Source organism: Pseudomonas brassicacearum (assembly GCF_003732265.1).
Lineage (GTDB): Bacteria > Pseudomonadota > Gammaproteobacteria > Pseudomonadales > Pseudomonadaceae > Aquipseudomonas > Aquipseudomonas brassicacearum_D.
The window spans coordinates 57,672-115,342 of record NZ_MOBK01000017.1 but is presented as its reverse complement, the minus strand read 5'-3'; the positions used below and the strand labels follow the sequence as shown (position 1 = coordinate 115,342).

42 protein-coding genes are annotated in these 57,671 nt (G+C 59.9%); 32 read left to right on the top strand and 10 right to left on the bottom strand.

Annotated features, from left to right (window positions below; all coding sequences use genetic code 11):
- Positions 1–71: 71 nt before the first annotated feature.
- Positions 72–389, top strand: a complete 318-nt coding sequence (locus tag BK660_RS29075) for an ElaB/YgaM/YqjD family protein (RefSeq protein WP_123436268.1) — start codon at positions 72–74, stop codon at positions 387–389.
- A gap of 72 nt (positions 390–461) precedes the next feature.
- Here BK660_RS29075 and BK660_RS29070 read toward each other — a convergent pair whose 3' ends face one another.
- Complete coding sequence (locus tag BK660_RS29070; RefSeq protein ID WP_123436267.1) at positions 462–1,499, bottom strand: Ldh family oxidoreductase; 1,038 nt, start codon at positions 1,497–1,499, stop codon at positions 462–464.
- A gap of 204 nt (positions 1,500–1,703) precedes the next feature.
- Here BK660_RS29070 and BK660_RS29065 point away from each other — a divergent pair, with 204 nt between their 5' ends.
- Both BK660_RS29065 and BK660_RS29060 read left to right on the top strand, forming a co-directional pair.
- Entirely contained in the window at positions 1,704–6,557 is a 4,854-nt protein-coding gene (locus BK660_RS29065) for a dermonecrotic toxin domain-containing protein (RefSeq protein WP_123436266.1), read from the top strand.
- 95 nt (positions 6,558–6,652) lie between these two features.
- Positions 6,653–7,654, top strand: a complete 1,002-nt coding sequence (locus BK660_RS29060; protein ID WP_123436265.1) for a FecR family protein — start codon at positions 6,653–6,655, stop codon at positions 7,652–7,654.
- Positions 7,655–7,710: 56 nt separating this feature from the next.
- Here BK660_RS29060 and pvdQ read toward each other — a convergent pair whose 3' ends face one another.
- A complete protein-coding gene (gene pvdQ / locus BK660_RS29055) occupies positions 7,711–10,056 on the bottom strand; it encodes a bifunctional acylase PvdQ (protein WP_123436264.1) in 2,346 nt (781 codons plus the stop codon).
- Positions 10,057–10,282: 226 nt separating this feature from the next.
- Between pvdQ and BK660_RS29050 the strand changes: the two genes are divergently transcribed.
- A complete protein-coding gene (locus tag BK660_RS29050) occupies positions 10,283–10,684 on the top strand; it encodes a fe2+ zn2+ uptake regulation protein (protein ID WP_123436263.1) in 402 nt (133 codons plus the stop codon).
- Here the strand turns inward: BK660_RS29050 and BK660_RS29045 are convergent.
- Positions 10,674–10,862 carry a hypothetical protein gene (locus BK660_RS29045; protein WP_123436262.1) on the bottom strand — a complete coding sequence of 63 codons (189 nt, stop codon included), beginning with the start codon at positions 10,860–10,862 and terminating at the stop codon, positions 10,674–10,676. The genes BK660_RS29050 and BK660_RS29045 overlap by 11 nt on opposite strands.
- A 557-nt stretch (positions 10,863–11,419) precedes the next feature.
- On the opposite strand from BK660_RS29045, the gene BK660_RS29040 reads away from it, so the two are divergent.
- The 5 genes from BK660_RS29040 to BK660_RS29020 are packed head-to-tail and all read left to right on the top strand — an operon-like array spanning position 11,420 to position 18,508.
- Complete coding sequence (locus BK660_RS29040; RefSeq protein ID WP_123436261.1) at positions 11,420–12,661, top strand: MFS transporter; 1,242 nt, start codon at positions 11,420–11,422, stop codon at positions 12,659–12,661.
- Positions 12,662–12,682: 21 nt separating this feature from the next.
- Positions 12,683–13,813, top strand: a complete 1,131-nt coding sequence (locus BK660_RS29035) for a LuxE/PaaK family acyltransferase (protein ID WP_123436260.1) — start codon at positions 12,683–12,685, stop codon at positions 13,811–13,813.
- 1 nt (position 13,814) lies between these two features.
- A complete protein-coding gene (locus tag BK660_RS29030; RefSeq protein ID WP_123436259.1) occupies positions 13,815–16,229 on the top strand; it encodes an aldehyde dehydrogenase family protein in 2,415 nt (804 codons plus the stop codon).
- Between the two features lie 54 nt (positions 16,230–16,283).
- Positions 16,284–17,573, top strand: a complete 1,290-nt coding sequence (locus tag BK660_RS29025; RefSeq protein WP_123436258.1) for a phenylacetate--CoA ligase family protein — start codon at positions 16,284–16,286, stop codon at positions 17,571–17,573.
- Positions 17,573–18,508, top strand: coding sequence for a GNAT family N-acetyltransferase (locus tag BK660_RS29020; protein ID WP_123436257.1), 936 nt, complete (start codon positions 17,573–17,575; stop codon positions 18,506–18,508). The genes BK660_RS29025 and BK660_RS29020 overlap by 1 nt, the downstream gene beginning before the upstream one ends.
- On the opposite strand, the gene BK660_RS29015 is transcribed toward BK660_RS29020, so the two are convergent.
- Positions 18,497–19,423: a LysR family transcriptional regulator gene (locus BK660_RS29015; RefSeq protein WP_123436256.1), complete on the bottom strand. Its 927-nt coding sequence runs from the start codon at positions 19,421–19,423 to the stop codon at positions 18,497–18,499. The genes BK660_RS29020 and BK660_RS29015 overlap by 12 nt on opposite strands.
- A 118-nt stretch (positions 19,424–19,541) precedes the next feature.
- On the opposite strand from BK660_RS29015, the gene BK660_RS29010 reads away from it, so the two are divergent.
- The gene (locus BK660_RS29010) at positions 19,542–20,537 is read left to right on the top strand and encodes an aldo/keto reductase (RefSeq protein WP_123436255.1); all 996 of its coding nucleotides are present in this window, start codon (positions 19,542–19,544) and stop codon (positions 20,535–20,537) included.
- A 44-nt stretch (positions 20,538–20,581) separates the two neighbouring features.
- Here the strand turns inward: BK660_RS29010 and BK660_RS29005 are convergent, their stop codons facing one another.
- Positions 20,582–21,112 carry a hypothetical protein gene (locus BK660_RS29005; RefSeq protein WP_123436254.1) on the bottom strand — a complete coding sequence of 177 codons (531 nt, stop codon included), beginning with the start codon at positions 21,110–21,112 and terminating at the stop codon, positions 20,582–20,584.
- A 386-nt stretch (positions 21,113–21,498) separates the two neighbouring features.
- Between BK660_RS29005 and BK660_RS29000 the strand changes: the two genes are divergently transcribed.
- The 18 genes from BK660_RS29000 (at position 21,499) to BK660_RS28910 (ending at position 44,415) form a co-directional block, all read left to right on the top strand.
- On the top strand, positions 21,499–23,490 hold the full coding sequence (locus tag BK660_RS29000; RefSeq protein WP_123436253.1) for a methyl-accepting chemotaxis protein: 1,992 nt from the start codon (positions 21,499–21,501) through the stop codon (positions 23,488–23,490).
- Positions 23,491–23,700: 210 nt separating this feature from the next.
- The gene (locus BK660_RS28995) at positions 23,701–24,147 is read left to right on the top strand and encodes a DUF411 domain-containing protein (protein WP_123436252.1); all 447 of its coding nucleotides are present in this window, start codon (positions 23,701–23,703) and stop codon (positions 24,145–24,147) included.
- Positions 24,147–24,581, top strand: a complete 435-nt coding sequence (locus BK660_RS28990; RefSeq protein WP_123436251.1) for a YqaA family protein — start codon at positions 24,147–24,149, stop codon at positions 24,579–24,581. Before BK660_RS28995 ends, BK660_RS28990 begins: the two co-directional genes overlap by 1 nt.
- A gap of 85 nt (positions 24,582–24,666) precedes the next feature.
- Positions 24,667–25,692 carry an alpha/beta fold hydrolase gene (locus tag BK660_RS28985; protein ID WP_123436250.1) on the top strand — a complete coding sequence of 342 codons (1,026 nt, stop codon included), beginning with the start codon at positions 24,667–24,669 and terminating at the stop codon, positions 25,690–25,692.
- Between the two features lie 13 nt (positions 25,693–25,705).
- Positions 25,706–26,659 (top strand): D-2-hydroxyacid dehydrogenase family protein, encoded by a 954-nt coding sequence (locus tag BK660_RS28980; protein WP_123436249.1) that lies wholly within the window; start codon positions 25,706–25,708, stop codon positions 26,657–26,659.
- Positions 26,660–27,236: 577 nt separating this feature from the next.
- Entirely contained in the window at positions 27,237–28,823 is a 1,587-nt protein-coding gene (gene glgA, locus BK660_RS28975; protein WP_123436248.1) for a glycogen synthase GlgA, read from the top strand.
- A 13-nt stretch (positions 28,824–28,836) separates the two neighbouring features.
- Positions 28,837–30,633 carry a malto-oligosyltrehalose trehalohydrolase gene (gene treZ / locus BK660_RS28970; RefSeq protein ID WP_123436247.1) on the top strand — a complete coding sequence of 599 codons (1,797 nt, stop codon included), beginning with the start codon at positions 28,837–28,839 and terminating at the stop codon, positions 30,631–30,633.
- Positions 30,630–32,708, top strand: coding sequence for a 4-alpha-glucanotransferase (gene malQ, locus BK660_RS28965; protein ID WP_123436246.1), 2,079 nt, complete (start codon positions 30,630–30,632; stop codon positions 32,706–32,708). The genes treZ and malQ overlap by 4 nt, the downstream gene beginning before the upstream one ends.
- On the top strand, positions 32,705–35,482 hold the full coding sequence (locus BK660_RS28960; protein ID WP_123436245.1) for a malto-oligosyltrehalose synthase: 2,778 nt from the start codon (positions 32,705–32,707) through the stop codon (positions 35,480–35,482). Before malQ ends, BK660_RS28960 begins: the two co-directional genes overlap by 4 nt.
- A 26-nt stretch (positions 35,483–35,508) precedes the next feature.
- Positions 35,509–35,841 (top strand): DUF2934 domain-containing protein, encoded by a 333-nt coding sequence (locus BK660_RS28955; RefSeq protein ID WP_123436244.1) that lies wholly within the window; start codon positions 35,509–35,511, stop codon positions 35,839–35,841.
- Positions 35,842–35,944: 103 nt separating this feature from the next.
- Positions 35,945–38,104 carry a glycogen debranching protein GlgX gene (gene glgX, locus BK660_RS28950; protein WP_123436243.1) on the top strand — a complete coding sequence of 720 codons (2,160 nt, stop codon included), beginning with the start codon at positions 35,945–35,947 and terminating at the stop codon, positions 38,102–38,104.
- 1 nt (position 38,105) lies between these two features.
- Complete coding sequence (locus BK660_RS28945) at positions 38,106–39,095, top strand: acyl-CoA dehydrogenase family protein (RefSeq protein WP_123436242.1); 990 nt, start codon at positions 38,106–38,108, stop codon at positions 39,093–39,095.
- A complete protein-coding gene (locus BK660_RS28940) occupies positions 39,092–39,850 on the top strand; it encodes a PIG-L deacetylase family protein (RefSeq protein WP_123436241.1) in 759 nt (252 codons plus the stop codon). Before BK660_RS28945 ends, BK660_RS28940 begins: the two co-directional genes overlap by 4 nt.
- Positions 39,847–40,446 (top strand): SAM-dependent methyltransferase, encoded by a 600-nt coding sequence (locus BK660_RS28935; protein WP_123436240.1) that lies wholly within the window; start codon positions 39,847–39,849, stop codon positions 40,444–40,446. The genes BK660_RS28940 and BK660_RS28935 overlap by 4 nt, the downstream gene beginning before the upstream one ends.
- Complete coding sequence (locus BK660_RS28930; protein ID WP_123436239.1) at positions 40,443–41,102, top strand: glycosyltransferase family 2 protein; 660 nt, start codon at positions 40,443–40,445, stop codon at positions 41,100–41,102. Before BK660_RS28935 ends, BK660_RS28930 begins: the two co-directional genes overlap by 4 nt.
- Positions 41,103–41,229: 127 nt before the next feature.
- The gene (locus BK660_RS28925) at positions 41,230–41,988 is read left to right on the top strand and encodes a PIG-L deacetylase family protein (protein WP_123436238.1); all 759 of its coding nucleotides are present in this window, start codon (positions 41,230–41,232) and stop codon (positions 41,986–41,988) included.
- 248 nt (positions 41,989–42,236) lie between these two features.
- Positions 42,237–43,025, top strand: coding sequence for an endonuclease/exonuclease/phosphatase family protein (locus tag BK660_RS28915; protein WP_123436237.1), 789 nt, complete (start codon positions 42,237–42,239; stop codon positions 43,023–43,025).
- 316 nt (positions 43,026–43,341) lie between these two features.
- Positions 43,342–44,415 (top strand): autotransporter domain-containing protein, encoded by a 1,074-nt coding sequence (locus BK660_RS28910; RefSeq protein WP_123436236.1) that lies wholly within the window; start codon positions 43,342–43,344, stop codon positions 44,413–44,415.
- Between the two features lie 139 nt (positions 44,416–44,554).
- On the opposite strand, the gene glgB is transcribed toward BK660_RS28910, so the two are convergent.
- The 3 genes from glgB to BK660_RS28895 all read right to left on the bottom strand — a co-directional run bounded on the left by glgB (position 44,555) and on the right by BK660_RS28895 (position 52,275).
- Complete coding sequence (glgB, locus tag BK660_RS28905; RefSeq protein ID WP_123436235.1) at positions 44,555–46,786, bottom strand: 1,4-alpha-glucan branching protein GlgB; 2,232 nt, start codon at positions 46,784–46,786, stop codon at positions 44,555–44,557.
- Between the two features lie 2 nt (positions 46,787–46,788).
- Positions 46,789–50,130, bottom strand: coding sequence for a maltose alpha-D-glucosyltransferase (gene treS / locus BK660_RS28900; RefSeq protein ID WP_123436234.1), 3,342 nt, complete (start codon positions 50,128–50,130; stop codon positions 46,789–46,791).
- Between the two features lie 150 nt (positions 50,131–50,280).
- Positions 50,281–52,275, bottom strand: coding sequence for an alpha-1,4-glucan--maltose-1-phosphate maltosyltransferase (locus BK660_RS28895; RefSeq protein ID WP_123436233.1), 1,995 nt, complete (start codon positions 52,273–52,275; stop codon positions 50,281–50,283).
- 198 nt (positions 52,276–52,473) lie between these two features.
- Between BK660_RS28895 and BK660_RS32700 the strand changes: the two genes are divergently transcribed.
- Complete coding sequence (locus tag BK660_RS32700) at positions 52,474–52,638, top strand: hypothetical protein (protein WP_170219186.1); 165 nt, start codon at positions 52,474–52,476, stop codon at positions 52,636–52,638.
- A gap of 10 nt (positions 52,639–52,648) precedes the next feature.
- On the opposite strand, the gene BK660_RS28890 is transcribed toward BK660_RS32700, so the two are convergent.
- Positions 52,649–53,149, bottom strand: coding sequence for an MgtC/SapB family protein (locus BK660_RS28890; protein ID WP_123436232.1), 501 nt, complete (start codon positions 53,147–53,149; stop codon positions 52,649–52,651).
- 121 nt (positions 53,150–53,270) lie between these two features.
- Here BK660_RS28890 and BK660_RS28885 point away from each other — a divergent pair, with 121 nt between their 5' ends.
- The 3 genes from BK660_RS28885 (at position 53,271) to mapR (ending at position 56,706) form a co-directional block, all read left to right on the top strand.
- The gene (locus BK660_RS28885) at positions 53,271–53,504 is read left to right on the top strand and encodes a DUF3203 family protein (RefSeq protein ID WP_123436231.1); all 234 of its coding nucleotides are present in this window, start codon (positions 53,271–53,273) and stop codon (positions 53,502–53,504) included.
- A gap of 195 nt (positions 53,505–53,699) precedes the next feature.
- Positions 53,700–55,130 carry a cytochrome c oxidase accessory protein CcoG gene (ccoG, locus tag BK660_RS28880; protein WP_123436230.1) on the top strand — a complete coding sequence of 477 codons (1,431 nt, stop codon included), beginning with the start codon at positions 53,700–53,702 and terminating at the stop codon, positions 55,128–55,130.
- Between the two features lie 166 nt (positions 55,131–55,296).
- Positions 55,297–56,706 (top strand): GntR family transcriptional regulator MpaR, encoded by a 1,410-nt coding sequence (gene mapR / locus BK660_RS28875; RefSeq protein ID WP_123436271.1) that lies wholly within the window; start codon positions 55,297–55,299, stop codon positions 56,704–56,706.
- A 134-nt stretch (positions 56,707–56,840) separates the two neighbouring features.
- Here mapR and BK660_RS28870 read toward each other — a convergent pair whose 3' ends face one another.
- Positions 56,841–57,587, bottom strand: a complete 747-nt coding sequence (locus tag BK660_RS28870) for an SDR family oxidoreductase (RefSeq protein ID WP_123436229.1) — start codon at positions 57,585–57,587, stop codon at positions 56,841–56,843.
- Positions 57,588–57,671 lie beyond the last annotated feature (84 nt).

The window sequence follows — 57,671 nt, the reverse complement described above, 5'->3', positions numbered from 1 at the left end:
ATCCACTGCAACTTTTTCACCCGCGCCAGACTCCATTGTTCACTGCCTACTTACCTGCAAGGAGTACCTCAATGGCTCGGAAAACCGCTGCACAAGTCGCCGAAGACCAAATCAAGGATCTGGCATTCAGCGAACTGACCACGCTGATCGAAGAATCGGAAAAACTGCTGAACAGCAGCGCCGCGCTGGTCGGCGAGGAAGCAGAAACCCTGCGTGAGCAAATCGCCCTGAAACTCCAGCAGGCACGGGACTCGGTCAGCAGTGTGCGTGACCGGACAAAACCCGCCGTCGAAGCCACCGAAACCTACATCGGCGGTCATCCATGGCAAACCGTGGCCATCTCTGCCGGATTCGGGCTGGTGGTCGGGTTGTTGCTGGGTCGGCGTTAAGCCTCCCCGCTTCGCACAGCAAAAAGGCGAGCCATTGGCTCGCCTTTTTCATGCCTGCTACAGGTTGGCTGATTACTGCGCGAGTGCCCGCAGATTCGCCAAGGTCTCGATGTCGAGCGTTATGCCTTGAGCAGCGGACTTGGCCCGTTGCGAATGGCGCCGATCACCCGGCAGGCGCTTGAGCCCCACGCTGTGCATTTGCCGCACCAGTTCCTGACTGCGCTCGGCAAAGTTTTGCCCGGCGGCCTTGCTCGGGTCGATGACGATCAACAGTTGACCGGTCCATGGGGTTTTCGCCCCCGGATGGTTCGACCAATCGAACTCAAAGGAAAAATTGCCGCCGGTCAGCGCAGCCGCCAACAATTCCACCATCATCGACAGGGCAGACCCCTTGTGCCCGCCAAACGGCAGCAGTGCGCCGCCTTCGAGAATTGCTTTCGGGTCCTGCGTCGGCTGGCCGAGGCTGTCCACGCCCATGCCTGCCGGCAAGCGCTCGCCCTTGCGCGCCGCGATCTGCACATCGCCATGGGCAATGGCGCTGGTGGCCAGGTCAAAGACAATCGGCTCGCCATCCGCGCGCGGGGCGGCGAACGCGATCGGGTTGGTGCCGAATAACGGACGATCGGCGCCGTGCGGCACCACGCAGGTCATGCTGTTGACCACGCTCAGCGCCACCAGCCCTTCATAGGCAAAGGGCTCGACGTCCGGCCACAACGCGGCGAAATGGTGCGAGTTGCGAATCGCCAGCACCGCAATGCCGGCGCTGCGCGCCTTTTCCACCAACAAGGCGCGTGCCGCCGCCAGGGCCGGTTGGGCGAAACCATTGCCAGCGTCGACCCGGACGAATCCTGAGGCCACGTCTTCGACCACCGGCACGGCCTGGGCATCGACCCAGCCGCTGTTCAGCGTCGAGACATAACCGGGGATACGGAACACGCCGTGGCTGTGAGCCCCGTCGCGCTCGGCGCCGGCACAATTAAGGGCCAGGGTTTTGGCGACGTCGGCAGAGGTGCCATGACGCAGAAAAATCTGTTCGAGCAATTGAACGAGCGCGTCGAAATCGAGCGTTTGGGTGTTCGAACTGACGGCCATTTCGGGCGATGCGGTCATCTGAAGCTCCAGTTTTATTATTGAGTACGGGCAACAGGGTGAAACAAGGTTGCAAGGCAACCCAAAAGAGTCGCCGATTAAGCGCTGCTCTACCGGCGTCCTGTCAAGCCTGAGTCACCCGATCGGCTCAAGCAATATGTACCGCACGCCCCCATTCCAATGACCGTACCGTTTTTCCTCCACCCAATACATCGAGGAAAAACCATGACTGATCCCTCAGCCCCCTATTTTTTCGACGAGGCCGATCGCGCCTCCACTGCGCGGCAGCCCGGTGATCGCGAAAAAACCCTGAACTTCTCCCTTGCCGACCTGAAATGGTTGAAGAACGTGTATTTGGCGACCGAAGTCGCCCGCACCACGCAAAAAGAACCCATGTACGTTTACCTGCTGTCACTGAACACGCCGGGCAAACCGGATATTCCATTGGCCGGCGCTTTTGCCATGGGCCGGCCGGAGGATGGCGAGGTCACGCTTTACACGCCGTGGAAAGGCTTGATCAAGTTTGCGGACATGGACGATCTCAAAAGCAAGCTCAAGGAGTGGCTGGCGTCGGACGCTGACAAACAGGAGCTGTTGCGCTTTCTCTCGATCGAACAACGCAACACGCTAGCCGCCACCGCGACACCTGACTTTTCTACAACAGAAATCGCCGGCGCAGTGTTCCAGGATCAGCAGACCCGGCTTGAACACAATCAGGCACTGAACATCAGCACGATGATGGGCGAACTGCTCAAGATGCCGACGTTGCAATCAATGCTGGATGACACGCTGAAAAACGCCTTGCACAAGCCGTTTCCAGGTTTGGACCAGCGTCAGACTCGACTGAAGAGTTTTGTCAGGACGGCGTCCCCCTTCAGCGAAGGCGAATTCCATCACACGATTGCCGAGCGCCCACTCAGTGATGCCCTCCTCCACTTCTACCTGACCAACCAGTGGCCCGCGGGCGACTCCAGAGTGTTCGCCCATCCAGGGCACGGTGTGAGCAAGGACGCCGATAACCTCGCGTGGGAAAGCGCGGTAAAAGAGATCGCCCAAAGCTTCACGCCGCACTTGCACAGCCAGCTCGACGTGTTCTGGAACACGCCCATGAGCAATGGACTGTCACGCCGGGCGTTTTTCAGCGAGGGCTTGCGCGATACGTTTCACCTCAAGCTTCTGCTTCAGCGCCAGGACGGCACGTTAACAACACAGGAATACCTGCAACTGATGAAAGTCAGCCGTGCCCCCAAGGACGCTGCGCTACGCGTTGAAAAAGTGCGGGTCACCGCCCCCTTCAAGCACTACGCGGAACTGACCTCGGCGCTGATCATCGGCGCCGCCGATACGTTGGGCTTTTTGTACACCCCGTCACGCGGCATCGAAGCCACAGATACGCTGTCCGCAGTGAAGAAAATCGTGCTGCAAATGCTCAAAAGCGAAGGGCATGAAGATACGTTGCTCAACTTCATGTCGCTGGATGAACGCAGCACCTTTCTGGCCTTGGCGCCCGATGAGTGTTTGATTGAAGGACGCCCCATCACCGAGCCGGTATTTGAAGAAGTCATCGCCAGCATCCTCGATAAGCAACGGGACAACCTCAGCCATGCCCTGAGCCGTTACCGTGAAAGCGAAGGCACGCTGTCCCCTCATGCCTTGATTGACAACGCGCTGGATGTCCGTGGTCTGCTCGACGCCCGGCTACTGGCCCGCGATGCCGCCGGCCGCTGGAGTACACGGGTGGACCAGCGCTGGAGTGCGCAACCGGTGACCGTGCGGGCCGAGTCAGCCAAGGAAGCACTGGTGCGCCTTGAATCGGTTGAACAGGCGCTCGATCAACTCCTGGACAAGCACCCGGCCATTCCCCCGGGCCTGCGCACGCTTACCCAGGCACAAAGCCTGGTCAGTTCATCCGTGACGAACCTGCAATCGAGTTTCACCCATACCCTGTCCACGGCATTGCGCACAGAACTGAAGCTGCGTACCGTCACACGGACCCTCGGGGCGACGGAGCAGGCCATCATCAAAACCGTGCTCGACAGCCCGATTCACTTGCAACGAGCCGCGCTTAACGGCTTTTTGCCCGAGGTATTTTCCCTGGCGTTGCAGCCGGGCGACCTTGCAGACCCGTTAAAACTGGCCAGTTGTTTTGTATTGACTGAACGAGGCGGCCTGGACCCGAAACATTCGGGCAAGTCAGTCTTGTGGACGCCGGCGGCGGGATTTGAGGCCTTCGAGTCACTGTCACGATTACGCACCGCGCTTGATCATCGTCTGAAGGACCGCACGTTGCGGTTAACACTGTTGGAGAACCTCGGCCGTAGCGAGCGATTACCCGGCAGAAGTTACACCCTGGCACCGCTGCAACGAACCCACGGACATTTTCTCGATCACCTTCAAAAGCCCTATGTCCATCTCGACCAGACGTGCCTCACTCGCGCATTGGCCACGCCGCTCCCCACCGCACCACTGACCGACCTGCTGAACCTGGTGGCGTTACGGCAGCCGCTGACAGGATTACGCCGTGCGACGGACATTGCCCTGTCCCTGACGACTCAACAAAAACTTCCGACATGGTTGGCCAACGCCTCGATTAAAGACCTGGTGCTGCACGGGGAACTGCTGCAGCAATACCTCGACAACGTCAAAAACGACGAGGATTACCTGACGGGCCTGCGGTCACTGCAGCGCACGGCTCATGCCGAACTGGAAAAACAACTCAAGGCAGACACCTTCGACATCGACCCGGACAAGGTTCAGATCCAGCTCAGCGCGCGGCCGACTTCACCGCCCAGAGTGCAAACCCTCACCGACTTTGCATTGACGCCTTTCAAGGAACTGGACCAGGCCCGATTTAAACTGGAATCGCTTGATAGCACCGTGATTCCCCAAGAAATGGACGAACGCTACATCAAAGACCTGATACGAAACCTGAAAACGGGGGAGCAACAGCAAAAAATACTGAGTGAGGCTCTTGCCGACACCCCGGCCAATGCGGATCGCAGAAAACGGTTCTACCGCCAACTGCCCTGGCAACTGATGCATTACGCCCACACAGAAAAATTGCAGGAACGCCTGAGCGAAACCGGGTTTGATCTGATCCGGCAAATCATGGACATGCCCGACGCCATCGCCCGCGCGGCAGTCGACGGTGCCCACGCAATCATTCGCCCGCTGGAGTTCCTGGGGGTCAACCCGGCACAGGCCATCAAGGTTGCGGGGGTCTATCTGATCGGCTCGGCGACCGACAACACAGCGCCCCAAATTCTTGTTGCGCCACACAGCCCTCGTCACGGGATCAGGGAATATGAAAACGAAGCGCAACTGCTGACAGAGTTGAAAACGCGAGGGCCGTTGTTCGACTGGATACTCACAAACCTGCCGGAGACCGACCGGACACGGCTGGAAAACCGGATGTCGATCACGCAAAACCGCGCCACACGAGCAACATCAGTGTCTTCCGGGAATCACGCCAGCGAGGTCACACTGGCGTCCAATGCGATCAAAGGGCACCTGTTCAGCCAGTTGTTCAATGACAACGCGGCGCTGTTGGGCAGATTGCTCGGTTGTCAGTCCGACGACAAAAAAGCCACGGAATGGGCGACCATCAGACACGTGCTGGGCGAAGACCTGCACCAGGCGTTCTCTTATTTCATGGGAAAACTCACTTACCCCATTACGGTTTGGCGCAGTTACCGTGACTTCAAGCAATCCGCTGAAGACCTGCAGACGCATCAGTGGGGACCCGCGATAAGCGCATTCATCAGCGGCATTGCTCAGCTGGCGACGCTACGGCAATCGCTGGAGAATCAGACTTCAGTGCCTTCAACGCCCCAGGCGCTTGTACCGGCGGCACCCGCCCGCGGGTTCAACTGGCATGATGTCGACATCACCGCTGCCGAACGTACCCAGGCCAGCCGGCATGAGGCCGTCGATGTCAATCTGGGTTCACTGACACCAGACTCGTCGCTTGGGCTCTATACCCACCCAACAACCCGAAAACAGTACGCTCCCGTTGAAGGAAAAGTGTATCCGGTCGCCAAGCGCGGCACACGCTGGCGTATCGCTGCCACCCAAATCCGTGGCCCTGTACTGCGCCAAAACGTAGCGAAACAATGGGTCCTGGACCGGGAAACATCCCCGCCTCACTTCAGCCTTCTCGATCGACTGGATACCACCATGGCGGTGTGGGGTGGCATGAACGTCGACGCCCGTGGAATGCCGCAAATCCGCAGACTGTTTCCTTTCAAGGCACGTCAGATTGACGAGGCACTGGACCAGGCAACCACTTATGCCTGGAACTGCTTTCGGAATGTGCAATTGCTAAAGAATGCCGACAACACCCAGACCCCGGTTCATCAACTGGTCGCCGACTTTATCGGCGTACCGCACGTATTGCCAGCGCACGTGGAACAGCTTGAGCGAACCATCCAGGGGGTTTTTTCAGCCTTGCTCGACCCCACTCTGAGAAAGCCCGATTCCTCCCGTTTTGTCGTCGGCAGGGTGATCGAAGGCGCGGAACAAACCTTCGCGTTCATCGTTCCGAAGGACGTGAAACAAAAGATTCACTTGGCCGATAAATTCTTCAGTCCCGGCTTTGACCACTACCGCCAGCACCTACGCGACGCGCAATTTCCCATAAACACTCATAGTCGCGCGATGACAATTATTCATGAACTGTCACACCTTGCCTGCAAAGCCGAAGATATTAGCTACCTCGATGCCAGCCGCCCATTCGCTGATCTGATTGAGTCGTCCGACTCGATCGGCCACTTGCTCAAAACCGGGTTGACCGAGCTTCAAAACACCGCACTTTCAGTCAAGACGCCCTACACCCAGCTGTTCATGATTCTGGACCCTGATACCGGCGAGTGGGAGGAACTGGGTAACACGACGCTTGAAGATACTTCGAAGCTCAAGGACTTTGTTTTGACGTTGACCGGTGCAGAAAATCTGAGCGAGGCCCGGCACACGTTCAAGAAAGATCCCCTGATCAGGCTCAAGGTACAACTGAGCAACGCCGACAGCATCGCCTGGCTCATCGGTCATCTGGGAAGACAACTCCACGTCAGCACGCCCTGACCTGAAAAAAACGCGGATTTGATGGTTAATTGCCATGACGACTGTTCTCGCAGACTTGCTCGCAAGGTTAGAATGCCGGAAATCAGGATGAGTCAATGACCGACAATTCTCTATCGCAAGACGACTATGATGCGATCACCGATGCCGCAGCGCATTGGTGCATGCGCTTGCATGCCGTCGACTGCACGGCTGAAGAACGGGTAGCGTTCGAACGATGGCATGACGCCGATCCGCTGCATGCTTTCGAATATGAGGCCATGCTGGAGATCTGGGAGGTTGCCGGGTATCTGCCTCGCCCTGAAGCCATCAATCACGCTGCGCGCCCCAAGTCCGCTACGCCCTGGCGCAGTGTCGGCATTGCCGCCGCGGTGTGTGCCCTGGCGTTGCCGCTGGCGGCTTACAGCGGGTGGAGCCTGGGTTGGCTGCCCAACTCGTACCAACACTTTGAAGCCAGTGATACGGTCCGTCAGGTCACCCTGAGCGACGGCAGTCAGGTTGAACTGAATCTGGGCAGTGAGCTGACATTCAGCAACTACAAGGATCAGCGCCGGGTCACGCTGAAAAAAGGCGAAGCCTTCTTCAGCGTCACCCATGACACCACTCACCCTTTTGTCGTCAAGGCCGCCAGTGGCCGGATCCGGGTCACCGGGACCCGATTCAACGTCTGGATGTACGAGGACAAGGTCCGCGTGAACCTGATCGAAGGGTCGGTGCTGGTCACCAGCAACGACGACCTCCCCGGCGATGGTTTACGTCTCGGTCCCGCCATGCAGGCGCGCTTTAAACAGGGTGACTACACGCCGCAAATCAGTCAGACCTACGCCAACGATAATTCGCAGGCCTGGCGCAGTGGCAAACTGGTACTTGATAACCTGACACTCATCGATGCCCTGCCGTTGATCAATCGTTACCTGAGCAAACCGGTGATGGTGGCCGATCACAGCACCGGTCAGATCCGTCTCGGCGGTATTTACAACATCAGGGAACTCAACAACCTGGTGTCGTCCTTGCCCAAGGTGCTGCCGGTTTACCTGACCCGCAACAAGGACGGCAATCCGGTCCTCAACTCCATTCCGCTACAAACCCCGAAAAGCTGAAGGCCGCAACCCTTGTGGGGTGCGGCCTTGGTTTTTTGCTCCAGGTGCCTTTGCTGTTATTGCGCAGCCACCGTCCCTGCTTGACCTTCCTGCTCGCGAATCGTCTGCGCCTGGTACTGCGGATCTGACGTGATCTGCTGCTCGGTGAACGGCAGCACACTCAACTGTTTCTTCGAAAAAGCCAGCGTCTGGTCCCGCGCATACTTCGACCCCGGATCGCTGGACAACGAGAACGCCAGCAAACCCTGAGCGTGCGGCCCCTTGTCATCGAAAGTCACCACCTGCAAGTAGCTCGTGCCGCTGACCACTTCAAGTTTGCCGTCAGTTCTCGGCACGCTTTGAATGGCGTTGTAGATGCCCAATGTGCCGGGACCCCCGTGGATCGGCGTTTGCTGGCCGCCGCTGCTGACCACCTGAACATCCCCCCAACGGGCGTCGGACTTCAGTCCCTGGGCTTTCACCTGTTCAGCCGAAGCGAGCATGGCCTCGCGAAGCGCCTTGGCGACATCCACCCGGTCAATGGCCAGGCCTCGCGGGGTGTCTTGCGGATCTTTGGGGTCAAATGCCACGCGCCAGATACCGGGGATTTGCTGCAACGGCTCCATGACTTTCTGGAAGTGGACAAAGCCCAGACCGCTGTCCAGATTCGCACGGCGGTCCCACGCTTTTAAACTGCCGCACAGCGGCTTGAGCGCCGCGGCATCGGCCCCCAGGTCACCGGCACAGAACTGCAGCAGATCCGGCATGACCTGCCCGGCCAGGTACACCTGATCGTCCATCACCATCCGTTGCAAATCCGCCGCCGTCAAAGGTCCGGCCTTGTTCAGCGTGCTCAATCGATCCAGTGCAAAACGCGAGCGCAAGCCCAACGGTTGGCCTTCCTGGCTGATCAGTGGCGAGAACCCGGTGAGCGGTTGCGCCGGGTTGGCCATCCAGGCTGAATCATTGGAGTGCTGCACAAAATCCTTGCGCGACAACTGCGGTAACTGGCCTGCCGCATAAATGCCTTTTTGCGCCGCTTGCGGGTCAATGTCCCAGGCGCAGGCACTGTTGGAGCCGTCGAGCACGATCATCTGCAAACCGACCCGTGGATCGCTGCACTTGGCCAGTTTCTCGGCGTTGACGTTCGGCACCACCGACAGGTTCATGTACAGCGTTTGCCCTTGGTCATCCACGGCCAGGGTGTTGACCCACGGGATGCCTTGAAGGCTGTGCACCGAGGCTTGCAAATCTTTCAGGCTGGATGCCTGGTTCATCGCATACCACTGCTGCAAGACCCGGTCGTTATCCAGGTTGGCGTCGCGCAGGCTGTACGCGTAGTGAGCGTCCCAATCGAGTTTTCCGGGCCATTGCACGACCGGGCCAAACTCCGAGCTGTACACCACGTGCTCGACCTGCGTGGTCTGACCATCGGGTTGCTTCACCTTCACCGTCAGCGTTTGTTTGTGCAGGGGTTTGGACTCGCCGTCCAGCAGGTAGCGGGTCGGATCCTTGGGATCAAGCTGCAAGCGATACAGCGTGAAATGTTTGGATGAATCCACGGTGTGGGTCCAGGCCAGGTGCTGGTTGAACCCGATGTTGATCATCGGTAGTCCCGGCAGCGCAGCGCCCATCACATCCAGTTTGCCGGGAATCGTCAGGTGCATCTGGTAGAAGCGCATTCCGCCGACCCAAGGGAAATGCGGATTGGCCAGCAACATCCCGCGACCGTTGAACGAGCGTTCGCTGCCGACAGCCACCGCGTTACTGCCGCGATCCAGGGCAAATCGCTGCCTGCGCGAGTCAGCTACCTGGAATGGCCGCGGTTCAGCAGTGACCTGCGCGAAGGCTTTGGGCGGTGTAGCGCCGGCCAGCGCTTCGGCGAACTGCCCTACTCCTCCTTCCACCAACAGACGACGGGTCAGCTTGACCAGGTCCTGGGCGGTAATCTCTCGTACCCACGCGCCCTGACACTGCGTCGGTAAACCCTGTGCACGACGTTCTGCCAGCGAACGGTTGTAACCGCTGACATAACCGTCAATGAGTTGTTGTACTTCGGGCGTTTGCGCCTGCCAGAAACCGGCGACCGCATCAGGTGTATTCAACCAGGTGAAAAACAGGTCGCTGACCAGATTCTCGCGCTCTTCGATGGTCAGCTGTTCCGGACCGAAGTAGCGTGAGCGCTCACCATTGACGGTGACTATTTCGTTGGCCAGCAAACACAGGTTGTCCTGGGCGTAGGCATACCCGATGCCATAACCGAGCCCCCGCTCATTGTCGGCACGAATGTGCGGCACGCCGAAACTGGTGCGGCGAATGTCAGCGCTCGCCTGTTCTGGCTGACTGCGGGCGTTTGCCGCAAGACTCAGTCCCACTAACAAACCTGCAAGGCTTAGCCTGGTTAACTGCCTGGAAATAATCACTTTCGCTCCTGATCGAAAAGACAAACACCCTGCCTTCTCTGAGGAACGAAACAAAAGACAAAAATTTAGGCTCGCAAAGTCATTCCAATTGGCCTTCTCACATGCCGCTCACGTGGCGTCGACAAATTTTCTACATTTGGGCCTTCATTATTTGTCGTGCTCGTTCGTCTAAATGACTGAGAGCCCCCTTCACAATACCTGGCTGGCTCGGAAAAGGAGTTTTTGCATGTACAACTCGCAACTGCCAATGGACGGTAGCAATGCACCAACGGGCTCTGCCATGGGTTCCGGTATTTTCGAGCCGCGCGGCGAGCGCAATGGCAATGAGCGCATCCGATTGCTGCTCAAGAGCTTTGGCCTGCGCACCAGCCTGATTCGCCTCAAAGTCATTGACGCCTTGCTGGTCGCCGCCGAAAGCGATCGTAGTCTGGGCGTGCGCGGCGTGCACAGTCAGTTGCTGGACCTGGATATTCCCCTGTCCTTTCTCAGCGTGCGGGAAGTGTTGAAACGGTTGTGCAGCGAAGGCGTGATCACGCTTAATCCGGATAAAAGCTACAGCCTGCATCCGCACGCTGTAGCCATGCTCCATCGCGATTCATCCGTTGAAGATTTGTCGCTCAAGGCTTGACCTTGCGACGCATCACGCCGTTGATTACCACGACGATCACCGCCACACCGATGGCGATGTACTGAAACAGCTTCTCGCTGATGACACCTTCGTTTTGCAGGAACGAAAGGCCGAACATGATCCCCAGCACGACCAGGGAGATCAGAATCGAGTATTTCAAACGTTGCGATTGAGTCATTGCGAGTTCCTGAACCTGAAAATGTATCCGCTTTGTATCCAAACGCATGCCAAAGCCCTACCTTTTTGAGGGGATGGCGCGCTGAAAACGGGGTCTCATGTTACAGCCGATGAAGAGATTTGGCTTCATAGCGGCGTTAACCATGAGGATTTCGAAATGTTTCGTCGAATCACACAGCTGATTCCCCTGCTCGCGATTTTGGCCTTGAGTGGCTGCATCATTTTCCCTCACGGCGGTCGGCATGGGGATCACCACTATGATCGTGGCGGGCCCGGTTATTACGAGCATCGATAATTTCCGACGGGGATAAGGGCTATACATTATTTACTTTGGCGTGTAGGGAAAATCCGATAACTTCTTAACTAATGCCCGCACTGTCGCGGGCATTTTCGTTAAAACCCATTAATGCTTTCCGCCCTGCGACTCATCGCAACATCTCGCAAACAACTGAAACTTCCAGTCTCAATCGTTTATTAGAGCCCTCCCTGATCGTTGGATACTCTTACTGCGCAACAAGAGCACACATCAATTAACTTGCAGCAAAGAACAGGGAATATATGGACAGGCCTTTGATAAATATAAGCCCGTATCATTTGCTTGGCTTTTGCTTCGCAATAACGCTTTTCGAACTACTGACTTATATGGCCAGCGATATGATCATGCCGGCCATGTTGACTGTCACTCATGACTTGAATGCAAGTGCACAACATGTCCCTTACGCTTTCAACCTGTATCTGGCAGGAGGGATACTGTTGCAGTGGCTTATCGGACCACTGTCCGATCACTTTGGTCGCCGCAAAGTGTTACTCATTGGTTGCGCACTATTCGCCGTCGCTTGCGGTGCTGCATTCAATACGCAAAGCATTTATACGTTTAACGGATTACGCCTGATACAGGGCATGGGATTGGGGTTTGTTATCGCCGTCAGCTACCCGGCATTGCAGGAAGTGTTCTGCGAAGCGGACGCGGTAAAAATCATGGCACTGCTGGGAAATGTCGCACTGCTTTCTCCCCTTCTCGGCCCGCTGCTGGGCAGCCTGTTGCTGGAATGGCTGACCTGGAGGGAACTGTTTTTACTGCTGGGCATGAGCGGCATGGCGGTCTGGCTGGCACTTTTTGTGTACATGCCGGAAACCGTGGGAACGTTACGCCATGACGGTCAACGCCTGATGGCCGTGCCGTTTGAATGGGGCGGTACCGTGCGCCGTTATGCCGCACTGCTCGGTAACATACGATTCCTGAGCGCCAGTGTCGCGCTGGGCATCATGAGCTTGCCGTTGATTGCCTGGATCGGGTTGGCGCCACTGTTGCTGATGCACAATCAAGGGCTTTCGCCGCTGGCTTACGGCCTGTGGCAAATCCCGGTGTTTGCCGCGGTCATCCTTGGCAACCTGATACTCAATCGGTTGATCGCCAAGACCGACATCCCACAACTGATTCGATACGCGCTCTGGCCGTTGTGCGGTGGGCTCATCGCATTGGTCATCCTCAGTGCCTACGGCGTCTCGACGCCCTTGCTGATCGGTTGTCTTGGGCTTTACGCGGTCGGTCTTGGCATGAGCAACGCCGCACTTTATCGCCTTGCGTTGTTCTCAAGCGATGACAGCAAAGGCTTGGTCTCGGCCATGATCGGCATGATCTCGATCGTCGTCATGGGAGGCGGTGGTTCGATGCTCGCGGCAGTCGGCGCTGGTTACAGCCATGAATCCTTCTCCCTGATGGCGGGCATCGCCGGGCTTCTATGCCTGTTGCCCTTGCGGTTTTTTCTACGCCGCAACGCTGTCGCACTTACCGCCTGATCCCAAAGCACAGGTCCATTGATGATCCAATTACCCTATACCGATGCGCTTTGCGCGTTAACGAAACCCTATTGCCTGGATTCGGTACCAGACGGCCTGTTTGATCGGGCGATGAGTGAAATCAGTCTGCTCCATTGTCAGCAAACGCCGGGCTATGAACGCTGGCTGCACGCCAATGGCCTTGATGCCAACGCGCTGGAATCGATGGATGACTGGTCGAGACTGCCGCCGATTTTTGCCAACTATTTCAAGCGCCATTTATTACTGGGTTCTTCGGGAAACGACGCGCTTGAGTTGACGTCGTCTGGCACCAGCGGCCAAAAAAGTCGCATGCGCTATGACACACGCAGCATGGCCGCCGCCCAAGGCATGGTGAGCCACATTTTCCGACACTACGGATGGGACACTCCAGGCAGCCCCTGCAACTACTTGCTGCTGAGCTATGAACCCGAGGCAGTCATTAGCCTTGGAACCGCTTTCACCGATCAGTTTTTATGCAGCTATGCCCCTGTCAATCGAGTCGCCTATGGATTGCGCCGCACTGGAAACGGGCACGCGTTCGACCCGTTCGGGGTTGTCCACGCCTTGCAGCAATTTGCTGAAGAAGGCTTGCCCGTGCGCATTCTCGGATTTCCAGCGTTCCTGTCCCATGCGTTGCAACATATGGACGACACCGGCCTGACGGACCTCAAGCTACCGGCCGAGTCATTGGTGTTACTCGGGGGCGGCTGGAAAACCCAGGCGGCGCAGGAAATACCTCTGTCCCGGTTGTATCAACGGGTCAACCGCCAATTGGGTATCGACCTGACTCGCTGTAGGGATGGCTACGGAGCCGTAGAGCACGCAGTGCCTTACGTTCAGTGTGCTCACCAGCATTTTCATGCGCCGGTTTATTCGAAGGTTTTCGTACGCAACCCTGCCGATTTCAGCGTCCAGCCCTATGGCAAACGCGGCTTGCTGGAATTCGTGTCGCCCTACATTTCTTCGAGCCCGGCGCATGCCGTGGTGATGGGCGACCTGGCGACACTGCACCCCGGCGCAAGCTGCGGGTGCGGCCTTGCAACCGACTGGTTTGAACTGCATGGACGCGCCGGAACCACCGCCAGCCGAAGCTGCGCAATGGCCGCGTCCGAACTTATTGGAGGTGCATGACATGTACTTGATTAATGGCCAACTGCGTGAAGATGTCACCCTTGAGGCAACTCTTGAGCAGCTGCACAAGCAACTGCCACGACTGCTGAGTGCGCCAATCGACAGCGATACCGTGATCGAAACCGCGAGTCGTTTTGCCCTGCAACTGCAGGCGCGCACAGTTGATTTACCCCTCGATGATGAGCAACGCCAAGGGCTTATCGACTTCTGCCAATGCAGTGGCCTTAGCACCAAGCTTGAGCGAGAACTGGGCGTGCAACCGCGCTCGTTGAGGCGCATCGACTACCAGCAAGCAAGCTTTGAAAGCTGGCACCCACTGGGGTTGGTGGTGCATGTGACGCCGGGAAACGCTCCGTTGCTGGCGTTCTGCGCAATCGTCGAAAGCCTGTTGGCTGGCAATATCAACTGGCTTCGCCCCAGTTCCAGCGATAGTGGATTGACCGCCCGATTGCTGGCGGCGCTGGTGCGGTGTGACACCAGCGACAGGATGGCGGATTTCGTGGCGGTGCTGCCGATCAGCACGGCACAGATCCCTCAACTCTGCACTCATGCCGACGGCGTATCGGCCTGGGGTGGCGAGGCGTCACTTAAAGCCATTCGTCAGCACATCCCCACCGGGTGTCGATGGATCGATTGGGGTCACAGAATCAGTTTCGCTTACTTGTCGCCAGACGCGGCCACCGCATCAGCGCTGGACATCCTGGTGGATGAAGTATGCAGCCTGGATCAACAGGCCTGCTCGAGCCCCCAATGGCTGTTGGTGGACAGCGACGATCCGGTGATTATGCAGGGGCTGGGGGAGCAACTGGTTGAGGCGTTCGAACGCCGTGCTGCGCAGTGGCCGGCCCTGGTGCCAACCGATCAGGAAGCCTCGGAAATCACCACTCGATGCGCCATGGCACGACTGGATTTTTGTTTTGCAAACCAGACCGGCCAAGTATGGAACGGCTCAGGATGGCGGGTTATCTGGGAGCATCATCAAACACTGGCCCCATCGCCACTGTTCCGCACGCTGATGCTCAAACCCGTGCCGCGACACTTGATCGCCGAGACGCTGCTGCCATGGCGTACCGTGCTGCAGAGTTGCGCGCTGATCTGTTCACCGGCACAAACGCCACAACTGGTACGCACGTTGGTCAACGCGGGGGTCACGCGCATTGCGCCCTGCGGGTCTATTCATGACGGTTACGCCGGCGAACCGCACGACGGGGTCTACGCGCTATCGCGCTTGAGTCGTCGCCTCTCGGTGAGTTTGACGCCCGAAACAGCGACTGGCCGGGCCACACTCGATACGCCACCCCCAGCGCCCGCTTTAAACCAAACACCGATCATGGATAAAAACGCGTTCATGGCCCAGCCCATCAGTGCCGCAGCTCAGCTGCATTTTCGTTCGGGAGGCAGCAGTGGCACACCGGCATTGGCCGGGTACAGCTATCGCGACTTCGAGCGGCAAATGCGCGCGGCCGGCGACGGTATGTTCGCCGCCGGCCTCAACCCTTCGGCGGACCGGGTGATGAACCTGTTTTACGGCGGCGGCTTGTACGGCGGTTTTTCCAGTTTTACCAAGGTGCTGGAGCAGATGGGGGTTGCCCATTTCCCGATGGGGGCACCGCCGAATGACGACTTCGGCGAAATTGCGCAAATGATCGCAGACCATCGCGTCACCGTGCTAATCGGCATGCCGAGCACCTTGCACCGTTTGTTCTTCAACGAGCAGGAGCGTCTGCGTGCTTACGGCGGCATCAACAAAGTGTTCCTTGGCGGAGAACACCCGGCAGAGGCCAGCCTGCGCCTGATGGAAAGCTGTGGGGTATCGCAGATTCGCTCGGCGATTTATGGCTCGGTCGATGCCGGCCCTCTGGGGCATGCCTGCGCAGCAACGGCCAATGGGGTGTTTCATTTGATGTGCGATACCCAGCATCTGGAAATCGTGGAGATCGAACAGGATGTGCCGGTTCAGGCCGATGAAATCGGACGATTATTGTTTACATCCCGGGCGCGACAAGGCCAGGACGTGCGCCGGTATGACGTGGGCGATACCGGTCGCTGGGTGCCCGGCCCCTGCCCTTGCGGAATTGAATCGCCACGATTCGAATTGCTTCAGCGCCACGGCAAGCTGCTACGGATAGGCACCGAGTTCATCTCGCCATCGGCGCTGCAAGACCGTGTCGGCAGACCAATGCAAATGCAACTGGACCATGCACCGAACGGCATGGAACGGCTGCGGGTTTTAGTCGATTCAGACAGTGGCAACGTTCGCCATTCCCTATTGAGCGATGAAGCCTTATCGAGCGCGGTGAACAATTGCTTTTTAACGATAGAAGTTCACGAATGTGCGGAATCAGGTTTCACAAGAAATACCCACAGCGGCAAAACACCCTTGGTTATTGATAACCGAATACAAAAAGACCGCTGATTAGCAACACCCTGTCTTTTAACCGTAGACACGCCTGATAAAAAAGAGAGCCCCGTGAATTCCATATATTCGCTAGAACAACTTGTGCCTTTCATAAGGCAACACTCGAACTTCTACCGCAAACACCTGCGTCACTTACCCGCGGGCGAAGTTGCTTTAAAGGAACTGCCATTCATAAACGCGGATGAATACTGGACAGACAGTCACGACTTGAATCATTGGCAGGTGCTGACGGGAGGTGTCGACGGCGGCTTGGTGTTTAAAACCGGCGGCTCGACCAGTCACGGAAAACTTAGTGTTTATACCTCCGATGAATGGCAGACATTGGTAAAGACATTCGCACAGAGCATTTCCTCTCAACTGAAGGACGGCGACCGGGTTGCCAATCTGTTTTTTTCCGGCGATCTGTACGCCAGTTTCGTGTTCTTCCACGACTCACTGGCGCACGTCAAACACTCCATTTGCGAGTTTCCCTTCACGGGCAACGTCGACATGGACGTACTGGCCGATGCCGTTGATCAGCATCGGATCAACGTACTGGCAGGCGTACCGGCCCAGTTGTTGCAATTTGCCGCCTATCTGAATCGGCATCAACGCGTGCTATGCGGGGTCGATACGTTGTTGTACGGCGGCGAAAGCCTGTTCCCCGCGCAAATCGACATTCTCAAGGCAGTGCTTCCCAACGCGCGCGTCGCCTCCGCCGGCTACGCCAGTGTCGATGCCGGTCTGATCGGGGCCAGCAGCCGGGACTGTGTCTTGGGAGAGCATCGGACGTTTGAACCTCACACACTGCTGGAAATCGTCGATGAACTCACCGGCGAAGTCATCGAAGAGTGTGACCGTACCGGTTTGCTGGTGGTCACCAACCTGACGCGCCGCCTTATGCCCCTGCTGCGTTATCCAGTGGGTGACCGCGCTTGCTGGCGTGAACCAAGCGCGACGCCGATGCGAAAATTCGCGCTCAAGGGGCGCAGTGCCCACAGTCAACGGGTCCGGGTAGGGACATTGTCGTTGCTGATCGATGAAATCCTGTTGATCGTGCAGCGCATCGCTGACAGCGATCAATGGCAGTTGGTGATCGAGCAAGAGGGCGTCAAAGACCTCGTGACGGTGAAGTGGGTGCCCGCTAGCCCATCCACCGACACAGCCCTCATCGGCAACGCGCTGCATGAAGCGCTGACCGCCCACCATCCCGGCATCGTGCAGCTGAATCACCAGGGGTTGCTGGAGCTACGCGTGGAGCCAAGCGCGATCACCGATTTGAACCTTCACCCGCGTTCTGGCAAACAGATGCGCGTCCTGGACTTGCGCGTCTATGACTCGCCGTCAACGGAGCTTGCGTGATGACGACACTCCTTTATCGTCGCTTCCAGCCGGGTGATGCACCCGCCGTGAGCCAGTTGTTTCACCAGATCTATGGGGATCATTACCCTCGACCGGACGTTTATCTGCCGAACATGATCAGTCAGCACAATGCCGACGGCCAATGGTTCTCCATGCTGGCGGTCGACGGCGAACGGGTTCTCGGACACGCCGCGTTATGCCGTGACTCACTGTCGGATAACCCTGAGCTGGCCCTGAGCGTGGTTCACCCTGCGGCGCGAGGGCAACGTATCGCGACACACCTGGGTCGGGATTTGTTGTTGCAGTCCTCTGCGCAAGGGGTCAAGAACGTCTTGATCAAACAAGTCACGCACCATATCCACACGCAACGCATGGCCCACACCATTGGCTTTCACAGCACGGGTTTGCTTCCCGACTACGCGCCATCCCCGCTCACAAAGCCGCTCCTGGAAACCATGGTGCTCGGTTGTTATCTGGTCGAGGGGCACACACGCCCGTTACCCGACATTCAATGGCCTGTAAGTTGTCGCAGGCTTATGCAACGCTTGTGTGATGTGTTCGGGACTTATCGGGCCACGACGTCGCCAGCGCCGATGCCATTGCAAATCAGGCAAAATCACCAACGCTACGTCGTCGTCATTCACCGTTTGAACGACGCATTGCTGGACCAGCTCCGGCGGTTGCCCAGCCATTGGCTCATTTCGGCCAAAATCGAGCTGTCACGCCACTTTGCCGAGGACCTGCACCGTTTGACGATGCTGGGTTTCACCTTCAGTGGATTGATGCCCACCCTTCACAGCAACGGCTGGTTTGCGCTGTTTCACCGAGGGGTGCAGCCGCGTCACCTCTCCCTGCATTGCCCTGACATGCAACAGTTGCACGATAATTTACAGCGCGACGTCAGGGCGCTGGACAGCACCTGCTCAGCCGCTTGAACCCTTCCTGTAAACGTTAAGACCCGGCTGCGCGCAAAGCTCCACCAGCCAGTCGACAAACACCCTGACCCGCCGGGACAACTGGCGGTGAGGCGGATACAGCGCCGTCAGCGGCATCACCGGTGGCGGCACGTTCCCGAGCACTTCACACAATCGTCCTTCTTCGAGCTGGCGGGCAACGTGGTAATACGGGGTCTGAATCAGCCCATATCCCGCCTCACAGGCAGCGAGGTAACCGTCAGCACTGTTGACCGCCACCTGTTTGGGCAAATCCAGGAGCTGAACGTCGCCATCAACCTGGAATTCCAGTCCAAAACGCTTACCGGTCGTGCCAGAGAAATATTCCACCATCCGGTGCCCTTCGAGGTCTGCCAGACACTGAGGGGTTCCATGGCGTTGCAAGTAGTCAGGGCTGGCACAGGTCACCTGATCCAGCATGACCAGCGGCCGCGCCACCAATGACTCATCCAGCGCGGAGCCGCCACGCAACACGCAGTCGACCCCTTCGCGGATCAAATCGACAGTACGGTCATTCAGACCGAGTTCCAGTTCGATCAAAGGATAACGGCGGGTGAACTCCGGCAACGCCGGAATTACGATCAAGCGCCCGATCCCTGCCGGCATGTCCACCCGCAGCAACCCTTTGGGGTTGTGTCGAGCGGCGGAAAACACCGCTTCAGTCTCCTCCAGGTCCGCCAACAGACGCACACAACGGGGGTAATAGGCCGCGCCGTCGAGGGTCAGGCTAATCTGTCGCGTGGTGCGCTGCAGCAGTTGCACCCCGAGATGCGCTTCAAGCTGTTTGATCAACACAGTGACCGACGCGCGGGGCAATTGCAGGCTATCGGCCGCTTTGGCAAACCCACCGAGTTCGACGATTCGGGTAAAAACGCGCATGGCGTTGAAACGGTCCATTGCTCTGGCGTTCCTGATGATTATTTAGAAAAAACGAACAGTGATAGCAGTTTTAGCCGGTTTATCTTGTTTCTGTCGAGGTCGACACTGTGCGCTCACACCACAGGGAGTTGATTTCATGCAAACACGTCAATTGGGCAAAAACGGCCCGCAGGTTTCCGCCATCGGCCTGGGCTGCATGGGCATGACCGATTTCTACACCACTGGCGTGGATACCCGCGAGGCCACCGCCACGTTGCATCGCGCACTCGAACTCGGGATCAACCTGCTCGACACCGCCGACATGTACGGCCCGCACACCAACGAAGAACTGATCGGTAAAGCCATTGCCGGCAAACGCGACCAGGTGTTTCTAGCGAGCAAGTTCGGCATTGTCCGCGATCCGTCCAACCCTACCGCCCGGGGTGTCAATGGCCGGCCGGACTACATTCGCGCCTCCATCGACGGCACACTCAAGCGTCTCGGCGTTGAAACCCTCGATTTGTATTACCAGCACCGGATTGATCCGCAGGTGGCCATCGAAGAAACCGTCGGCGCCATGGCCGAGCTGGTGAAGGCCGGCAAGGTGCGTTATCTGGGCTTGAGCGAGGCGTCGGTCGCTACCCTGGAACGGGCGCACAAGGTGCACCCCATCAGCGCGCTGCAAAGTGAGTATTCGTTGTGGAGCCGTGACCAGGAAGAAAACGGTTGCCTGTCGGCGTGTCAGCGGCTGGGCGTGGCGTTTGTCCCCTACAGCCCGTTGGGACGTGGCTTTCTGACGGGCGCACTGAAAAGCCCGGACGACTTTGCGGCGGATGATTACCGTCGTTTAAGCCCGCGTTTTCAAGGAGAAAACTTTGCGAAGAATCTGCTGCTGGTCCAGCAAGTACAGGCACTGGCCGCAGAAAAAGGCGTGACCGCAGGCCAATTGGCGTTGGCCTGGGTGCTGGCGCAAGGGGACTATCTGATCCCGATCCCTGGAACCAAACAGCGCAAATACCTGGAAGAAAACGTCGCGGCATTGGAGGTAAAACTCAGCGCTGATGAATTGAAAGCGCTGGAAGCTATATTTCCCGCCAATGCCACCGCAGGCATGCGTTACCCCGAGGAAGTCATGAAGTTGCTCGACCGCTAGCAACAGAGCCTGGCCCGCTCTACCCTGAGCGGGCCGGCAACTTTTCACGCCTTGGAGTTGACACCCTTGTCCGTCGGGACGGTAGTGCCGTTGCCCTTGCCGTAACTGGCCAGATTTTGCAGGACGTAAATGGCTGTCTTGTATTCCGGGATCAAGCCAACCGCGTATTTATCGCCCTTGATGCTGTTGTTCTGGATGGTGTCCAGTTGCGTGGCGAAGTACTCCAGGGCGTTGAACTTCGCATCCGGGTCATTCTGTACCCCGAACCGATCAAACTTGTCCCCGGCGTTCATCAAGGTCATCGAAGTAATATCGGAAATCAGACCTCTGCCGCGTAAAAACGCACTGAGATTACCCAGTTGTCTGGACGATACATTTTCCGGGTCGAAGCCTTTAACGTTCCTGAATATTTTCTGCTCATCCATCTTCGCCGCATTCAGCGCGTTTGGATTGGTGCCCACCAGCGCGAGCATTTGCTTGACCCTGGCGCTGTGCGTGACGGGCTTGCCGCCGCCAGTATTCTGCACCAGTAGACCCGCCTTGGCCGTCCACCCCCCTGCATAGCCGATAGTCATGACTGAGCTTCCGACTGCGTGACCATATTTAGTTCCTTCTTTTGACCGGGTTTAGAGCGGGCGAGTATCGACTCTGGCAACTGGCCACTCCAACCACTATTTGCTGTTTTTTACAATTTACGTACATTTCAGATACAAACCGGCAAGTACCCGGATTTATTGGTCTAGACAAACTTTGCCGAATGGGTCTAGTCAACTAACGAGGCACTTTGTACGTCTCGGTTAGTTTGTTTGTATCCGTTTCGATACCTGACGCCTTTTGCCACTGACGCCCGTTCTTGGACGATCGTGCCTAAAGCTATGTCTGCGCAAGCCGATAGCCCGATGAAGCACCGATGCCTCCCCCAAACCTAATAATAAAAGTGCTGCACACAAGGACCGGTCCCATGCCCACATTCCGTTCGATCCAGGCTCGCTACACGCTGTTTCTGGTCCTGTTTATCCTGTTGCTGTTCGTGTTGACGGTGGTCGGCATCAGCCAGTTGGTCGCGCCGAAACTGCGCCATACCGAAGAACAGGTGGCCCTCAACCGCATCGCCGACGTCGCCCGGCAGATCCAGGGTGAGCTGAACAAGGTTCAGGCCCAGCAACGCAGCATCACCCAAACCATTGCGTTGCTTGACAGCGCCGGCATCGACACAGTGTTGCCAGGCCTGGTGGATCAGTACGGCGAATTGAAAGTCTTCGGCGGCGGGATCTGGCCGTTGCCCGGCCAGCGTGAAGCCGGGCGCAACAAATTCAGCACCTTCTGGCACCGCGACGCCTCGGGCAAACTGGCGGTCAACACGTTCTGGAACAGTGACGCCGCGCCGAACTACTACGACCAGGCCTGGTACAAGGGCGGCATGCAAACGCCACGTGGCCAATGTGCCTGGGCGGCGGCCTATAAAGATGATGCCAGTGCCGAGCCGCGCACCAACTGTGCCATGGCCATTCAGAAAAATGGCGTGGCGTACGGCGTGTCGACCATCGACGTGACGCTGGGCTTTTTCAACGACTTGATCGCACAAAAGGAAAAAGACCTTGGCGCCGAGATGCTGATCGTCGAAGCCGACGGCAAGATCATCAGCAACAGCTCGCGCATCAGCGGGCCGATCGTCCTGAAAAACATCAGTGAACTGGCGGGCAACTCACCGTTCGCCAGCCAAGTGAAAGCCGGCCTGCAAAACCGTGACCAGTCGCAGCGCGTCGAATTCGACAACAACGGCGAAGACAGCACTTTCTTCATGCGCCCCATCGAAGGCTCGCCGTGGTTCCTCGCTACCGCCCTGCCGAGCAAACTGATCACTGCCCAGCGCGACGACGTGCTCAGCACCCTGAGCCTGTTGCAAATCCCGATGGTCATTCTTCTGGCAATGCTGCAGATCTACGCGATCCGCCAACTGGTCCAGCGCCTGAAAATCCTCAAGGCCAATATCGACGCGCTGTCTGCCGGCGATGCCGACCTGACCAAGCGCATCACCATCCGCGCCGAAGACGAACTCGGCGCCATCGGCTACTCGGTCAACGCCTTTATCGTCTACTTGCAGAACATGATCGGCGAAGTGACCCAGGCCACCGGCGCCATGGCCTCGAGCCTGGACAACCTGCAACGCACCTCGGCCCACACCAGTCAGATTCTGGTGCGCCACGCCTCGGAAACCGATCAGACCGTCACCGCCATTACCGAGATGAGTTCGACCGCTGAAAGCGTCGCACAAAATGCCGCCGAGACCGCGGCCTTTACCAAGCGCGCCAACGAAAACGCCGACCGTTCGCGGGTGGTGGTGGGCGAAGCGTCGAGCAGCGTAGTTGCGTTGATCGAGGAAGTGGCCAGCGCCACCCACAAAGTCGAGAGCATGCAGCAGGACGCCCAACGCATCACCGAGATTCTCGGGGTGATTGGCGCTATTGCCGGGCAAACCAACTTGCTGGCACTCAACGCCGCCATTGAAGCGGCGCGGGCAGGTGAACAAGGCCGAGGCTTTGCGGTGGTCGCCGATGAAGTCCGTGCCCTCGCCGGCCGCACCCAGGCCAGCACTTCGGAAATCAATGAAATGCTCACGCGCCTGACCCAAGGCGTCAGTTCGTCGGTCGCTGCAATGGAAAACACCCAGGCCAGTTGCCAGTCCGCCGCTGACGCCACGGCGCGGGTCAACTCCGGCCTGGATGAAATGGCCGGTTCCGTCAGCCACATCAACGGCCTGAGCACTCAAATCGCCACCGCCGCTTCACAGCAAAGTGCGGTGACCGAAGAGATCAACCGCAGCATGGTGCAGATCCGCCATATGGTGGATGAATTGGTCAAAAGCGGTCAGGCCAGCGAACTGAATACCCGGCAATTGGTGGACGCCACTGCGCGCGTCAGTTCGATCATGGGGCGGTTCAAGGTTCGTTGAGTCCCTGAATCTGTAGGAGTGAGCCTGCTCGCGATAGCGGTTTTTCAGCCAGCAGAGATGTTGGATTTGATGGCCTCATCGCGAGCAGGCTCACTCCTAAAGGGTTCTGCATTGTCTTTGCATCACTTGGAAACAATCTCATCGCTCATCCGTGGTTAAACTGGTCAAAATGCCTCTTTTTTTGTCCGCCACCCGAGTCGAGACCTTCCCATGCGAATCCCTCTGCGTCTGGCCGCCCTGAGCGTGCTCTTTATTTCCTCCCTGGCTCAGGCCGCCGACCTGATCCCCATCGAAGTGCACCGCGATGCCAATTGCGGCTGCTGCAAAAAATGGATCAGCCACCTCGAAGCCAACGGGTTCAAGGTTGAAGACCACGTCGAAACCAACATGAGCGAATTCAAGCAGCAGCACGGCGTGCCACCGCGTCTGGCGTCATGCCATACCGCGCTGATCAATGGCAAGTTCGTCGAAGGCCATGTCCCGGCGGACCAGGTGCTGGCCCTGAGCAAGCGTGACGACCTGCTGGGCGTTGCCGCACCCGGCATGCCGATGGGCTCGCCCGGGATGGAAATGGACGGTATGAGCGATGCCTACCAAGTGATCGGCCTGAAAAAGGACGGCAGTGATGTGGTGGTGGCGGACTACCCCGCCCATTGATGTCCGGCGCTTACCTCGGGCTGTTTCTCGCAGCGTTCGGTGCTGCGACGCTGCTGCCGCTACAGTCCGAAGCGGTGCTGGTGGGGTTGTTGCTCAGCGACAAATACTGGCTTTGGTCGCTGTTGGCCGTCGCCACCCTGGGCAACGTACTCGGTTCGTTGGTGAACTGGTGGTTGGGACGCGGTATCGAACGGTTTCGCGACCGACGCTGGTTTCCGGTCAGCCCGCGTCATCTGGAACACGCCCGACAGCACTATCAGCGTTACGGCCATTGGTCGCTGCTGCTGAGCTGGGTGCCGATTATCGGTGACCCGCTGACGCTGGTGGCCGGCGTCATGCGCGAACCCTTGGGACGATTCCTGCTGATGGTGACCCTGGCCAAGGCCGCCCGTTATGGCGTGCTGGCCCTGGCTACGCTGGGCTGGATGGGTTGAACGATCGAGCACGGCGATTGCCTGTGTTTAATGTCGCCCTAATCAGGCCGATCCAGCATCGGCAGGTTTTCTTTGGAGTTCACCCATGCCCCTCGCCCTCTCCCGCTGGCTGCCCAGCCTGTTGCTGACCGCCGCACTGCCCCTCGTCGCCCACGCCGACGGGCCGGAATATGGCCCTGAATTGCAGGGCTTCGACTACCCCTACACCGTCAAGCATTTTGCCTTTGAGTCCCAGGGCAAATCCTTGCAAATGGGTTACATGGACGTCGCCGCCCATGGCAAGGCCAATGGCCGCAGCGTGGTGCTGATGCATGGCAAGAACTTCTGCGGCGCGACCTGGGACAGTTCGATCAAAGCCCTCAGCGAGGCCGGTTACCGGGTCATCGCCCCGGACCAGATCGGCTTCTGCACTTCCAGTAAACCCGACAGTTATCAATACAGTTTCCAGCAACTGGCAACCAACACCCAGCAACTGCTCAAGGCCCTCGGCATCCAGAAAGCCAGCGTCCTGGGTCACTCCACCGGTGGCATGCTCGCCACCCGCTATGCGCTGCAATACCCCGAACAGGTCGAGCAACTGGCGCTGGTCAACCCCATTGGCCTCGAAGACTGGAAAGCCCTCGGCGTGCCCTACCGCACCGTCGATCAATGGTACGAGCGTGAGCTGAAACTGAACGCCGACGGTATCCGCACCTATGAACGCAACACCTATTACGGTGGCCGTTGGAAGCCGGAATTCGATCGTTGGGTCGACATGCTCGCCGGCCTGAACAAAGGCCCGGGGCATACGCAAGTCGCGTGGAACTCGGCGCTGATCTACGACATGATCTTCACCCAACCGGTGTATTACGAATTCAAAGACCTCAAGATGCCCACGCTGTTGCTGATCGGCACTGCCGACACCACGGCCATCGGCAGTGACATCGCCACGCCTGAGGTCAAGGCGAAGCTCGGTCACTACGACGTGCTCGGCAAACAAGTGGCAAAACTGATTCCACAGTCGACTCTGGTTGAATTCCCCGGCATGGGCCACGCGCCGCAAATGGAAGAACCGGCGCAATTCCACAAGGCGTTGCTCGACTGGCTGAACAAGACCAACCCCGTTCATTGATGAGGTAAGGCTGATGGCGGTGCAGATTGCGGTGATCGATGACTGGCAGGACGTCGCGCACGACGTGGTGGACTGGTCGGCGCTGGACAGCATTGGCGAGGTGAGTTTTGTCCATGACTACCCGGCCGACAACCAAACCCTGGCCGAGCGTCTGGGTGCCTTCGAGGTGATTTGCGTGATGCGCGAGCGCACCCGGTTCGATGAGGACCTGTTGCGACGGTTGCCGAAACTCAAGCTGCTGGTGACTGGCGGCATGCGCAATGCGGCGCTGGACTTTAAAGCGGCCGCTGCATTGGGGATTCAGGTCTGCGGCACCGACAGCTACAAACACGCTGCACCGGAACTGACCTGGGCGCTGATCATGGCTGCCACTCGCAACCTCGTGGCCGAAGCCAACGCCTTGCGCGCAGGTCTTTGGCAACAAGGCCTGGGCGGTGATCTACACGGCAAGACCCTGGCCATCCTCGGGCTCGGCAGCATCGGCAAGCGCGTTGCCCAGTTCGGGCAAGTGTTCGGCATGCGGGTGATTGCCTGGAGCGAGAACCTCACATCTGAAGCAGCTGCCGAAGTCGGCGTGACTTATGTCAGCAAGCAGGAACTGTTCGAACAGGCCGACGTGCTGTCGGTGCATCTGGTGCTCAGCGACCGCAGCCGTGGCCTGGTCGACGCCCAAGCGCTGGACTGGATGAAACCCACGGCACTGCTGGTCAATACCGCCCGTGGACCGATCGTGGATGAGGCGGCGCTGATCAAGGCGTTGCAGAAAAACCGCCTGGCCGGGGCGGCGCTGGATGTGTTTGAAGTGGAGCCGCTGCCTGAACATCATCCGTTCAGGACGCTAGAGAATGTGCTGGCGACGCCGCATGTCGGGTATGTGAGCCGGCAGAACTACCAACTGTTCTTTTCGCAGATGATCGAAGACATTCAGGCGTGGTCGGCGGGTAAACCCATTCGGTTGTTCACCTGATACCGAGTTATCGTTCTTCGCGAGCAGGCCCGCTCCCACATTGGTCCTGAGTACACCAGAGATCAATTGTGGGAGCGGGCTTGCTCGCGAAGGGGCCATCAGCGCCCCCCTGAACCCGAACTTACTGCACCGCAACAGTGCACCACCCCCTCCCAACCCGCCCATTTTCGTGACTTGCCAGTCCCGTTTTGACCCGCCCCGGAAAATAAACCTGCCCTTCGTCGGTGCGTTTCCCCCTGCGGCCGCGGTTCTTTTACCCTCTTGAAACTGATTGTCGAACAATTTCACCAGATGACCCGCCCCGCTCTAGGATCTGGCCTAGACTCATTTTCGCGAGGTAAAACCGGTCGGTCATCTGGCGGTAAAAAACTCGAAACTTTCGGTCCTGGCCATGGGTCAGGTTAAAGGTAGGGCCAACGCGACTGGTGCATTCCTTGCAACGGCCCCTCCAACCCATCTGCTTCAACGCATTGGGCAGCATTTGCCACGATGCGTGCGCGTTTGCGCCCGGCCACAGGAATTGGCCATACCGTTTGTGCCAGACCTAAGCTTTAGATCAACACCACGGGAGATTCATATGATTAGTGCGGCTTTAGATATTCAGGGAGAGCGTGCTCATCAGCAGGTCGGCGAATCGAGCGCCGTCAATGCACCGAGCGCGCACCCCATCAGCGTCCCGGGAACCAAGACGCTGGCACCGGCTGCCAGTCAGAATCCAAATAGAAAGAAAGTGTTGTTCGTGACGTCCGAGATTGCCGACCTGGTCAAGACCGGCGGCCTGGGCGACGTCTCCGCTGCCCTGCCACGGGCCATGTCGCACCTGCACGATGTTCGGGTGCTGATTCCCGGATACCCGCAAGTGCTGCACAGCGAAAACCCGATCCACATCATTGGTGAACTGGGTGGGCACGCCGCACTGCCGCCTTGCAAGATCGGGCGCATGGACATGCCGGACGGTCTGGTGATCTACGTGTTGATCTGCCCCGAACTCTACGAGCGCGAAGGTTCGCCCTACGGCGCCAACAATGGCCGCGACTGGCCGGACAACCACATTCGTTTCGCCCGCCTGGGCCTCGCCGCCGCCGATATCGCCGCCAATCTCGCACAAATTCACTGGTGCCCGGATCTGGTGCACGCCCATGACTGGCCTGCCGGCCTGGCACCGGCCTACATGCACTGGCGTGGGCAGCGCACCCCGACGTTGTTCACCATCCATAACCTGGCCTATCAAGGCGTGACCAGCCTCGGCTCTTGCCCTGAACTGGGGATTCCCGCGCACGCCCTGCAACAGGAAGGCATGGAGTTCTACGGCAAGATGTCGTTCCTCAAGGCCGGCATGGCCTATTCGAGTCACATCACCACGGTCAGCGCCACCTACGCCCAGGAAATCACCACGCCGGCCTTCGGCTGTGGTCTCGACGGCTTTCTCGCCGCCAAGACCCAGCAGGGCCTGCTAAGCGGTATTCCCAACGGCATCGATGAAAGCTGGGATGCGGCCACGGACGCGCACCTGTTCCGCCCCTTCAGCATCGGTGACTGGGATGGTAAAGCGGTGAACGCCGCGCATGTACGCGAACTGTTCGGCCTCGCCGATTCAGAAGGTCCACTATTTGCCGTGGTCTCTCGCCTGGTTTACCAGAAGGGCCTGGACCTGACCGAAGCGGTCTCCGAGTACATCGTCAAATCCGGCGGCCAGATTGCAATCATCGGCCGTGGCGAACCGGAAGAAGAACAGGCCATGCGTGAACTGGCCCTGCGCTTTCCGGGGCAGATCGGCGTGCGCATCGGCTTCAACGAAACCGACGCCCGACGTATGTTCGCCGGCAGCGATTTCCTGCTGATGCCTTCGCGTTACGAACCCTGCGGCCTGAGCCAGATGTATGCCCAACGCTTCGGCTCGTTGCCGGTCGCCCGCAACACCGGCGGCCTGGCCGACACCATTGAAAACGGCGTGACCGGTTTCCTCTTCGATGAATCCACGGTCGAGAGTTATCAGGAAGCCCTGAGCCGTGCGTTCAAGGTGTTCGCCTTCCCCGACTTGCTCCACGCCATGCGCTGCAGGGCCATGGCCGCGCCGTTCAACTGGTGCAAGGCGGTGGAACCGTACGCCGAACTCTACGAACAACTTGTGGCCAAGGCCTTGGGTAAATCAGGCCGACAGTAAGAGGTTTTCAACGATGCCGTTACGGACCCTTGAGACCTGGCCCCACGGCGCAATCATGCTGGACGCAGAGCACACGCGTTTTGCCTTGTGGGCGCCGGATGCGTTTTACGTCAGTGTCGAACTGGAAAATGGACAATCCTTGCCGCTGTTGCCTCAGGCTAATGGCTGGTTCGTGATCAAGACCCGCTGCCCCGCGGGCACCCGATACCGCTACAACATCGATGGCGAGCTGGAGGTGCCGGACCCGGCCTCCCGCGCGCAGGCCGGCGACATCGGCAGCCACAGCGTGGTGGTCGATCCGCTGGCTTATCGATGGCACCACAACACCTGGCAGGGCCGGCCATGGAACGAGGCGATCATCTACGAGCTGCACGTCGGTGTGCTCGGCGGTTTCAGTGCTGTCGAGCAACACTTGTCGCGCCTGGTCGAACTCGGCATCACCGCGATTGAACTGATGCCGCTGGCGCAATTCCCTGGTGATCGCAATTGGGGCTACGACGGCGTCTTGCCCTACGCGCCCCAGGCGTCCTATGGCACGCCGGAACAACTCAAACACCTGATCGACACCGCCCACGGCCTTGGCCTGGCGGTGATTCTCGACGTGGTCTACAACCACTTCGGCCCGGACGGCAATTACCTGCACCACTACGCCAAGGGCTTTTTCCGCGAAGACAAACACACCCCTTGGGGCGCGGCCATCGACTTCCGTCAGCGTGAGGTACGGGATTTCTTCATCGACAACGCGTTGATGTGGTTGCTGGAGTACCGCTTCGACGGCTTGCGCCTGGACGCGGTACACGCCATTGAAAGCCCGGACTTCCTTGAAGAGCTGGCTCAGCGCGTTCGCCAGCAAACCGAACCCTCGCGCCATGTGTGGCTGATGGTGGAAAACGAACACAATGAGGCGAGCCTGCTGGAAAAAGGTTTCGATGCGCAGTGGAACGATGACGGCCACAACGCCCTGCATGTGTTGCTGACCGGCGAAACCGACGCCTACTACGCCGATTACGCCGAGCAGCCCACCGAACAACTGGCCCGCTGCCTGAGCCAGGGTTTTGTGTTTCAGGGCCATCTCAACCGCCACGGCACACCGCGAGGTGAACCCAGTGGTCACCTGCCGCCGACCGCCTTCGTGCTGTTTCTGCAAAACCATGACCAGATCGGCAACCGTGCGCTGGGCGAACGGCTGCATCAACTGACTCACCCCGATGCGCTCTACGCAGCCACCGCTTTGCTGCTGTTGTCGCCGATGATCCCGCTGATGTTCATGGGAGACGAATTCGCCGCGCAGGCCCCGTTCCTGTTTTTCACCAGCCACCACGGCGAACTTGCAGAGTTGGTACGCGAAGGTCGACGCAACGAGTTTGCGGCTTTCAGCGCCTTTGCCGATCCGCACAAACGTGAACAGATTCCGGACCCGAATGCGCCCCGGACCTTCGACGCATCGCAACCTAAGCTGAACGCCAGCGCACTGCCGGCCATTCACGATCTGTATCGCCGCCTGTTGCAACTGCGCCATCAGCACCTCATCCCTCGCCTGCCCGGCACCCAGGCATTGGGTGCCGACGTGCTCGGCCACGCGGCCGTTAGCGCACGCTGGCGGCTGGGCGATGGCAGTGAGCTGCGCATTGACCTGAACCTCAGCGACACGCCGGTGGTCCACACCCCACAGGCCGACACAAACTTGCTGTTCGAACACCCGCCCCACTCGGCCGGCCTGTTGCACGAGGGCAAACTCGCCCCGTATTGCGCGCTAGTCAGTCTCACGGCCGCAGCCCCTTTGCTACCCTCGGATGGAGAGCGCCTATGAGCGATGCGCAACTTGAAATACTGGCCAGCCGTGCAGGCCTGGCCGTCGACTGGATCGACGCCAATGGCCGCCCGCAAAAAGTCGGGCCGTCGGTGCTGCGCGCCGTGCTCACCGGCCTCGGCCACCCGGCCGGCAGTGCCCAGGAAATCGACGCGAGCCTGCTGGAACTGCAAGCCGTCCAGCAGACCCACCGCCTACCACCGCTGTTGACGGTCGATGTCGGTGCCGGCCTCGATCTGGCGCGGTACTTTGAGCCCGAAACCCCGTGCGACATTCACCTCGAAGACGGCTCGAAGATGTACCTCAAGCTCGATGCGCAAGCCGTGCTGCCGGGGCTGATTCCGGTCGGCTACCAGCACGTCAGCATCGACGGACAATCCTTCACCCTGGCGGTGGCGCCCGAGCGCTGCTACAGCGTCGGCGACGCGGTCGATAACCCGATTCCGCGCGCCTGGGGCCTGAGCGTGCAGCTGTACTCCCTGCGACGTGCCGGCGATGGCGGTTTTGGCGACACCCTGGCGCTGGAAGACCTCGCACGGGTGGCCGGTGAACGCGGCGCCGAGGCGTTGGCGATCAGCCCGTTGCACGCCATGTTCGGCAGCGATACGCAGCGCTACAGCCCTTACTCGCCCTCCAGCCGTCTGTTTCTCAATAGCCTCTACGCCGCACCCGGTGCGATCCTCGGCGAGCGGGCGATGCGCGCGGCGATTGACGCCACCGGGCTGACCGCCGAATTGCAGCAACTTGAAGAACGCCCGCTGATTGACTGGCCCGTGGCCGCACGAGCCAAACACCGCGTTCTGCAGGCGTTGTACGAAGGCTTTGTCCACGGTGAACATCCCTTGCATGAAGACTTCAGCAGCTTCCGTCACGCCTCGGGCGAAGCACTGGAAAACCATTGCCGCTTCGAAGCCCTGCAAGAGGCCCGCGCCGCCAAAGGTGAAAGCCTCGACTGGCGCGAGTGGCCCGAGCAATGGCGCGACCCGCGCAGCGCCGCCCTGGCCGAATTCGCTGAAGAGAACGCCGCACGCATCGGTTTCTTTGCCTTCTGCCAATGGCTGATCACCCGTTGCCTGGAGCGCGCGCAAACCGCCGCCCGCAGTGCCGGCATGAGCATCGGCCTGATCGCCGACCTCGCGGTGGGTGCCGACGGCGGTGGCAGTCAAGCCTGGAGCCGTCAGGACGAATTGCTCGCCTCGCTGACGGTGGGTGCGCCGCCGGACATCCTCAACCGGACCGGCCAAGGCTGGGGTATCTCTGCGTTTTCGCCCGAAGGTCTGGTGCGCAACGGCTTCCGTGCGTTTATCGAAATGCTCCGGGCCAATTTCGCCCACGCCGGCGGTTTGCGGATCGACCACATCATGGGCCTGCAACGGCTGTGGGTGATTCCCAACGGCGCGCCGCCCCGCGATGGCGCCTACCTGTACTACCCGGTCGACGACTTGCTGCGCTTGCTCGCACTCGAATCCCATCGTCATCAGGCGATTGTGCTGGGCGAAGACCTCGGCACCGTGCCGGACGGCCTGCGGGAAAAACTCATCGCTCGTTCGATACTCGGTATGCGCGTGCTGCTGTTTGAACAGGACAACGCCCACTTCAAGCCGATCCTCGACTGGCCGGATAACGCACTGGCGACCACCAGCACCCATGACTTGCCGACGCTGAATGGCTGGTGGCATGGCCGCGACATCGACTGGAACGCCCGGCTCGGCCTGATCGACGCCAGCGGTGAAATCGAATGGCGCCAACACCGCGAACGCGAACGCGAAGGCCTGCGTCGCGTGTTGAGCGAGGACCCGCAGAACTTTCGCGAAGAGTCCCACGAAACCGATCAGGTGCTCGACGCCAGCGTGCGTTTTCTCGGGCATACCCGCGCGCCGTTGGTGTTGCTGCCGCTTGAAGATGCCTTGGGCATTGAACAGCAGGCCAATCTGCCCGGCACCATCGATGCCCATCCCAACTGGTCACGACGCCTGCCCGGCGACAGCGAGACCCTGCTCGACGACCCGGACGCGGCCCGACGCCTCGAATTGCTCGCCTGCGCGCGGCTTCAGGCGGGCGAGCGTGACCAATGACGGCGTCGATTATCCAGCCATTGCGGGCGACCCTGCGGCTGCAATTTCATAAAGGCTTTACCCTCGATCAAGCAGTGCCGCTGGTGCCGTACTTCGCCCGATTAGGCATCAGCCACGTTTATGCCTCGCCGCTGCTGGCCGCCCGCGCCGGCTCGATGCATGGCTACGACGTGGTGGACCCGACCACCGTCAATCCTGAGCTGGGAGGCGAAGCCGCACTGCGACGTCTGGTCAGCGCCCTGCGCGAACAGCGGATGGGGCTGATCCTCGACATCGTCTCCAACCACATGGCCGTCGGTGGCGCGGATAACCCGTGGTGGCTGGACTTGCTGGAATGGGGACGCCTGAGTCCGTTCGGCGAGTTTTTTGATATTCAATGGCACTCGCCGGACCCGTTGATGGAAGGTCAGCTGTTGCTGCCGTTCCTTGGCAGCGACTACGGCGTCGCCTTGCAGGACGGCACCCTGCCCTTGCGCTTCGATGCGCAGGACGGCAGCTTCTATGTGCAGCATTACGATCACCGCTTCCCGATCTGCCCGATGAACTATGGCGAGCTGCTGCCCACCGAGGTCGAACCGCTGAAGTCGCTGGCGGAGCGCTTCACCACCTTGAGTTACCAGACCGACGCACACAGTCTGGCGGTGCCGCTGAAAGCCGAATTGCGCGAACTCGCCAGCGATCCGGCGCGACTCAAGTCGATTGAACAACACCTGGGCGCCTACGACTCGCTGACGCCCGAGGGATTCCAGCGCCTGCACAACCTGCTCGAACGCCAAAGCTATCGGCTCGCCAGTTGGCGCACAGCCGCGGATGACATCAACTGGCGGCGTTTTTTCGATATCAATGAACTGGGTGGTTTGCGCGTCGAACGCCCCGCCGTATTCGAAGCCACCCACGCGAAAATCTTCGAACTGGTGGCTGAAGGACTGGTGGACGGTCTGCGCATCGACCACATCGACGGCCTCGCCGATCCCCGTGGCTACTGCCGCAAACTGCGACGCCGCGTCGATAGCCTGTCACCGGGACGGCACTTGCCGATCTACGTCGAGAAGATCCTCGGCGAAGGCGAAACCCTGCACCGCGACTGGTCGGTGGACGGCACCACCGGTTACGAATTCATGAACCAGCTGTCGCTGCTGCAACATGATCCGCAAGGCGCACACACCCTCGGCGAACTCTGGCAGCGCTTCAGCGAACGGCCGGCCGACTTCCAGCAGGAAGCGCAGTTGGCGCGGCAGCAGATCCTCAATGGCTCGCTGGCCGGTGATTTCGAAAGCGTTGCCCAGGCCTTGTTGCAAGTGGCCCGTGACGACCTGATGACCCGCGACCTGACCCTCGGTGCGATCCGCCGGGCGTTGCAGGAATTGATCGTGCACTTCCCGGTGTACCGCACCTACATCAGCCCCCGTGGCCGCTCCGCTGAAGACGATGTGTTTTTCCAACGGGCCATGGACGGTGCGCGGCAAACCCTCAGCGAAGCCGATTGGCCGGTGCTCGATTGCCTGGCGGGCTGGCTCGGCGGTGAGCCGTGGCGCAAGCGTGCGGTGGGTCGCCAGCGCAAGATCCTCAAGCATGCCTGCGTACGCTTTCAGCAACTGACGTCGCCGGCCGCCGCCAAAGCGGTCGAAGACACCGCGTTCTATCGTTCCGCTGTGTTGCTCTCGCGCAATGACGTGGGGTTCAGCACCGAACAGTTCAGCGCTCCGGTGGCGGATTTCCATGCAGTCTGCGCCCAGCGTCTGGCTGAGTTCCCGGACAACCTGCTGGCCACCGCCACCCACGACCACAAACGCGGCGAAGACACCCGCGCACGCCTGGCGGTGTTGAGCGAACGCAGCGCCTGGTACGCCGAGCAAGTCCCGCTCTGGCGCACGCTCGCCCGACCACTGCGCGACGATGACCACATGCCGTCGGCGGGCGATGAGTTGATCCTTTATCAGGCGGTACTCGGCAGTTGGCCGTTGACCTTGCACATTGACGATCAACCGGCGCTGTCGGACTACGCCAAGCGCCTCTGGCAGTGGCAACAAAAAGCCCTGCGCGAAGCCAAACTGCAAAGCAGCTGGAGCGCGCCGAACGATCCGTATGAACAAGCGATGCAGGGGTTTATCGAGCGGCTGTTTCTGGCCCCCGAAGGTGAACTGTTACGCGCCGCCCTCGGCAAAGCGGTGCAGGCCATCGCCCCTTCCGGCGCCATCAACAGCTTGGCGCAAACCTTGCTGCGCATGACCGTGCCGGGGGTGCCGGACCTCTATCAGGGCAACGACTTCTGGGATTTCAGCCTGGTGGATCCGGACAACCGCCGGCCGGTGGATTACGCCAGTCGTGAACGAGCCCTTCAAGCGACACCGCAGGTGCCCGAACTGTTGTCGAACTGGCGTGACGGGCGCATCAAGCAGACGCTAATCGCCGAGGTGCTGAACCTGCGCGCAGAGCATGCCGAACTGTTTTCCCGAGGGCGCTATCAAGCCCTGGAAGTGATCGGCAGCCAAGCGCATCGGGTGCTGGCATTTGCCCGCGTACTGGAGGGAAAACGCGCCATCGTGATCGTCCCGATACGTTGCGCCGAGCTGCTGAAAAACAGTGCCCAACCACAGATTGATGCGCCGCTGTGGGGCGATACACGGGTCAAATTACCGTTCGCCTCCTCGGATGAAAATCTGAAGGGACTTTTTTCCAGCGTCGCAGTCACAAAAAACAGGGAGCTGAACATCAGCGCCGCGCTGGGGGTTGTCCCGGTCAATCTCTTTATCCAACTCTTTACACAAGCTTGAGTTCAGTTCAGTTCAGGAGCATTGCGATGAGTACCGACGATAAACGCGTTCGCGAATTTGCCTATCAGATCTGGGAATCGGAAGGGAAACCCGAGGGTCAGGACGCTCGCCACTGGGAGATGGCGCGCAAGCTGGCCGAAGCGGAAGCCCTGGCACCGAAAAAATCACCGAAGGCCAGTGGCAGCAAAATCGCTGCCAAGCCTGCGGCAGCCAAGGTCAATGGCGCACTGGACAGTAAAGCCAGCGCCGCCAAACCGAAGGCCAAGGCCAAACCCGCTGCGGCGTCGAAAGTGATCCCGCCGGGTGAAAAAGCCGTCGAGAAAAAACCTCGCGTGGCGAAGAAACCACCGATCACCTGACGCGCCAACCGAATTGTCCTGATCGTAAACGTGGCGAGCTCGCTCGCCACTGAGGGCGCGTTCGCCCTCGAAAAACACCCGATTCTTTGTTGCAGGAGCACTTATGACCACGCCAAAAAAATCCGCGCCAGAACCTCACGCCGAGGCTTCGCGAATCCGTGAAGGCTTGCCCTTCCCGCTGGGCGCAACCTGGGATGGTCTGGGGGTCAACTTTGCCTTGTTTTCCGCCAACGCCACCCGCGTCGAACTGTGCATCTTCGACGACGCCGGCGAAGTGGAACTTGAACGGATCGAACTGCCCGAATACACCGACGAGATCTACCACGGCTATTTGCCTGACGCCCATCCGGGGATGATCTACGGTTATCGCGTCTACGGCCCTTACGACCCGGCCAATGGTCATCGTTTCAATCCCAACAAATTGCTGATCGACCCTTACGCCAAGCAATTGGTCGGTCAGTTGAAATGGTCCGAAGCGCTGTTCGGCTACACCATCGGCCACCCCGACGCCGACCTCAGTTTCGATGAACGCGACAGCGCGCCCTTCGTGCCCAAATGCAAAGTCATCGACCCGGCGCACACCTGGGGCCACGACCATCGCGTCAGCGTGCCGTGGGACAAAACGATCATTTACGAAACCCACGTGCGCGGCATCAGCATGCGTCACCCTTCCGTCCCCGAGAACGTGCGCGGCACGTTTGCCGGGTTGATGGTCGATGACGTGCTGGAACACATCCGCAAGCTCGGGGTGTCGTCGGTGGAGTTGCTGCCGATCCACGCGTTCGTCAATGACCAGCACTTGCTGCACAAAGGCATGACCAATTATTGGGGCTACAACAGCATCGCCTTCTTCGCCCCGGACCCGCGTTACCTGGCCAGCGGCAAGATTGCCGAATTCAAGGAGATGGTTGCGCACCTGCACGAAGCCAATCTGGAAGTGATCCTCGACGTGGTCTACAACCACACCGCCGAGGGCAATGAGCAAGGGCCGACCCTGTCCATGCGCGGCATCGACAACGCCTCGTACTACCGCTTGATGCCCGACGACAAGCGCTTCTACATCAACGATTCCGGGACCGGCAACACCCTGGACCTGAGCCATCCGTGCGTCCTGCAAATGGTCACCGACTCCCTCCGCTACTGGGCGACGGAAATGCATGTCGACGGTTTCCGCTTCGACCTGGCGACCATTCTCGGGCGCTACCACGACGGTTTCGATGAACGTCACAGTTTCCTCGTGGCCTGCCGGCAAGACCCGGTGCTGCGCCAGGTGAAAATGATTGCCGAACCGTGGGATTGCGGCCCCGGCGGCTATCAGGTGGGCAACTTCCCGCCGGGTTGGGTCGAATGGAACGACAAATTCCGCGACACCGTGCGCGCATTCTGGAAAGGAGATGACGGCCAACTCGCCGATTTCGCCAGCCGCATGACCGCCTCTGGCGAGATGTTCAACCAGCGTGGCCGCCGTCCTTATGCCTCGTTGAATTTCATCACTGCCCACGACGGTTTCACCCTCAACGACCTGGTGTCGTACAACGACAAACACAACGAAGCCAACGACGAGAACAATCAGGACGGCAGCAACAACAACCTGTCCTGGAACCACGGGGTTGAAGGCCCGACCGATGATCCCGAGATCAACGAGTTGCGCCAGCGGCAAATGCGTAATTTCTTCGCCACGCTGTTGCTCTCCCAAGGCACGCCGATGCTGGTGGCCGGGGACGAATTCGCCCGGACTCAAGAAGGCAATAACAATGCCTATTGCCAGGACAGCGAGATCGGCTGGGTCAACTGGGACTTCAGCGAGGACGGCAAGGCCCTGCTCAAGTTCGTCAAACGCTTGATCAAGTTGCGCCTGGCGTACCCGATCCTGCGTCGCGGCCGCTTCCTGGTCGGCAACTACAACGAGGACATCGGGGTCAAGGACGTGACCTGGCTCGCGCCGGATGGCAGTGAAATGTCCCAGGAACAATGGGGCGAGGCCCACGGTCGTTGCCTCGGGATTCTGCTCGATGGCCGCGCCCAGGAAACCGGGATCCGCCGTAAGGGTGCCGACGCGACGTTGTTGCTGGTGGTCAACGCGCACCACGACATCGTCAATTTCACCTTGCCGGAAGTGCCGGACGGCGGGTTCTGGACCTGCATGATCGACACCAATCAACCGTCGATTCGCGGGCAGGAACGCTTTGAAATCGGCCACGAATATTCGGTGACCGGCCGTTCGCTGCTGCTGTTCGAATTGCAGCATGAGGAAGAAGAGTGAAATGGACCTTCAGGCGTTTCTGGCTCGGCGACCCGCGAATTACGCTGACACTCAGGCGTTAGGTCAGTGCCTGCGGACGCTGGTGGAAGCTGGACTGGATCAGCTTCCACTGCCGGGCAGTGGCCGGACGCTGGAGCGCTTTCAGCGTTTGGCCGAGGTCGGCGGGCATGATCTGGGGTTGTGCAAACTGTACGAAGGCCACACCGATGCGCTGGCAATCATCGCGCAACTCGGTGGCGAGCCCACGCCCGGCAGCACCTGGGGCATGTGGGCCGCCGAACCGCCGAATGCACGGGTGCGGGTCAGTCGACAAGGTTTGAACGTGAGGCTGGACGGGCGCAAAGCCTGGTGTTCGGGCGCGGCGGTATTGAGCCATGCCCTGCTCACCGCGTGGGATCAAAACGACTGTCAGCAACTGGTCGCGGTGGCACTGGATCAACCCGGCACCCGCGTGACGGATCGAGGCTGGCAAGCCGTCGGCATGGGCGCCACCGGCAGCGTTGAAGTACTGTTCGATAGCGCTGAAGCTCACCTCATTGGCCAGCCCGGCGATTACTTGCAACGGCCGGGTTTCTGGCAAGGCGGAATCGGCATTGCGGCCTGCTGGTACGGTGCCGCACACAGCCTCGCCGAACGCCTGCGCACGCACTGCGCGCAACGCGAAGAACCCCACGCCCTCGCCCACCTCGGTGCGGTCGACAGCGCTCTTTTCGCCGCCGCACAGGTGTTGCGCGCCAGCGCCTATAGCATCGATGCCTCGCCGCTGGATAATGCCGAGTTACTGGCTCGTCGTGCCCGGGCGGTGGTCGAACAGGCCGCGGAACAGGTGATCCTCCACGTCGGCCACGCCCTCGGCGCCGGGCCTTATTGCAAGGACCGGCAGTTCGCCCGGCTGATTGCCGACCTGCCGGTTTTCCTCAGACAAAGCCATGCCGAGCGGGACCTCGCCGCGCTGGGCAAACAGGCCCTCAACGGGACATGGACGTTATGAAAACCAATCCCATCGTCGGCCAGGGCACTCCCCTGCACCTGTGGCAAACCTCCCGTCATCTGGCGCAATTGCCGGCGATCGACATCCTCAGCCTGGTGCCCGAAGGCGCCCGCGCGGTGATCATCGCCCCGCACCCGGATGACGAAGTGCTGGGCTGCGGCGGTTTCCTGCAAGTGCTTGCGGCGGCGGGTCGGGCGCTGCAACTGATTTCGGTCACCGATGGCAGCGCCAGTCATCCCGGTTCCACGCGCTGGCCCGTGGAGCGCCTGAGCGCCGTGCGCCCGCAGGAATCGGCTGAAGCGCTGCGCCGTCTCGGTTTGCCGCTGCACCAGTTGAAATGGCTGCGCGGCGGTTTCAGCGACAGTCAGGTGGCCGCGCGCGAAACCGAGTTGAGCGAGTTCATCAAACAGCATCTGCGCCCCAACGATGTGGTGTTCACGACGTGGCGCGAAGACGGCCATTGCGATCATGAAGCCGTGGGGCGAGCCAGTGCCACCGCCGCCGGGCGCGTCGGCGCGACCCTGCATGAATTGCCCGTGTGGACCTGGCACTGGGCAACCCCGGAAGACGCGTTCGTGCCATGGCACCGGGCACGCAAAATCCTCCTGACGCCGCCGCTGATTGCGCGCAAACGCCATGCGATTCACGCCTTCGCCAGCCAGTTGGAAGGTGATCCGCACATCGGCTTGCCACCCGTGCTGGCGCCCTATGTGCTGGACCGCCTGTTGCAGCCGTTCGAGGTGGTGTTTCTATGAGTGTCGACGATCGTTATTTCGACGGTTTGTTTGCCGGCAACGATGATCCGTGGGCGTTTCGTCAGCGCTGGTACGAGCAGCGCAAACGCGCCATCACCCTCGCCGCCCTGTCGCGTCCGCATTACCGCGCGATCTTTGAGCCCGGCTGCGCCAATGGCGAACTGAGCTTTGAACTGGCCAGCCGTTGCGACCGCCTGCTGTGCTGCGACACTGCTGCCGCAGCCGCTGCGCTGGCGCGCACCCGCCTCGGCCCGTTTGACCATGCCGAAGTGCGCCACGCGCGCTTGCCTGCCGATTGGCCGGAAGAAAAATTCGACCTGATCGTGCTCAGCGAAATCGGTTACTACCTCGATGCCGAGGACTTCAAGCGCCTGGTCCAACGGGCCGAACAGTCACTCACCGCCGACGGCCAACTGCTGGCCTGCCACTGGCGTCCACCCATCGACGGCTGCCCGTTGAACGCGCGGCAGGTGCACGACTTGCTCCACGAACACCTGTCGCTGGCGCGTCTGGTCCTGCATCAGGAAGCGGATTTCCTGCTGGAGCTCTGGAGCCGCGAACCGCGCTCCGTGGCGACACTTGAGGGCTTGCGATGATTGGCATTCTGATCCCTGCGCATAACGAAGAAGACCTGCTCGCCGACTGCCTGCAAGCCGCCCTGTGCGCGTCGCAACATGAGTTGCTGCGCGGCGAAAGCGTTGCGGTGCTGGTGGTGCTCGACAGTTGCACCGATCGATCAGGCGAGATTGTCCAGCGCTACCCGGTCCATAGCCTGAGCATCGAAGCCCGTAACGTCGGCCAGGCGCGCGCGGTCGGGGCGAGTTTTCTGCTGGCATTGGGGGTGCGCTGGATTTCCTGCTCCGACGCCGACAGTCGGGTGGCGCAGGATTGGCTGGTGGCGCAGTTGTCCCTGGATGCGGACGCGGTGTGCGGCACGGTCACGGTGGATGCGTGGCATGAGTCTTTCGATGAGTCGGCACAGATTCGCTATCACCAGCATTACCAGGCCCGCGACGGCCATCGGCACATCCACGGCGCCAACCTGGGCATCAGTGCCGAGGCCTATCGGCGCGCCGGTGGGTTCGAACCGCTGGCCTGCCATGAAGATGTACAACTGGTGCGACAACTGGAACGCTGCGGCGCGAACATTGCCTGGAGCCATCGCCCGCAAGTGCTCACCAGCGCCCGCCTGGACAGCCGTGCGCGTGGTGGTTTCGGCGATTATTTACACGATCTGGCACACATCGACTAAAAAAAAACCGGCTTGGGTGGAACCGTTGCGCGACGAATAGGATTACTTGAGCAATACTCAACACGCGACAATCCAGGGTACGGAGAAGTCGCACATTGCTATCAAACAGAACAAGGACGTAGCCCCGATGAAATCCGTCTCCATCATCGACAGCAGCCAGCCAGCACAAATCTGGAACAGCGCGCTGCAACTGGACAACATCCCCGTCATCAACACCCAGTCCCTGGTCCCCGCCGGCGCACGCGCCGTGGTGATCGCGCCGCATCCCGGCGATGAAGTGGTGACCTGTGGCGGCCTGCTGCAGTTGCTCTCGACCCTCGGTCATCCCCTGCAGTTGATCTCGGTCACTGATGGCAGTGCCACTCAACCGGGTTCGCAGCAATGGTCCGAGAAACGCCTGAGCGTGTTTCGCGGCCAGGAAAGCGTCGAAGCCTTGCGTCGGCTCGGCTTGCCGATGCACAGCCTGAAATGGATTCGCGGTGGCTTCACCGATTTCATCCTGGCTGAATACGAGACGCAACTGACCCGGTTCATCGCTCGCTACCTGCGTCCCGGCGACGTGGTGTTCAGCACCTGGCGCGAAGACGGCACGCCCGACCACGACGCCGTCGGCCGTGCCAGCGCCGCGGCGGCGAGCATGGTCGGTGCGACATTCCATGAACTGCCGATATGGGCCTGGCATTGGCCGGCACGCGATCAGGGGCTGATGCCTTGGCACCGCGCCCGCAAAGTACGCCTCGACACCTGGACCGTCGCGCGCAAAAGCCACGCCACCCACGCCTACGCCAGCCAGCTCGACGGCGAACCCGCCTTGGGCATTGCACCGCTGCTGCCCCGGGTGATCCTGGACCGCATGCGCTTGCCCTATGAAATTGTCTTCGTCTGACACACCGCATACCCCTGTAGCAGCTGCCGAGCCTGCGAGGCTGCGTTCGGCTGCGAAGCAGTCGTAAACCTATGCACTCAATTTTCCAGAAACACCGCATCGCCTGATTTCACGACCGCTGCGCAGCCGAACGCAGCCTCGCAAGCTCGACAGCTGCTACAAAATTGCGGTGAATGCGAGGATCACGCTGAACTGCCCGCCGCCGCATCAGTCGCATGCATAAGCAGCCACGATTCAGAGGAGCCAACGTGACCAGCGATTCCGAGCAGCGGGCCACCCTCAAGCCGTCCACGGCGATTCATCGCTTGAGGGTGCTGACGGTCAATACTCACAAGGGCTTCACCGCCCTCAACCGGCGCTTCATCCTCCCGGAGCTGCGCGAGGCGGTGCGCAGTACGTCGGCGGATTTGGTGTTCCTGCAAGAAGTGGTCGGCGAGCACGATCGGCACTCTTCCCGTTATTACAACTGGCCGCAGACCTCACAATACGAATTCCTCGCCGACAGCATGTGGAGCGATTTCGCCTACGGTCGCAATGCGGTCTACCCCGATGGTCACCACGGCAATGCCCTGCTGTCGAAATACCCGATCCGCGAGTTTCGAAACCTCGACGTGTCGATCACCGGCCCCGAACGGCGCGGATTGTTGCACTGCGTGCTGGAGGTGCCGGGGCACGCTGAAGTGCATGCGATTTGCGTACACCTGAGCCTGCTCGAAAGTCATCGTCAGTTGCAGTTGCAGCTCCTCTGTCAATTGCTCGAATCCCTGCCCGAGGATGCCCCGGTGATCATTGCCGGTGATTTCAACGACTGGCAGTTGCAAGGCAACGCCGCCCTCGCCCGTCGCGACTACCTGCACGAAGCGTTCGAACGCCATAACGGGCGTCCTGCCAAAACCTACCCCGCGCGTTTTCCATTGCTGCGCCTGGACCGGATTTACCTGCGCAATGCCAGCAGCCATGAACCGCGCATCCTCGGCAATAAACCCTGGACGCATTTGTCGGATCACTTGCCGCTGGCGGTGGAGGTACACCTCTAGCAACCGAGTAAAAGCTCAGTTTCACGGTTTTTTTGACGTTTCATCGAACAAACAAGCGCTTAGATCTGCGCCGTAAATCAGTCACTTGCAACACCTAAAATACCAATACCACTTATCGGCCATTTTCTTGACGCGCCGTCCACGGTCTTCTTAGCTACACCTTACTACCCCCGAAGTACCATCAGGGGGCAATCCCCTCAGACACCCGCCAATCCGGGCGCCCAGCGGCTTGCCCTCAATCCATTCGGCCGCCCCTCATTCGGGGTAGGAGAGACGCCACAGCGAGATTCCGCATGCGATTGCAAGGTAGACCCCCATGAAAACTTCCTTCACCCAACAAGAGATAAAAGTCACTTTTTGCACTGTCTCGAGCTCGATCCTGCTGTGCTCGACCCTCGAAACCCAGGCGGCACCCGCGGAGGAAGAAACCCTTCCATGGTATCGCCAGGATGTTCCGGTCCTCACCTTGCCAACCTCGCACATCACCGCGTTCTATCCCGGCGTCTTCAGCCCTGCGTCCGATAGTCGAAGTTCACGCCTGACCATCGAAGACGAGGCGCCTTCGACCTGGGACCAGGTCTACGGCAAGCCGTCGCGGCAGGCGCAGACCGATTTTCTGTCACAGGGATCTTCGATCCCGGGCAGCACTGAATTCAAAGGGCCGGCGATCCTCACCCTGCAGAGCGGTAGCGGTCATACCCAGCAGGTCGGACTGATCGGCGGCACCACCCGGTTACAAGGCAATGGCAACGGTTTGTTGACCAGCCCAGCCCTGGCCGACCCCGACAACGACACCCTCAACCTTCAAGGCCAGAGCCTCGGTGCTTACTGGAGCTTGACCGGCCCTCAAGGCTGGCACGTGGATTTGACCGCCAGTGGCGGCCGGGTCAACGGCTTCAGTCGAAATGAACAGGGCGCGCGCCAAGCCACCGAAGGCAGTGCGATGACGTTGTCGGTGGAAGGCGGCTTCCCGATTGGCCTGAGCGAGAACTGGGTCGTCGAACCCCAGGCGCAGTTGATCAATCAACGCATCACACTGGATACGCCGTATGCCGGCTCAGGGAACGCGTCATCCAGCGACCTGACGTCCTGGAGCGGCCGGGTCGGTGCGCGTTTGAAAGGTAGTTACGACATCAATGGCCTGGGCGTCGAACCCTATGTGCGGACCAACTTGTGGCACACCGTGTACACCGGCAATACCGTGACCCTCGACCAGGTCGACAAGATCAGCAGCAGCCGCAATTCATCGACGGTTGAGGTCGGGTTGGGGTTGGTGGCCAGGGTTACGCCGGCGGTGAGTTTGTATGTCAGCGCGGATTACAGCAGTGATGTGGATGACAATGATTTGAATGGGTTGATCGGGAGTCTGGGGGTGCGGATGCGGTGGTGAGGGTTTAAGGTCACTGGATGTTGGCCGGACTGGCCCCTTCGCGAGCAAGCCCGCTCCCACATTTAAGCGCATTCTCTTGGAAGAACTCGGTTAAATGTGGGAGCGGGCTTGCTCGCGAAGGGAGCGACTAAGTGTCAGATCAGCCCTCCGGCCGCAAGATCAACACCGCCAGCGGCGGCAAATTCAACACCAGCGACAGTGCCTGCCCATGGCTCGGTTCCTCCTCCGTGGTCGCCCCGCCACTGTTGCCATAATTGGAACCGGCATACATCGCCGCATCGCTGTTGATCACCTCGGTCCAGCGGCCGGCAAACGGTACGCCGACGCGATAACCCTCTCGCGGCACCGGGGTAAAGTTGGCCACCACCAACACCGGCCTGCCCTCCTTGCTCCAACGCAACCACGCGTAGACGCTGTTGATCGCGTCATCGCCAATCAGCCACTGGAAGCCCTGCGGCGCATCGTCCTGCTCATGCAGTGCCGGCTCTTCGCGGTACAGTCGATTGAGGTCGCCGACCAGTTTCTGCACCCCTTTGTGTTCGGGGTATTGCAGCAGATACCAGTCGAGTTGCTGATCGTGGTTCCACTCGCGCCACTGGCCGAATTCGCAGCCCATGAACAACAGCTTCTTGCCCGGGTGCGTCCACATGAAGCTCAAGTAGGCGCGCAGGTTGGCAAACTTCTGCCAGCGGTCGCCGGGCATCTTGTCGATCAACGAATGCTTGCCGTGGACCACTTCATCGTGGGAAATCGGCAGGATGAAACGCTCGGACCAGGCGTACACGAGGCCAAAACTCAGTTCGTTGTGGTGATGGGCGCGGTACACCGGATCCTGCTGGATGTAATGCAGCGAATCGTGCATCCAGCCCATGTTCCATTTGTAGGCAAAGCCCAGGCCGCCCTGTTGCGTGCTTTGGCTGACACCCGGCCACGCGGTGGACTCTTCGGCGATGACCAGCGCACCCGGCGCCTCCAGCGCCACCACGTCGTTGAGGTGACGCAAAAAGTCTATGGCTTCGAGGTTTTCCCGACCGCCATGGCGGTTTGGAACCCATTCGCCGGCCTTGCGTGAGTAGTCGCGATAGAGCATCGAGGCCACCGCATCGACACGCAGGCCATCGACATGGAAATGCTTGAGCCAGTGCAACCCCGAAGCCAACATGTAACCGTGCACTTCGGTGCGGCCCAGGTTGTAGATCAGCGTGTCCCAGTCCTGATGAAAACCTTCCTGCGGGTTGCCGTATTCATACAACGCCGTGCCGTCGAATTGCGCCATACCATGAGTGTCGGTCGGAAAATGCGCCGGCACCCAATCTAGAATCACGCCGATTTCTGCCTGGTGGCAGGCGTTGACGAACGCAGCAAAGTCATCCGGAGAACCGTAACGGGCACTGGGGGCGAATTGCGACAGCAGTTGATAACCCCACGAGCCACCGAACGGGTGCTCCATGATCGGCATCAGCTCGATATGAGTGAACCCCAGGTCCTTCACATAAGGAATCAGCCGTTCAGCCAACTCGTGCCAGGTGTACTGGCGGGCGACTTCGCCCAAATCGTCGAGCTCGCACTGCCAGGAACCGGCATGCAGCTCGTAGATCGACAGCGGCGCCGTCGCTCGCTGACGTTCGCCACGCGACTCCATCCACGCCTGATCCTGCCAGTCGATGTTCAGCGGCGAGGCCACCTTGGAGGCGGTGTCTGGCGGCAAGGTAGTGGCCAGCGCCATCGGGTCAGCCTTGAGCGGCAAGATGCCGTGACTGCCGAGGATTTCGTATTTGTACGCCTCACCCGCACACAGGCGCGGGATGAACAGCTCCCAGACCCCGGTCGGATGGCGCAGACGCATGGGATGGCGGCGACCGTCCCAGTTGTTGAAATCACCGACCACCGACACGCGCTTGGCGTTGGGCGCCCACACGGCGAAACGCACGCCATCGACGCCATCGACCGTCATCAGTTGCGCGCCGAGGCAACTGCTCAGGTCGCGGTGATTACCTTCGGCGAACAGGTACAAATCCATTTCGCCGAGCAGCGGGCCAAAGCTGTAAGGGTCTTCGCTGACTTGTTCGCCGCCGGCCCAACGAGTGCGCAACAGGTAGGCCTGGGCGCGATCGAAGTGCCCGACAAACAGCCCCGGTGTCTGGGTGGCTTCAAGGTTGCCGAGTTCTTCCCCGGAGTCCCTGGCCAACACTTGCACGCTCAAGGCGTCCGGCAGATAGGCACGAATGAATTGCCCGCCGGCGCCATCGCCATGGGGGCCGAGAATTGCAAAGGGGTCGTGATGCTCGGCGCGCACCAGCGCGTCGATGTCCCGCGATCTGGGCAGTAACGCCTCTTTAGCGTGACCCTGTTCCTTGTTCGAGAAACTCATGACTACTCTCCACCAAGTTCGGAAAAGGGTTTAAGCCCAGTCAATAATCCATACAAGCCGTGCAGCGGCACCGGCAGCCAAGTGGGTCGATTTTCGGCCTCATACGCCACTTCATAGGCCGCCTTCTCCAGACCGAACAACGCCAACGCGGCGTCCTCGCCTTCCGGATCTTGCCACGCATGAGCAAGACTAGCTGCCGCCAGCCGATAAGCGTCGACAAATGCCTGTTTTGCTTCAATCAGGTAACGCTCGGCGACCCGTTGGCGTGCGGCCTGCGCCTCAGCCGTGTTGTCGACGTTGTGCACATTGATGGTCATCGCGGCGGCGTAATCGAACGAACGCAACACCCCGCTGACATCTTTGTACGGACTGTGCTTGCCCCGTCGTTCATGCAGCGGCCGTGCCGGTTCGCCCTCGAAGTCGATCAGGTAGGCATCGCCCTTGATCACCAGCACCTGGCCCAGGTGCAAGTCGCCGTGGACGCGGATGCGCAAGCCACCAACGGCTTTCTTGCCCAGTTCCAGAACATGGCTGAGGATGGCTTTTTTGTCGTCCAGTAAACGACTGACCAAGGCTTGGTCCGCCGGGTTCAGTTGATTTTGATGCTGCTTGAGCAACTTGAGCGCGTGCTCCAGCTGCGCCGCCACGTCCTTGGCCGAGGCCAGTGCCTCTTTGGCCGTGGTCACCTGCGGCGCGAAGTCCTTGTCTTGGGTCGGGGCCGCCAGCATCTGGTGCATTTCTCCCAGGCGCTGGCCGAGCATGCCGGCGAAATCCTTCAGCTCACCGAGGGCGTTGTAGTGCTGTTCCTGCTCGGAGATCGCGTCAGCCAACTCGTCACGCAAAGCACGTTCGAGGTTGTTCTGGGTCCACTCCCAGGCATCGCCCTGATTGTTCAAGTAACCCTGAGCGATCATCAACAAGGTGTCTTCGCCGTGTTCGTCACGGCGCACCACCGAGCCCAGCAGTGGCGAGATGTTCTGGAACCCGGCATTGGTCAGGTAAGCACTCATTTCCAGTTCCGGGTGTACGCCCGAGGCGAGTTTGCGGATCAGTTTGAGCACCAGGCTGTTGCCGATCACCACCGAACTGTTGGATTGCTCGGCCGAGAGATAGCGTATGGGCGACTCTTGCGTCAGCCCGAGTTTCGCCAGCTCCGCAGTCGGCGCGAAGCGGATGTCACCGGCGCTCGACGGCAACACCGTGTCGTTCTGCATGCCATGCAACACGGCATGGATAAAGGGTTCGAGGCTGAAGGCGTCGGTAATCAAACCCACCTGACGCCCCCGTCGCACCCGCGACAATGCCAGCTGTTGAGGCAGTGCGGCGCCGACCTGATCTTCGGGAATAAAGCCGAAGGGCAACTGGTAGCGGTGGGTCTGGCCGGCGCTGCTGACTTCGATTTCGCTCAACAGCACCGGGTGCAACGGATCACCGAAGCGTACGCCATAGGCCAGGTTGACCTGTTCGATGGCCGCGTCCTTGCCGGCAAACCAGCGGCGATTCTGTAGCCAGCTCGGCAAGATGCCTTGCTCCAATGTGCCGCGAGACGGCGTTTCGAGCAGTTCTTCCATGCGTTTCTTCAACACCAGCGTCGTGAAGTCCGGCAGGCTTTGCGCCGGTTCCACGTGCCAGCTCGGCATCTGGTTCTCCGCCGCGAGCCCGAACCAATAGAAGCCGTACGGCGCCAGGGTCAGGAGGAAATTCAACTGGCCAATCGGCGGGAACGCATTACCACCGAGCATCTCTACCGGCACCATGCCGACGTACGCCGACAGGTCGAGTTCCGCCGCTTGGGCACTGCGCGAGACGTTGGCCACGCAGAGGATGATTTCGTGCTTGCCATCCTCGCCGGTGAATTCACGGGTGTAGGCCAGAATCCGCCGGTTGCTCGGCGAGAGCATTTTCAGCGTGCCGCGCCCGAACGCCTTGGACTGTTTGCGCACGGCGAGCATGCGCCGGGTCCAGTTGAGCAGCGAATGCGGATCGCCGGCCTGGGTTTCGACGTTGACCGACAGGTAGCCGTATTGCGGGTCCATGATCGGCGGCAGCACCAGGCTCGCCGGGTCGGCGCGAGAGAACCCGCCGTTACGGTCGATCGACCACTGCATCGGTGTGCGCACGCCATCGCGGTCGCCGAGGTAGATGTTGTCGCCCATGCCGATTTCATCGCCGTAATACAGGGTCGGCGTGCCGGGCATCGACAGCAGCAGGCTGTTGAGCAGCTCCACACGACGACGATCTCGCTCGACCAGCGGCGCCAATCGGCGGCGAATCCCCAGGTTGATCCGCGCCCGACGGTCGGCCGCGTAGTAATTCCACAGGTAGTCGCGCTCCTTGTCGGTGACCATTTCCAGGGTCAGCTCATCGTGGTTGCGCAGGAAAATCGCCCACTGACAATTAGCGGGGATCTCCGGGGTCTGGCGCAGGATGTCGGTGATCGGGAAGCGATCTTCCTGGGCCAGCGCCATGTACATGCGCGGCATCAGCGGGAAGTGAAAGGCCATGTGGCATTCGTCGCCATTCAAGCCCTGGGCGTCGGTTTCACCGAAATACAGTTGGGTGTCTTCCGGCCATTGGTTGGCTTCGGCCAGCAGCATGCGGTCCGGGTAATTGGCGTCGATCTCGGCGCGGATCTGCTTGAGGACGTCGTGGGTCTCGGGGAGGTTTTCATTGTTGGTGCCGTCCCGTTCGATGAGGTACGGAATGGCATCCAGCCGCAAGCCATCGATGCCCATGTCGAGCCAATAGCGCATCACCGACAGCACGGCTTTCATGACCTGCGGGTTATCGAAATTCAGGTCCGGCTGGTGGGAGTAGAAACGGTGCCAGAAGTATTGGCCGGCCACCGGGTCCCAGGTCCAGTTGGATTTCTCGGTGTCGAGAAAGATGATGCGAGTGCCGTCGTACTTGTGGTCGTCATCGGACCAGACGTAGAAGTCCCTTGCCGCCGAGCCGGGTTTGGCTTTGCGGGCGCGCTGGAACCAGGCGTGCTGATCCGAGGTGTGGTTGATGACCAGTTCGGTAATCACCCGCAAGCCGCGTTCATGAGCTTCGGAGATGAAGCGTTTGGCATCCGCCATCGTGCCGTAGTCGGCGTGGACGCCTCGGTACTCGGCGATGTCGTAGCCATCATCGCGGCGTGGCGAGGGGTAGAACGGCAACAGCCAGATGGTGTTGACGCCCAGGTCGGCGATGTAGTCGAGTTTGGCGATCAGGCCGGGAAAGTCGCCGATCCCGTCGTTGTTGGAGTCGAAAAATGATTTGACGTGAACCTGGTAGATCACCGCGTCCTTGTACCAGAGCGGGTCCTTGATGAAGGTGGCTGCCTTGGGTTTCTTCGCCATTTGAAACTCCTGTTGAAATCGAAAAAGCCGCTGAGCCGATCACTCCCCTGTGGGAGCGAGCCTGCTCGCGAAGAGGCCGATATATCCGATGCATCTTTGGCCAATGGACCACCGCTTTCGCGAGCAGGCTCGCTCCCACAGGTTCTGCGTCTAGACAGTTATTCGCCAAATGCCGAACGGCTGATACGCCGGGTCGATACGCATGAACTGGTACTTGCCATACCAGGTCCAGCGATGCCCATTCATCAAGTCTTCGCCCTGGGTGATGGCGTCATCGGGCAAACCCATTTCCCACAGCGGCAATTCAAAATTCGCTTCCTGGACGTTATGCGGATCGAGACTCACCGCCACCAGGATGAAGTTGCTGCCGTCCGCACTGCGTTTGCCGAAATACAGAATGTTGTCGTTCCACGCGTTGTAGACCTTCAGGCCCAAGTGCGTATGCAATGCCGGGTTCTGTCGGCGGATGCGGTTGAGCTGGGCGATCTCGGCAATGATGTTGCCCGGCGCGTTGAAGTCCCGCGGGCGGATCTCGTACTTCTCCGAATTGAGGTATTCCTCCTTGCCCGGGATCGGCGCCGACTCACACAGCTCGAAACCCGAGTACATGCCCCACAGGCCAGAGCCCATGGTCGCCAGCGCCGCGCGGATCAAAAAACCGGCGCGCCCGGATTCATGCAGGAAGGCCGGATTGATGTCCGGTGTATTGACGAAGAAGTTCGGCCGGTAACATTCACGCCACGGCGATTCATTGAGCTCGGTGAAATACGTCGCCAGCTCATGCTTGGTGTTGCGCCAGGTGAAATAGGTGTAGCTCTGCGAATAACCGACCTTGCCCAACCGCGCCATCATCGCCGGGGTGGTAAAGGCTTCCGCGAGGAAAATCACCTCGGGGTACAGCGCGCGCACGTCGGCGATCAGCCATTGCCAAAACGGCAGCGGTTTGGTGTGCGGGTTGTCGACCCGAAAGATCTTCACGCCCTCTTCGACCCAGCCGACCACGATGTCGCGCAGTTCGACCCACAGGCTTGGAATCGCCTCGGTCGCATAGAAATCGACGTTGACGATGTCCTGGTATTTCTTCGGCGGGTTCTCGGCGTATTTGATCGTGCCGTCCGGCCGCCAGTTGAACCAGCCCGGGTGCTGTTTCAACCATGGGTGGTCCTGGGAACACTGAATCGCAAAGTCGAGAGCGATTTCCAGCCCGTAGTCCGCCGCGGCAGCGACCAGTCGGCGAAAGTCTTCGCGGGTGCCGAGTTGCGAGTGAATCGCCTCGTGCCCGCCCTCTTCGCTGCCAATGGCATAGGGGCTGCCGGGATCGTCCGGACCGGCGGTCAGGGAGTTGTTCGGGCCTTTGCGGAAACTGCGGCCGATCGGGTGGATCGGCGGAAAGTACAGCACGTCGAAGCCCATGTCCTGAATCATCGGCAGCCGCGAGTGCACATCATTGAAGGTGCCGTGACGGGCCGGATCGTCGGTGATCGAGCGCGGAAACAATTCATACCAACTGGCGAACTGCGCCAGTTCCCGTTCGACATCCAGCGGGAATTCGGGGCTGAGGCTTACATAGGCACGATGATCGGCCTGGGCCATCAGCTCGGCGCTACGTTGGTGCAGAAACAACGCCACCTGCTCGTTTTCGAGCAGGCCGGACAATTCGTGGTGCAGCGCCGCCAGTTGTTCGCTCAACTCGCCTTCGCTGCGTTCGGCGGCCTGTTGGACTTGAGTGCGTCCCTCCTGCAACTCAAGGCTGACCGGGACTCGCGCCGCGTGTTTCTTCTCCAGCTCATAGCAGAAGCTGGCGAACTGATCGATCCAGGCTTCGATGCAGAACAGATAGCGGCCCTGACGCTCGACTCGGAACTGGCCTTGCCAGCCGTTATTGCCCAGGTCCGCCATGACTGCACTTTGCCAGACCTCGTCGCCTTCGGCACGCCAGCGCACCCGCACCGCCAGTTTGTCGTGACCGTCGGCAAAGACTTTGCTGGTCACCACCACGTCCTGGCCGACCACGGCTTTAACGGCGAACTGTCCGCCATCAAGGCTCGGCTGGGTGTTTTCTATTGCGATCCGCGGCAGCAATAAAGCCTGCGACAGCGGCATGTGAGGGTTGTAGTTCAGTTCTGACGGTTTTTCAGCAGTCATCGAGCATCTCTCCTTTACGCCCCATGGACGCTCTTGTACCGGATGTTCCCTGAATTGATTCACTTAGGTTGGGAGCCACCGGCTGCGATAAAAGTTCAGAGGGAATTGCCCTGGCGTATTGCGGGGAATCAATTCCCGCGTCAGGAGGTCAATCCACTTAAGCACGACTTACGCCATGTGCCACTGGAGGTTTGAACAATGAGTATCCCAATCCCTGCCGAAACACCCGATCCGAACATCGACAGCCCGGTCATTCCACCCACCGAGCCAGATCCTGTGCCCGAGCAAGACCCGCCAGGCACTCAACCGCCACCTCGGGAAGAACCGCCGAGCACGATGCCGCCGGTGATTGTGCAGCCCTGATCATGACAATTTACGGGGTGCGGTCCTTGTCGATCAGACGCACGATCCTTGGCATCACGCTGAAAATCGCCAACGCCAAAAACGTACTGAACACCGCCGTCGCCTCGCGCCCCAGCCCGGCCGACACGCCAATGGCGGCGGTCATCCACAACCCGGCGGCGGTGGTCAGGCCTTTGACTTGGGCTTCATCGCCCTCGGTGTTTTTCAGGATAGTCCCGGCACCGAGAAACCCGATCCCGGCGATGACGCCCTGCACCACCCGGCTCATCGCATCGGCCTGAGCCCCGGACATTTGCGGCACCAACACAAACAGCGCCGCTCCCAGCGCCACCAGCATGTGGGTGCGCACCCCGGCGGCCTTGCCCTTGTGCTCGCGCTCGAAACCGAGAATCCCGCCCAGCACCGCCGCTATCAGCAGGCGCACGGTAATGCGCGTCAATTGCGATGCGTCAGCGATGTCGGCGAACTCCGCTTGCAGCGTCACCCAAACTTCATGCCACCAGGCGTTCATGCTGTGGTCCTTGTGCGGGTTGTTAGAAGATGGACCGCGCCGACCATTAATCGGTTGCACCGAACGATGGCCGGCAAATGCGCCCTAAGTTTTAAGAACCCGCAGAAAAAAGGACACCACCATGACTGTGCGCATCGAAAACCAGACCTGCTTTTTCATCACTGAGAACGGCGAAGAAATTCGCCTGTGTCCCGACGTCACGATTATCACCGACTCGGAAAAAGCCATGTCAGCGGTGGATATCAACGGCCAGCATATCTACATCACTGAAGCAGAAGCCGATGCATTGACCGTAGCAGGCGCGGTAGATGGTCGTCGGCATTTGAAGGCCGCGGACAGTGATTCGGTGATTTGACTGACGCCGATCAACAACCCCGGCGCAGGCTTGGGATAGGCGCCTGCGTCCTGCCAGGACAGGTGCTTCAACTTGTCGCACAAGGCGGATCGGCGCTCATCTGATCCGCTTTTTATTGCAATACCTGAGTCTGTTATGCAAACAGATCGACGCTCATAGTGCGCTGGCCTGATGGAGGCTGATGAGCGACAGACCATGAGCGATAGAATCCCCGTCCGATTAGTTGAAAGCACCCCTGCGGTACAGACGTTTGAGCCTTCGCGTCCAAAGATGAAGGCCAAGTCCAGCGACAACCTGATCCACACCCGCAGCTTCACCGGTCTGTTCCGCACTTTGCGCTTGAGCGGTGCGGGATTTCTGTTTCTGCTGTTCTTCGGCACGGTGTGGCTGAACTGGGGCGACCGCCAGGCGGTGCTCTGGGACCTTTCCGAAAGCAAATTCCACATTTTTGGCGCGACCTTCTGGCCGCAGGATTTCATCCTGCTCTCGGCGCTGTTGATCATCGCTGCGTTCGGCCTGTTTGCGATCACCGTGTTCGCCGGTCGGGTCTGGTGCGGTTACACCTGCCCGCAGAGCTCCTGGACCTGGATCTTCATGTGGTGCGAGAAAATCACCGAAGGCGAGCGCAACCAGCGCATCAAGCTGCAAGCTGCGCCGTGGGGCTTGAACAAACTGCTGCGCCGCTCCGCCAAGCACACGCTTTGGCTGGCGATCAGCTTGCTCACCGGGCTGACCTTCGTCGGCTATTTCACCCCGATCCGGCCGCTGGCCGAAGAACTGCTGACCTGGCACATGGGCGGTGTCAGCCTGTTCTGGGTGCTGTTCTTCACCGGCGCCACGTACATCAACGCCGGCTGGCTGCGCGAAGCGGTGTGCATGCACATGTGCCCGTATGCGCGGTTCCAGAGCGTGATGTTCGACAAAGACACCCTGACCATTTCCTATGACGCTGCCCGTGGCGAAAACCGTGGCCCGCGCAAGCGTGAAGTGAAACCGGCCGAGGCTGGCCTGGGTGATTGCATCGACTGTCAGCTGTGCGTGCAGGTTTGCCCGACCGGTATCGACATCCGTGATGGCTTGCAGATGGAGTGCATCGGGTGTGCCGCGTGCATCGACGCCTGCGACTCGATCATGGACAAAATGGGTTATGCCCGTGGGCTGATCAGCTACACCTCGGAGCATGAATTGCAGGGGGGCAAGACGCACCTGCTGCGGCCACGTCTGATCGGTTACACGGCGGTGCTGTTGGTGATGATCGGCGCCCTCGCCCTTGCGCTGGTGGAACGGCCGATGGTGTCGCTGGACGTGAGCAAGGACCGTGGGCTGTTCCGTGAAAACAGTCAGGGGCAGATCGAAAACATCTACAGCCTCAAGGTCATCAATAAAACCCAGCTGCGCCAGGACTATCGTTTGAGTCTGGTGGAGGGCGATGGCTTCCAGTTGCAAGGCAAGACGCAACTGAGCCTGGCGCCCGGCGAGATTGTCGATGTGCCGGTGTCGGTGGCGATGACTACCGAACGGCCGAGCAGCAGCTCGCAGGCGATCATCTTCAAGATTGAAGACAGCGATGAGCCGGGCATTTATAGCGAAGCCAAGAGCCGGTTTGTTGCGCCGATGAACCGTTGATCCCTTAGACTGCGGTGCCCTGTGGCGAGGGAGCTGTTGTGGCGAGGGGGCTTGCCCCCGCTCGGCTGCGCAGCAGTCGTAAAATTTTGGGGGCGCTGCGCACCCCAGCGGGAGCAAGCTCCCTCGCCACAACAGCTGATTGAACTCATTCGATTGCGGGATGCTGATGAAACGCTACGAAAAATTCGCCGACGACATCGCTGAACTGATCCGCTCCGGCGTCCTCGGCCCCGGCCAGCGCGTGCCGTCGGTGCGCTACGCCAGCCAGACCTACGGGGTGAGCCCGTCCACGGTATTCCAGGCTTACTACCTGCTCGAACGCCGTGGCCTGATCCGCGCCCGGCCGCGTTCCGGCTACTTCGTCAACGTCCACGCACCGAGCCCGTTTTCGGAGCCGGTGATCAGCAGCCAGGTCAACGAATCCACCGAAGTCGACGTCAGCGAACTGGTGTTCTCGGTGCTCGACTCGATCAAGGACCCAAACACCGTTCCGTTCGGCTCAGCCTTCCCCAGCCCGACCCTGTTCCCGTTGCAGCGCCTGTCGCGCTCGCTGGCCAGCGCCTCCCGGGAGATGGACCCGCGCATGGTCGTCACCGACATGTCGCCGGGCAACCCGCAATTGCGTCGGCAAATTGCCCTGCGCTACATGGTCGGCGGGCTGATGCTGCCGATGGAAGAGCTGCTGATCACCAACGGCGCCCTCGAAGCCTTGAACCTGTGCCTGCAAGCGGTCACGGAACCCGGCGACCTTGTAGCCATTGAAGCGCCCGCGTTCTACGCCTGCCTGCAAATACTCGAACGGCTGAAACTCAAGGCCGTGGAAATCCCGGTGCATCCGCGGGACGGCATCGACCTTGGGGTACTGGCGCAGACGCTGGAGCGTCATCCAATCAAGGTTTGCTGGTGCATGACCAGTTTCCAGAACCCGATGGGCGCGACCATGCCCGAGGCGAAAAAGCAGGAATTGGTGGAATTGCTGCGCCGCCATCAGGTGCCGCTGATCGAAGACGACGTCTACGCCGAGCTGTATTACGGGCAACAGGCGCCGAAACCGGCCAAGGCGTTTGATACCGAAGGGTTGGTGATGCACTGCGGCTCGTTCGCCAAAAGCCTGGCCCCCGGCTACCGCATCGGTTGGGTCGCGGCCGGGCGTTATGCGCAGAAAATCGAAAGATTGAAACTTATGACCTCACTCTGCGCCTCGATGCCGGCTCAGGCGGCCATCGCCGATTACCTGCAACACGGCGGTTACGACCGGCATTTGCGTAAATTGCGTTATGCGCTGGAAGAACAGCAAAGCGCCATGCTCGCCGCCATCGCCCGCTACTTCCCGGCACAGACGCGGGTCAGCCAGCCGGCCGGCGGCTACTTTCTGTGGCTGGAACTGCCGCCGCAGATGGATTCTTTGAAGTTGTTCCAGATGGCGTTGGCGCAAGGCATCAGCATCGCGCCGGGGCCGATCTTTTCGCCGACGCAACGGTTTCGCAATTGCATTCGGCTGAATTATGGCAGCCCATGGACCGAGGACTCGGAGAAGGCGATGGAGACGTTGGGGCGGATTGTGCGGTCGTTCTGAAAATATTGTGGCGTTTCGACTTATGCCTTCGCGAGCAAGCCCGCTCCCACATTAATTTTGTGTCGTTCACAAATCAAATGTGGGAGCGGGCTTGCTCGCGAAGAGGCCAGTGCAATCAATACAAATCTCAGGGATTAACGGCCACCGCCAAGATCAACAAAAGTCCCGGTCGCATAAGAAGCCTTGTCGGAAAGCAACCACACAATCGCCTCCGCCACTTCATCCGGCCTGCCACCGCGAGCCATCGGAATCGCAGACTCAAGTTTGCTGACCCGGTCCGGATCGCCGCTCAGCGCATGGAAGTCGGTGAAGATGAACCCCGGCCGCACGGCGTTGACGCGAATGCCCTCACCCGCCACTTCCTTGGACAAACCAATGGTGAAGCTGTCCAGCGCACCTTTTGAGGCGGCGTAATCCACGTACTCGTTGGGCGAGCCCAAACGCGAGGCCACCGACGATACGTTGACGATGCTGCCACCCTGCCCGCCGTGTTTGGGCGACATGCGCAAAATCGCGTGCTTGGCGCAGAGGATCGGCGCCAGGACGTTGGTCTTGAGAATTTTGAGAATGCGGAACTCGGACATTTCGTCGACCCGAGACTTGTGCCCGACGGTACCGGCGTTGTTCACCAAGGCCGTGACCCGGCCCAGTTCGGTGTCCACGCGGCGGAACATGGCGATCACTTCATCTTCGATGCTGACATCGGCGCGCACCGCAATGGCTTGGGCGCCCAGTGCGCGGACTTGCTCCAGCACACTTTGCGCGGCGGACTCGTCAGACTGGTAGTTGATACAGATCCGATAGCCCTGTTCGGCGGCCAGCAAAGCGGTGGCGGCACCAATGCCGCGACCGCCCCCGGTGATGACGATGACTTTGTCCATGTAAGCGTTCCCCCAATCCAACGTAAGCAGTCGGGGTCAAGAATAACCGCCATTGCCGGCTTTTGCATGGGCTCACGTCAACAG

Bases quoted from the DNA above. Each gene is read 5' to 3' on its own strand.
- BK660_RS29075 (WP_123436268.1), top strand. From the start codon at position 72: ATGGCTCGGAAAACCGCTGCACAAGTCGCCGAAGACCAAATCAAGGAT.
- BK660_RS29070 (WP_123436267.1), bottom strand. From the start codon at position 1,499: ATGACCGCATCGCCCGAAATGGCCGTCAGTTCGAACACCCAAACGCTC.
- BK660_RS29065 (WP_123436266.1), top strand. From the start codon at position 1,704: ATGACTGATCCCTCAGCCCCCTATTTTTTCGACGAGGCCGATCGCGCC.
- BK660_RS29060 (WP_123436265.1), top strand. From the start codon at position 6,653: ATGACCGACAATTCTCTATCGCAAGACGACTATGATGCGATCACCGAT.
- BK660_RS29050 (WP_123436263.1), top strand. From the start codon at position 10,283: ATGTACAACTCGCAACTGCCAATGGACGGTAGCAATGCACCAACGGGC.
- BK660_RS29045 (WP_123436262.1), bottom strand. From the start codon at position 10,862: ATGACTCAATCGCAACGTTTGAAATACTCGATTCTGATCTCCCTGGTC.
- BK660_RS29040 (WP_123436261.1), top strand. From the start codon at position 11,420: ATGGACAGGCCTTTGATAAATATAAGCCCGTATCATTTGCTTGGCTTT.
- BK660_RS29035 (WP_123436260.1), top strand. From the start codon at position 12,683: ATGATCCAATTACCCTATACCGATGCGCTTTGCGCGTTAACGAAACCC.
- BK660_RS29030 (WP_123436259.1), top strand. From the start codon at position 13,815: ATGTACTTGATTAATGGCCAACTGCGTGAAGATGTCACCCTTGAGGCA.
- BK660_RS29020 (WP_123436257.1), top strand. From the start codon at position 17,573: ATGACGACACTCCTTTATCGTCGCTTCCAGCCGGGTGATGCACCCGCC.
- BK660_RS29015 (WP_123436256.1), bottom strand. From the start codon at position 19,423: ATGGACCGTTTCAACGCCATGCGCGTTTTTACCCGAATCGTCGAACTC.
- BK660_RS29010 (WP_123436255.1), top strand. From the start codon at position 19,542: ATGCAAACACGTCAATTGGGCAAAAACGGCCCGCAGGTTTCCGCCATC.
- BK660_RS29005 (WP_123436254.1), bottom strand. From the start codon at position 21,112: ATGACTATCGGCTATGCAGGGGGGTGGACGGCCAAGGCGGGTCTACTG.
- BK660_RS29000 (WP_123436253.1), top strand. From the start codon at position 21,499: ATGCCCACATTCCGTTCGATCCAGGCTCGCTACACGCTGTTTCTGGTC.
- BK660_RS28995 (WP_123436252.1), top strand. From the start codon at position 23,701: ATGCGAATCCCTCTGCGTCTGGCCGCCCTGAGCGTGCTCTTTATTTCC.
- BK660_RS28990 (WP_123436251.1), top strand. From the start codon at position 24,147: ATGTCCGGCGCTTACCTCGGGCTGTTTCTCGCAGCGTTCGGTGCTGCG.
- BK660_RS28985 (WP_123436250.1), top strand. From the start codon at position 24,667: ATGCCCCTCGCCCTCTCCCGCTGGCTGCCCAGCCTGTTGCTGACCGCC.
- BK660_RS28980 (WP_123436249.1), top strand. From the start codon at position 25,706: ATGGCGGTGCAGATTGCGGTGATCGATGACTGGCAGGACGTCGCGCAC.
- glgA (WP_123436248.1), top strand. From the start codon at position 27,237: ATGATTAGTGCGGCTTTAGATATTCAGGGAGAGCGTGCTCATCAGCAG.
- treZ (WP_123436247.1), top strand. From the start codon at position 28,837: ATGCCGTTACGGACCCTTGAGACCTGGCCCCACGGCGCAATCATGCTG.
- malQ (WP_123436246.1), top strand. From the start codon at position 30,630: ATGAGCGATGCGCAACTTGAAATACTGGCCAGCCGTGCAGGCCTGGCC.
- BK660_RS28960 (WP_123436245.1), top strand. From the start codon at position 32,705: ATGACGGCGTCGATTATCCAGCCATTGCGGGCGACCCTGCGGCTGCAA.
- BK660_RS28955 (WP_123436244.1), top strand. From the start codon at position 35,509: ATGAGTACCGACGATAAACGCGTTCGCGAATTTGCCTATCAGATCTGG.
- glgX (WP_123436243.1), top strand. From the start codon at position 35,945: ATGACCACGCCAAAAAAATCCGCGCCAGAACCTCACGCCGAGGCTTCG.
- BK660_RS28945 (WP_123436242.1), top strand. From the start codon at position 38,106: ATGGACCTTCAGGCGTTTCTGGCTCGGCGACCCGCGAATTACGCTGAC.
- BK660_RS28940 (WP_123436241.1), top strand. From the start codon at position 39,092: ATGAAAACCAATCCCATCGTCGGCCAGGGCACTCCCCTGCACCTGTGG.
- BK660_RS28935 (WP_123436240.1), top strand. From the start codon at position 39,847: ATGAGTGTCGACGATCGTTATTTCGACGGTTTGTTTGCCGGCAACGAT.
- BK660_RS28930 (WP_123436239.1), top strand. From the start codon at position 40,443: ATGATTGGCATTCTGATCCCTGCGCATAACGAAGAAGACCTGCTCGCC.
- BK660_RS28925 (WP_123436238.1), top strand. From the start codon at position 41,230: ATGAAATCCGTCTCCATCATCGACAGCAGCCAGCCAGCACAAATCTGG.
- BK660_RS28910 (WP_123436236.1), top strand. From the start codon at position 43,342: ATGAAAACTTCCTTCACCCAACAAGAGATAAAAGTCACTTTTTGCACT.
- glgB (WP_123436235.1), bottom strand. From the start codon at position 46,786: ATGAGTTTCTCGAACAAGGAACAGGGTCACGCTAAAGAGGCGTTACTG.
- treS (WP_123436234.1), bottom strand. From the start codon at position 50,130: ATGGCGAAGAAACCCAAGGCAGCCACCTTCATCAAGGACCCGCTCTGG.
- BK660_RS28895 (WP_123436233.1), bottom strand. From the start codon at position 52,275: ATGACTGCTGAAAAACCGTCAGAACTGAACTACAACCCTCACATGCCG.
- BK660_RS32700 (WP_170219186.1), top strand. From the start codon at position 52,474: ATGAGTATCCCAATCCCTGCCGAAACACCCGATCCGAACATCGACAGC.
- BK660_RS28890 (WP_123436232.1), bottom strand. From the start codon at position 53,149: ATGAACGCCTGGTGGCATGAAGTTTGGGTGACGCTGCAAGCGGAGTTC.
- BK660_RS28885 (WP_123436231.1), top strand. From the start codon at position 53,271: ATGACTGTGCGCATCGAAAACCAGACCTGCTTTTTCATCACTGAGAAC.
- ccoG (WP_123436230.1), top strand. From the start codon at position 53,700: ATGAGCGATAGAATCCCCGTCCGATTAGTTGAAAGCACCCCTGCGGTA.
- mapR (WP_123436271.1), top strand. From the start codon at position 55,297: ATGAAACGCTACGAAAAATTCGCCGACGACATCGCTGAACTGATCCGC.
- BK660_RS28870 (WP_123436229.1), bottom strand. From the start codon at position 57,587: ATGGACAAAGTCATCGTCATCACCGGGGGCGGTCGCGGCATTGGTGCC.